At 61.5% G+C, this 57,072-nt stretch carries 51 protein-coding genes (2 of these 51 only partly in view); 21 read left to right on the top strand and 30 right to left on the bottom strand.

The genetic code is table 11. The features are described from left to right. The 3 genes in view from AB4Z25_RS27500 to AB4Z25_RS27510 are tightly spaced (at most 5 nt apart) and all read right to left on the bottom strand, a layout consistent with a single transcriptional unit that may run on beyond the window. Positions 1-534, bottom strand: partial view of an ABC transporter ATP-binding protein gene (locus AB4Z25_RS27500; protein ID WP_112390412.1) — the 5' portion only. Its footprint begins 330 nt before the window's first position; 534 of the gene's 864 nt are visible here — the first part of the coding sequence; its start codon is at positions 532-534; the stop codon falls past the left edge of the window. Beyond that, positions 534-1,925, bottom strand: coding sequence for a high-affinity branched-chain amino acid ABC transporter permease LivM (livM, locus tag AB4Z25_RS27505; protein WP_112516336.1), 1,392 nt, complete (start codon positions 1,923-1,925; stop codon positions 534-536). Before livM ends, AB4Z25_RS27500 begins: the two co-directional genes overlap by 1 nt. Before the next feature lie 5 nt (positions 1,926-1,930). Beyond that, the gene (locus AB4Z25_RS27510) at positions 1,931-2,833 is read right to left on the bottom strand and encodes a branched-chain amino acid ABC transporter permease (protein ID WP_112390410.1); all 903 of its coding nucleotides are present in this window, start codon (positions 2,831-2,833) and stop codon (positions 1,931-1,933) included. A gap of 477 nt (positions 2,834-3,310) precedes the next feature. On the opposite strand from AB4Z25_RS27510, the gene cysQ reads away from it, so the two are divergent. Both cysQ and AB4Z25_RS27520 read left to right on the top strand, forming a co-directional pair. After that, complete coding sequence (gene cysQ / locus AB4Z25_RS27515; RefSeq protein ID WP_112538914.1) at positions 3,311-4,108, top strand: 3'(2'),5'-bisphosphate nucleotidase CysQ; 798 nt, start codon at positions 3,311-3,313, stop codon at positions 4,106-4,108. A 113-nt stretch (positions 4,109-4,221) separates the two neighbouring features. Next, complete coding sequence (locus tag AB4Z25_RS27520; RefSeq protein WP_442210249.1) at positions 4,222-5,256, top strand: DUF2793 domain-containing protein; 1,035 nt, start codon at positions 4,222-4,224, stop codon at positions 5,254-5,256. A 3-nt stretch (positions 5,257-5,259) separates the two neighbouring features. On the opposite strand, the gene AB4Z25_RS27525 is transcribed toward AB4Z25_RS27520, so the two are convergent. Continuing rightward, positions 5,260-6,006 (bottom strand): helix-turn-helix transcriptional regulator, encoded by a 747-nt coding sequence (locus AB4Z25_RS27525; protein ID WP_112538912.1) that lies wholly within the window; start codon positions 6,004-6,006, stop codon positions 5,260-5,262. Positions 6,007-6,402: 396 nt separating this feature from the next. Here AB4Z25_RS27525 and sciP point away from each other — a divergent pair, with 396 nt between their 5' ends. Continuing rightward, on the top strand, positions 6,403-6,678 hold the full coding sequence (gene sciP / locus AB4Z25_RS27530; RefSeq protein WP_034476390.1) for a CtrA inhibitor SciP: 276 nt from the start codon (positions 6,403-6,405) through the stop codon (positions 6,676-6,678). Between the two features lie 19 nt (positions 6,679-6,697). Here sciP and AB4Z25_RS27535 read toward each other — a convergent pair whose 3' ends face one another. Further along, positions 6,698-7,165, bottom strand: coding sequence for a paraquat-inducible protein A (locus AB4Z25_RS27535; RefSeq protein ID WP_112538911.1), 468 nt, complete (start codon positions 7,163-7,165; stop codon positions 6,698-6,700). A gap of 102 nt (positions 7,166-7,267) precedes the next feature. On the opposite strand from AB4Z25_RS27535, the gene AB4Z25_RS27540 reads away from it, so the two are divergent. Next, positions 7,268-7,546 (top strand): GNAT family N-acetyltransferase, encoded by a 279-nt coding sequence (locus AB4Z25_RS27540; protein ID WP_112538910.1) that lies wholly within the window; start codon positions 7,268-7,270, stop codon positions 7,544-7,546. A gap of 105 nt (positions 7,547-7,651) precedes the next feature. Here the strand turns inward: AB4Z25_RS27540 and AB4Z25_RS27545 are convergent, their stop codons facing one another. Then, positions 7,652-8,002, bottom strand: coding sequence for a flagellar export protein FliJ (locus AB4Z25_RS27545; RefSeq protein ID WP_112390402.1), 351 nt, complete (start codon positions 8,000-8,002; stop codon positions 7,652-7,654). 442 nt (positions 8,003-8,444) lie between these two features. On the opposite strand from AB4Z25_RS27545, the gene ctrA reads away from it, so the two are divergent. Beyond that, positions 8,445-9,146: a response regulator transcription factor CtrA gene (ctrA, locus tag AB4Z25_RS27550; protein ID WP_112390401.1), complete on the top strand. Its 702-nt coding sequence runs from the start codon at positions 8,445-8,447 to the stop codon at positions 9,144-9,146. Between the two features lie 200 nt (positions 9,147-9,346). On the opposite strand, the gene AB4Z25_RS27555 is transcribed toward ctrA, so the two are convergent. Both AB4Z25_RS27555 and chpT read right to left on the bottom strand, forming a co-directional pair. Continuing rightward, the gene (locus AB4Z25_RS27555) at positions 9,347-9,709 is read right to left on the bottom strand and encodes a response regulator (RefSeq protein ID WP_112538909.1); all 363 of its coding nucleotides are present in this window, start codon (positions 9,707-9,709) and stop codon (positions 9,347-9,349) included. A 119-nt stretch (positions 9,710-9,828) separates the two neighbouring features. Beyond that, entirely contained in the window at positions 9,829-10,476 is a 648-nt protein-coding gene (gene chpT, locus AB4Z25_RS27560) for a histidine phosphotransferase ChpT (RefSeq protein ID WP_112445871.1), read from the bottom strand. A 189-nt stretch (positions 10,477-10,665) separates the two neighbouring features. Between chpT and AB4Z25_RS27565 the strand changes: the two genes are divergently transcribed. Beyond that, positions 10,666-11,262 carry a DUF1134 domain-containing protein gene (locus AB4Z25_RS27565; protein ID WP_112516328.1) on the top strand — a complete coding sequence of 199 codons (597 nt, stop codon included), beginning with the start codon at positions 10,666-10,668 and terminating at the stop codon, positions 11,260-11,262. A gap of 118 nt (positions 11,263-11,380) precedes the next feature. After that, positions 11,381-12,538: a hypothetical protein gene (locus tag AB4Z25_RS27570; RefSeq protein WP_162698757.1), complete on the top strand. Its 1,158-nt coding sequence runs from the start codon at positions 11,381-11,383 to the stop codon at positions 12,536-12,538. Positions 12,539-12,540: 2 nt separating this feature from the next. On the opposite strand, the gene AB4Z25_RS27575 is transcribed toward AB4Z25_RS27570, so the two are convergent. Then, positions 12,541-13,359 (bottom strand): TrmH family RNA methyltransferase, encoded by an 819-nt coding sequence (locus AB4Z25_RS27575; protein ID WP_112538906.1) that lies wholly within the window; start codon positions 13,357-13,359, stop codon positions 12,541-12,543. 3 nt (positions 13,360-13,362) lie between these two features. Then, complete coding sequence (locus tag AB4Z25_RS27580; protein ID WP_112538905.1) at positions 13,363-13,746, bottom strand: hypothetical protein; 384 nt, start codon at positions 13,744-13,746, stop codon at positions 13,363-13,365. Positions 13,747-13,782: 36 nt separating this feature from the next. Here AB4Z25_RS27580 and AB4Z25_RS27585 point away from each other — a divergent pair, with 36 nt between their 5' ends. Then, a complete protein-coding gene (locus AB4Z25_RS27585; RefSeq protein WP_112538904.1) occupies positions 13,783-14,817 on the top strand; it encodes an RluA family pseudouridine synthase in 1,035 nt (344 codons plus the stop codon). Between the two features lie 163 nt (positions 14,818-14,980). Continuing rightward, entirely contained in the window at positions 14,981-15,889 is a 909-nt protein-coding gene (rpoH, locus tag AB4Z25_RS27590) for an RNA polymerase sigma factor RpoH (RefSeq protein WP_112390391.1), read from the top strand. A 90-nt stretch (positions 15,890-15,979) separates the two neighbouring features. Here the strand turns inward: rpoH and AB4Z25_RS27595 are convergent, their stop codons facing one another. The 4 genes from AB4Z25_RS27595 to AB4Z25_RS27610 form a co-directional block, all read right to left on the bottom strand. Beyond that, a complete protein-coding gene (locus AB4Z25_RS27595) occupies positions 15,980-16,489 on the bottom strand; it encodes an SRPBCC family protein (protein WP_442210258.1) in 510 nt (169 codons plus the stop codon). After that, the gene (locus AB4Z25_RS27600) at positions 16,473-16,829 is read right to left on the bottom strand and encodes an ArsR/SmtB family transcription factor (RefSeq protein ID WP_442210331.1); all 357 of its coding nucleotides are present in this window, start codon (positions 16,827-16,829) and stop codon (positions 16,473-16,475) included. The genes AB4Z25_RS27595 and AB4Z25_RS27600 overlap by 17 nt, the downstream gene beginning before the upstream one ends. Positions 16,830-17,057: 228 nt before the next feature. Beyond that, positions 17,058-19,430, bottom strand: coding sequence for a hypothetical protein (locus tag AB4Z25_RS27605; RefSeq protein ID WP_112538902.1), 2,373 nt, complete (start codon positions 19,428-19,430; stop codon positions 17,058-17,060). Between the two features lie 59 nt (positions 19,431-19,489). Beyond that, positions 19,490-20,785, bottom strand: coding sequence for an adenylosuccinate synthase (locus AB4Z25_RS27610; protein ID WP_112390388.1), 1,296 nt, complete (start codon positions 20,783-20,785; stop codon positions 19,490-19,492). A 196-nt stretch (positions 20,786-20,981) separates the two neighbouring features. Here AB4Z25_RS27610 and AB4Z25_RS27615 point away from each other — a divergent pair, with 196 nt between their 5' ends. Then, positions 20,982-21,899 carry a DMT family transporter gene (locus tag AB4Z25_RS27615; protein WP_112538901.1) on the top strand — a complete coding sequence of 306 codons (918 nt, stop codon included), beginning with the start codon at positions 20,982-20,984 and terminating at the stop codon, positions 21,897-21,899. Here the strand turns inward: AB4Z25_RS27615 and AB4Z25_RS27620 are convergent. After that, complete coding sequence (locus AB4Z25_RS27620) at positions 21,896-22,741, bottom strand: GNAT family N-acetyltransferase (protein WP_112538900.1); 846 nt, start codon at positions 22,739-22,741, stop codon at positions 21,896-21,898. The two genes, AB4Z25_RS27615 and AB4Z25_RS27620, sit on opposite strands and share 4 nt — an antisense overlap. 321 nt (positions 22,742-23,062) lie before the next feature. Continuing rightward, positions 23,063-25,102 (bottom strand): response regulator, encoded by a 2,040-nt coding sequence (locus tag AB4Z25_RS27625; protein WP_112538987.1) that lies wholly within the window; start codon positions 25,100-25,102, stop codon positions 23,063-23,065. A gap of 351 nt (positions 25,103-25,453) precedes the next feature. Between AB4Z25_RS27625 and AB4Z25_RS27630 the strand changes: the two genes are divergently transcribed. After that, complete coding sequence (locus AB4Z25_RS27630) at positions 25,454-26,323, top strand: DUF6030 family protein (RefSeq protein WP_112538899.1); 870 nt, start codon at positions 25,454-25,456, stop codon at positions 26,321-26,323. A gap of 4 nt (positions 26,324-26,327) precedes the next feature. Here the strand turns inward: AB4Z25_RS27630 and AB4Z25_RS27635 are convergent, their stop codons facing one another. From AB4Z25_RS27635 to ung, 3 genes are all read right to left on the bottom strand, one after another. After that, complete coding sequence (locus AB4Z25_RS27635; protein ID WP_112538898.1) at positions 26,328-26,936, bottom strand: alpha/beta hydrolase; 609 nt, start codon at positions 26,934-26,936, stop codon at positions 26,328-26,330. 11 nt (positions 26,937-26,947) lie between these two features. Continuing rightward, positions 26,948-27,880 carry a VOC family protein gene (locus AB4Z25_RS27640; RefSeq protein ID WP_112538897.1) on the bottom strand — a complete coding sequence of 311 codons (933 nt, stop codon included), beginning with the start codon at positions 27,878-27,880 and terminating at the stop codon, positions 26,948-26,950. Between the two features lie 139 nt (positions 27,881-28,019). Then, on the bottom strand, positions 28,020-28,721 hold the full coding sequence (ung, locus tag AB4Z25_RS27645; RefSeq protein WP_112538896.1) for a uracil-DNA glycosylase: 702 nt from the start codon (positions 28,719-28,721) through the stop codon (positions 28,020-28,022). A gap of 153 nt (positions 28,722-28,874) precedes the next feature. On the opposite strand from ung, the gene AB4Z25_RS27650 reads away from it, so the two are divergent. From AB4Z25_RS27650 to AB4Z25_RS27665, 4 genes are all read left to right on the top strand, one after another. Continuing rightward, positions 28,875-30,296, top strand: coding sequence for a phosphomannomutase (locus tag AB4Z25_RS27650; protein WP_112538986.1), 1,422 nt, complete (start codon positions 28,875-28,877; stop codon positions 30,294-30,296). Between the two features lie 32 nt (positions 30,297-30,328). After that, a complete protein-coding gene (locus AB4Z25_RS27655; RefSeq protein ID WP_112538895.1) occupies positions 30,329-31,756 on the top strand; it encodes a mannose-1-phosphate guanylyltransferase/mannose-6-phosphate isomerase in 1,428 nt (475 codons plus the stop codon). Positions 31,757-31,853: 97 nt separating this feature from the next. Next, entirely contained in the window at positions 31,854-33,170 is a 1,317-nt protein-coding gene (locus AB4Z25_RS27660) for a UDP-glucose dehydrogenase family protein (RefSeq protein WP_112538894.1), read from the top strand. 4 nt (positions 33,171-33,174) lie between these two features. Beyond that, the gene (locus AB4Z25_RS27665) at positions 33,175-34,197 is read left to right on the top strand and encodes an NAD-dependent epimerase (RefSeq protein WP_112538893.1); all 1,023 of its coding nucleotides are present in this window, start codon (positions 33,175-33,177) and stop codon (positions 34,195-34,197) included. On the opposite strand, the gene AB4Z25_RS27670 is transcribed toward AB4Z25_RS27665, so the two are convergent. From AB4Z25_RS27670 to AB4Z25_RS27695, 6 genes are all read right to left on the bottom strand, one after another. Next, the gene (locus tag AB4Z25_RS27670) at positions 34,198-35,985 is read right to left on the bottom strand and encodes a GGDEF domain-containing phosphodiesterase (RefSeq protein ID WP_112538892.1); all 1,788 of its coding nucleotides are present in this window, start codon (positions 35,983-35,985) and stop codon (positions 34,198-34,200) included. 180 nt (positions 35,986-36,165) lie between these two features. After that, entirely contained in the window at positions 36,166-37,053 is an 888-nt protein-coding gene (locus AB4Z25_RS27675; RefSeq protein ID WP_112538891.1) for an NAD(P)-dependent oxidoreductase, read from the bottom strand. Beyond that, entirely contained in the window at positions 37,050-38,036 is a 987-nt protein-coding gene (gene denD, locus AB4Z25_RS27680; RefSeq protein ID WP_112538890.1) for a D-erythronate dehydrogenase, read from the bottom strand. Before denD ends, AB4Z25_RS27675 begins: the two co-directional genes overlap by 4 nt. 143 nt (positions 38,037-38,179) lie before the next feature. After that, positions 38,180-41,377, bottom strand: a complete 3,198-nt coding sequence (locus AB4Z25_RS27685; RefSeq protein WP_112390374.1) for a multidrug efflux RND transporter permease subunit — start codon at positions 41,375-41,377, stop codon at positions 38,180-38,182. Positions 41,378-41,610: 233 nt separating this feature from the next. Continuing rightward, complete coding sequence (locus AB4Z25_RS27690) at positions 41,611-42,798, bottom strand: efflux RND transporter periplasmic adaptor subunit (RefSeq protein WP_112518335.1); 1,188 nt, start codon at positions 42,796-42,798, stop codon at positions 41,611-41,613. Between the two features lie 48 nt (positions 42,799-42,846). Next, on the bottom strand, positions 42,847-43,659 hold the full coding sequence (locus AB4Z25_RS27695) for an alpha/beta hydrolase fold domain-containing protein (RefSeq protein ID WP_112390372.1): 813 nt from the start codon (positions 43,657-43,659) through the stop codon (positions 42,847-42,849). A gap of 165 nt (positions 43,660-43,824) precedes the next feature. On the opposite strand from AB4Z25_RS27695, the gene AB4Z25_RS27700 reads away from it, so the two are divergent. Beyond that, on the top strand, positions 43,825-44,736 hold the full coding sequence (locus AB4Z25_RS27700; RefSeq protein ID WP_112390371.1) for a LysR family transcriptional regulator: 912 nt from the start codon (positions 43,825-43,827) through the stop codon (positions 44,734-44,736). Between the two features lie 234 nt (positions 44,737-44,970). Here AB4Z25_RS27700 and AB4Z25_RS27705 read toward each other — a convergent pair whose 3' ends face one another. Both AB4Z25_RS27705 and AB4Z25_RS27710 read right to left on the bottom strand, forming a co-directional pair. Beyond that, the gene (locus tag AB4Z25_RS27705; protein ID WP_112538889.1) at positions 44,971-45,873 is read right to left on the bottom strand and encodes an SDR family oxidoreductase; all 903 of its coding nucleotides are present in this window, start codon (positions 45,871-45,873) and stop codon (positions 44,971-44,973) included. A 60-nt stretch (positions 45,874-45,933) separates the two neighbouring features. Continuing rightward, complete coding sequence (locus tag AB4Z25_RS27710) at positions 45,934-46,674, bottom strand: SDR family oxidoreductase (RefSeq protein WP_112538888.1); 741 nt, start codon at positions 46,672-46,674, stop codon at positions 45,934-45,936. 119 nt (positions 46,675-46,793) lie between these two features. Between AB4Z25_RS27710 and AB4Z25_RS27715 the strand changes: the two genes are divergently transcribed. Both AB4Z25_RS27715 and AB4Z25_RS27720 read left to right on the top strand, forming a co-directional pair. Beyond that, entirely contained in the window at positions 46,794-47,711 is a 918-nt protein-coding gene (locus tag AB4Z25_RS27715; RefSeq protein WP_112538887.1) for a LysR family transcriptional regulator, read from the top strand. Positions 47,712-47,713: 2 nt separating this feature from the next. Further along, positions 47,714-48,295, top strand: a complete 582-nt coding sequence (locus tag AB4Z25_RS27720) for a DNA-3-methyladenine glycosylase (protein ID WP_112538886.1) — start codon at positions 47,714-47,716, stop codon at positions 48,293-48,295. 16 nt (positions 48,296-48,311) lie between these two features. Here the strand turns inward: AB4Z25_RS27720 and AB4Z25_RS27725 are convergent, their stop codons facing one another. Genes AB4Z25_RS27725 through AB4Z25_RS27735 form a run of 3 tightly spaced genes read right to left on the bottom strand, consistent with a single transcriptional unit; the run spans position 48,312 to position 51,543 of the window. Then, a complete protein-coding gene (locus AB4Z25_RS27725; protein ID WP_112390366.1) occupies positions 48,312-49,856 on the bottom strand; it encodes a DHA2 family efflux MFS transporter permease subunit in 1,545 nt (514 codons plus the stop codon). A 12-nt stretch (positions 49,857-49,868) separates the two neighbouring features. Further along, a complete protein-coding gene (locus AB4Z25_RS27730) occupies positions 49,869-51,086 on the bottom strand; it encodes an HlyD family secretion protein (protein WP_112538885.1) in 1,218 nt (405 codons plus the stop codon). Then, positions 51,079-51,543, bottom strand: coding sequence for a MarR family transcriptional regulator (locus tag AB4Z25_RS27735; protein ID WP_112538884.1), 465 nt, complete (start codon positions 51,541-51,543; stop codon positions 51,079-51,081). The genes AB4Z25_RS27730 and AB4Z25_RS27735 overlap by 8 nt, the downstream gene beginning before the upstream one ends. A 226-nt stretch (positions 51,544-51,769) precedes the next feature. Here AB4Z25_RS27735 and AB4Z25_RS27740 point away from each other — a divergent pair, with 226 nt between their 5' ends. The 3 genes from AB4Z25_RS27740 to AB4Z25_RS27750 all read left to right on the top strand — a co-directional run. Continuing rightward, complete coding sequence (locus AB4Z25_RS27740; protein ID WP_112538883.1) at positions 51,770-53,314, top strand: cation:proton antiporter domain-containing protein; 1,545 nt, start codon at positions 51,770-51,772, stop codon at positions 53,312-53,314. A 242-nt stretch (positions 53,315-53,556) separates the two neighbouring features. After that, entirely contained in the window at positions 53,557-54,738 is a 1,182-nt protein-coding gene (locus AB4Z25_RS27745; protein ID WP_112538882.1) for an efflux RND transporter periplasmic adaptor subunit, read from the top strand. After that, positions 54,735-57,072, top strand: the 5' portion of a protein-coding gene (locus AB4Z25_RS27750; RefSeq protein WP_112538881.1) for an efflux RND transporter permease subunit. The gene runs 848 nt beyond the window's last position; the window shows 2,338 of its 3,186 coding nt (coding positions 1-2,338); the start codon lies at positions 54,735-54,737; its stop codon lies off the right edge, out of view. Before AB4Z25_RS27745 ends, AB4Z25_RS27750 begins: the two co-directional genes overlap by 4 nt.

A 57,072-nucleotide genomic window follows, 5' to 3' on the forward strand; every position in this document is an offset into this window, starting at 1 on the left:
CAGGCGGCGCTGGGCGCCGTAGGGCAGATCGCCTGCCGGGTCGTCGGCGCGATCGGTCAGATCGGCCTTGTCCAGCCAGTAGCGTGCAAGTTCGATCGAGGCGGCAGCTTCCTTCTTGTAGCTGCCGATGCCGAGCAGCCCGAGGATCGTATAGCCAGAAGCCTTCATCAGCTTGTTGTGCTGGGCGACCAGCAGGTTTTCCAGAACCGTCAGACCCGAGAACAAGCGAATGTTCTGGAAGGTACGGGCGACCTTGGCTTCCTTGGTGATGCGGAAATCCGGAAGGCGCTCGAGCAGATACTGCTTTCCGCTCTTCTGGTTCATGGTGATCATGCCCATCGTCGGCTTGTAGAAGCCGGTGATGCAGTTGAACACCGTGGTCTTGCCTGCGCCGTTCGGGCCGATCAGGGCGGTGATATCGCCGCGCTTGGCTTCGAAGGACAGATCGTTGATGGCCATCAGGCCGCCGAACTTCATCGACAGGTGCTCGACCTTGAGCAGGGTATCGTTGGACATCGTTTCTACAGGGCTCATCAGCCGTGGCCCTCCTTGGTGAAGCTTCCGGATACCGCCTTGCGCTCCTTGAGGAAGGCGGTCGGTTCACGCGAGCCGACGAAACCGCGCGGCTTGAAGAGCATGACCACGACCATGGCAAGGCCGAAGAGCAGCATGCGATAGAGTTCCGGCGTGAAATCGGGACCGAAGACGACCTTCAGGAAGTCCATTTCGCGCAGCACTTCCGTGCCGCCGACCATGACAACCGCAGCAATCGCGATACCCGTCAGCGAGCCCATGCCGCCGAGGACGACGATGGCGAGGATGACGGCCGATTCCAGGAAGACGAAGGATTCAGGCGAGACGAAGCCCTGGCGCGCTGCGAAGAACGAGCCGGCGAAGCCGCCGAACATGGCGCCCGTCGCAAAGGCGGTGAGCTTGGTCGTCACCGTGTTGATGCCGAGCGAGCGGCAGGCGATTTCGTCTTCGCGCAGAGCTTCCCAGGCGCGGCCGATCGGCATGCGGCGAAGCCGGATGGTGACGTAGGCCGTGACCAGGCAGAGCGCCAGGATCAGATAGAACAGGAAGATCTTGTAATAGGCAGACGACATCGGCAGGCCGAGCAGCTTGGCAAAGCCGCCGGCGGACGCATCGAACGGAATACCGAACAGCGTGGCCTTCGGAATGCCGGAGATGCCGAACGTTCCCTTGGTGACATCGGTCCAGTTGATCAGCACCAGACGGATGATTTCACCGAAGGCGAGCGTCACGATGGCGAGGTAGTCGCCGCGCAGACGCAGGACCGGGAAGCCGAGGATGATGCCCCAGAGCGCGGCAAAGATGCCCGACAGCGGCAGCAGGACCCAGAAGGACAGGCCGAAATAGCTGGAGAGCAGCGCGTAGGAATAGGCGCCGACCGCATAGAAGGCGACATAGCCGAGGTCGAGAAGACCGGCGAGGCCGACGACGATGTTCAGACCCCAGGCGAGCATCACGTAGATGAGGATCTGGATGCCGAAGTTGTCGACCCACTTCAGCGAGCCCTGCGCACCGACGAGCGCGTAGATCACAACAGGGTAAAGCAGCAGGGCAACCAGCGCGATCTTCAGGAAGTGCGTGTGGAAGAAGCTCTTTTCCGTCGAGATATCGAGCTCGCCCTGCTTTGCCTTGGCAAGCTTGCGGCGATTGATGTTCGGCTGGATGAAGACGACCATGACGAAGCGGCCGATGGCGGCGATTGCGACGAAGATCGCAAGCAGCCCCCAGCGCTGGACGATGATCAGTTCGTTGTTGATGTTCTGCTGCGTGCCGAGACCGACATAGAGAACGAACAGGCCGAGCGAGACGAGACCGGTGAAGAAAGCTTCACGGATACCCTTCTGGACAAGCCCGGCCTCGGGCTTGCCTGCGGAAGTTTCAATGTTTGCCATGACGATTATACCTTCTCGACTTCCGGCCGTCCGAGAATACCGGTCGGCTTGAAGATCAGGACGAAAGCCAGGATCGCGAAGGTCGCGACGTCCTTGTAGGCGATGGTGAAGTAGGCGGACCAGAGCGACTCGATGAGACCGATCAGCAGACCGCCGAACACTGCGCCCGGCAGCGAACCGATACCGCCGAGAACGGCAGCCGTGAACGCCTTGACGCCTGGGGTGAAGCCGTCGGTGAACGAGGCGACACCGTAATACATCAGGTACATCGTACCGGCGACGGCAGCGAGTGCGGCGCCCATGATGAAGGTGATGGAAATCGTCTGGTCGACATTGACGCCGAGCAGAGCGGCCATCTTGCGGTCCTGCTCAGTCGCGCGCTGGGCGCGTCCGAGCGCCGTGCGGTTGACGAGGTACCAGAAGCCCGCGAGCAGCACGACCGTGATGACGATGATGATGATCTGCTTCAGCGAAACCGAGATGCCGCCGATATCATAAACCGAAGTGACCAGCGGCGGGATCGGCTTGTTGCGCGGGCCCTGCGTCACCTGGATGAAGTTCGAAAGCGTAATCGACATGCCGATCGCGGTGATCAGCGGCGCCAGGCGGAACGAACCGCGCAGCGGACGGTATGCAACTCGCTCGATCGTCCAATTCCACAAACTCGTCATCAGCATCGCAACAACAAGCATCGCCAGCAGAAGAACTGCTACCGGAAGACCTGCGAAAATGGATGTGAGAACGAGAAAGACGATAAGAGCAGCGAAACCACCAAGCATGAAGACATCGCCATGGGCGAAATTGATCATGCCGACAATGCCGTAAACCATCGTATAGCCAATAGCGACCAGACCATAGATGGATCCAAGAGTCAGCCCATTGAAGAGCTGCTGGATAAAGTACTCCATATGTCATTTCCCCTGGATGCGAACCAACATGGCTGCATCTCTTTTTGGTTAGGGCTCCGCTTTTAAATCGAAACCTCGTAGCCGCATGCATAGCGCTTTCAGGGAAAATGTGAAGACAAAAAGGCTGCGCTGAATCAGATTCTTGCTCAAACGGAGGCAAATGGCGCGTTACGGATCAATTTCCACACTAAAAAGGCATTATATGACAAAAATTTAGCCAGAAACGGCCTGTGGATTAACCATTGCGGCGCTTTTGTGATCCGGCACCGTTCCGGCCAACGAAAGCTATTCCACAAAAATGGAATTCAAAGCAAATTCCGACCATGTGGCTGACGATTGGGTGAAAACCATTCCGCCGCCTGTCTGCTTTCATAGCGGTTTTCAGCGGCGTGCAAAAGTCTGGCCTCAATCTTATATTTAAAGTTATATTCGACGCTTCGCCGGGGGCCTTCCCGGTCCTACAGATTCTGAAACGTGATGTTGCCGACATTCGAAAATGCAGCTCTTGAAGCAGGGCGTAAGATCATCGAGATTTTCCGTGCGGGCTATCACGTCTCGACCAAGGCCGATGAGACGCCGGTAACGCTGGCCGACCACGAAGCCGAAAAGATCATTCTCGCGCATCTCAGCAGGGAATACCCTGATATCCCCGTCATTGCCGAAGAATCGGTGGCTGCAGGCCATATCCCTGATATCGGCGAGAAGCCGTTTTTCCTCGTCGATCCGCTGGATGGCACGCGTGAGTTCGTCGACAAGCGCAAGGAATTCACGGTCAACATCGCCTATATCGAGAACGGCATCCCGGTCGCGGGCATCGTCTATGCCCCGGCGCTGGGCGTCGCCTTTGCCGGCGAATCGGGCAGCGCCGAGAAACTGCATGTGGGCCAAGACTTCACGGTCGACAGGCGCGAAACCGTGACCGTCCGCGACGAGCCGGAACACCGGCTGGCGCTGGCAAGCCGGTGCCACAACAGCCCGGCGACCGACAGCTTTCTGGCCAAGCACGACATTTCAGAATGCACCAATATCGGTTCGTCGCTGAAATTCTGCCTGCTGGCCGAGGGCAAGGCAGATGTCTATCCGCGCTTCACCCGGACGATGGAATGGGACACGGCGGCAGGCGATGCCGTTTTGCGCGCCGCTGGCGGCACGACCCTGACGCTCGACGGGCTGCCGCTGACCTACGGCAAGATCGGCAGAAAGGGTGAGCCTGACTTCGTCAACCCGGATTTCATCTCCTGGGGAAGCCGGAAGCGCGCGCTTCGCCGCGCATGACACTGCAAGAATCAGCTTGAACATCAACGGCGGCAGCGGGCCTTCGTCCCCGGCCGCTAAAGCAGATCTAAGATCGGCAGCACCCGACGCCCCGGCGCAATGGAGATTGCTGCATGTCCGAGATTACCGCCAATCTTGCCCTCCCCTATATTCTGCCCTCTCAGGCACAGAAGCATGTGACGCATAACGAGGCGCTGCAGCTTATCGATGCGGTCATCCAGCTGACAATCACAAGCGAAGCCTCGACACCGCCGGAGGCGCCGGAAGAAGGCACCTGCTATCTGATCGCAGCAGGGACGGAAGGGATCTGGGCCGGGAAACAGGGACGGCTTGCTTTCCGCCAGGACGGCGCCTGGCTCTATATCGCGCCGCGCGAGGGCTGGCGGGCGTATTTTGCCGCCACCGGAAAATTCCGGATTTTGGTCGATGGCACGTGGAGCGATATTGCCCCACCGCCCTCCAGCCTGCCGCTTCTCGGATTGAACGCGACAGCCGATCTGCAAAACCGCCTCGCTATCTCCTCCCCTGCCAGCCTTTTCAATCACGAAGGCCATGGTCATCAGGTAAAGGTCAACAAGGCGTCGGCCGGCGACACCGCGTCGCTTCTCTTCCAGTCCAACTGGTCGGGTCGTGCGGAAATGGGGCTTGCCGGCAATGACGAGTTCTCGATCAAGGTGAGCGGCGATGGCGCGGCATGGGAGACGGCCCTGGCGATTGCCGCCGGCGGCATCGTCAAGACACCGGCGCGCCCGGTCGTACGCGCTTCTCTTGCGGCGGGGACCTCGGCCCCGGCCAATAACGCCCGCACCGGCTTCAATGCTATGCATGCGCAGCAGGGTGGGTTCGCCTTGGGCGCCGCGGTGCCATCCGGCACCGGCAACAGGTTGATCATCCCGGCTTCCGGTCTCTACCTGCTGATTCTTTCCGTCAGCACGCTGACTTCATCAGCCTATGGCGCACGGCTGGAAGCGAACGGCAGCACGGCACTTGCCACCATTGCCGGCGTCACCACAACCGCAGCGGCACGCCAGACGGCGTTCGGCCTCGCTCAGCTGACCGCCGGAGACTGGCTGTCGATCGTGCATACAGGAACGGCGCAATATGAATTCGGCGCCGGAAAGACGGAGATCAGCGCCATCCTGCTTTGAAGGTCAGAGCAACCGGTAACGCAGCGCCCGGGCAACGGCCTGCATGCGATTGACCGAATCGAGCTTGCGCATGGCGCTCTTCAGGTAGCCGACGACGGTATGCGAGGAGAGATCGAGAATGATGGCGATCTCGTCGCTGCTCTTGCCGGCCGCAGACCAGCGCAGACATTCGATTTCGCGCCGCGTCAGGCTTTCCGCCGGGCCTACTTCATCTCGATTGGCGCTGCTGAAACGGTCGAGCGCCTGCATCGCCGAGAAAAAAAGTGCCATCTGCTCTTCCTGCCGCAGCGCGGGTCGCGAACCGGAAAATGCAAAAATGTACTGTTTTAGATCAGCGTCATGTAGCGAAAAGCCGAAAGTTGCCTGCAATCCATGCATCTGGAAGGCTGCGTTCAACCGGCGGTTTTCTAGATTGGCAGCAGCCCCGCCAAAGGTTCCCGCATTGCAATATACTGGCACGATCGTCTGCTTCAGAGCATTGACGAGTTCGCTGCAGTAAAACATGTCCGCGCCCTCGTATAGATTGACGAGGGTCTGCGGCCAGTTGCTTGCGACCCGGTTTTCAACGAAGCCCGTCGCATCTCCGCGCGGAAACGAGGCAAGCAGGAAAAAATCGAAGCCCGCTTCCTTGGTCATGCGCTCAAGGCTGCGCTTGAACTCGATCTTGAGATCGCCCTGGCGCGTGGTGGTGGAAAGCGAAAAAGCGTTATCGTCTACGCAGTTACGCACTGCGCGCTCACGTCTCGTCATCGATTTTTTCCTCAATCGCGACCTGCGGTCCGTTCCCGCTCCAGCAGGCCGTTGAAGGCGCCGGACAACAGCAAGAGCACAGCGAGGCTCCGCGTCGCAGTGGACGGAAGCTTTCGGCGTGATTCTATGACTGAATGCTGCGAGAAGAACGGAGACGAGGTCTAGCGCTCATTCGTAATGTTGCAGCGCTTATAAATCTTCCCGCGAAATATAGATATTATTTATTACGCATGGGAGCCATGCACCGGGCTCAAATTTACGTAAGGGAAGTTCGGCCGGAGGTGGGTAGCTCCGGCACTTAAAGTTGTTATCAAATTCTTACGACCAGTTTAGGCAATTTTTAAATGTGACGGGCTAGAGTGACGTTTGTGGTCTTGAGTTGTGTAGAGAGTCCCAATGACCGAAATGATACGACCCCGAGTAAAATATGTCATCGGCCCCGATGGCAGCCCGCTTACGATTGCGGATCTACCGCCGCCGAATACAAGGCGCTGGGTTATCCGCCGCAAGGCTGAGGTTGTCGCGGCTGTGCGCGGTGGCCTGTTGAGCTTGGAAGAAGCGTGTGAGCGTTACACGCTTACCGTAGAAGAGTTCCTGTCCTGGCAGTCGTCGATCAGCAGTCACGGCCTGGCCGGCCTGCGTACGACGCGTATCCAGCAGTACCGTCACTAATCGCCTTTTGGCACCAAGTTCATTTCGGGCCGGACGCATTCCCCTTCAAGGAATGCAGAAGGCCCGAAATTATTGTTGAGGCCGCATAACACCATAGGCCCGGCTGCGTAAAAGCATCCGCCAGTCCTGTTGTCTTCGCCGCAGCAATGACGATCGCCACCAGAAGCACGTCCATCATTGACCACTTGGACAGGTAAGGCACGGCGTGACGATAAAACCAGCTGCCGGTTCCGCCACCGGCCGCTGCCGCCTCCACCGCCAAGCCGATCATCTTGCAAACCGGCAGAACGATCGAGACCAGGGCCACGATCGCCGCAAGCAGCATGTCGCCGCCGCTCCAGAGCGATGCAACGATTCCGATCAGCGACGGCGTCTCATCGAAGAAATAGAGTTTTTCGAAGCGGATCAGCGGCAGGACCAGCCCGAGCGCCAGAAAGAACGGCGCCGCGACCAGCAGCACGGGCTTCAGCAGCGCCAATTTCACCATCAAGCCTTCTCCGTTGAACACTGCGTCGCCCCCACTCCGGCTTGTGGGCCCCTGCCCGCCATGCCACGTTCGGGCAACGCATCTCTTTCGGAGGACAATAGAATGGATATCCGCAACGAAGAAAATGCCTCGGGCGGCCGTTATGTCGTTGATGTCGAGGGGCATGAGGCCGAGATGACCTATTCCCGCACCTCGCCGAAGCTCATCATCATCGATCACACCGGCGTCCCCGACGCATTACGCGGCAAAGGCGTCGGTCAAGCGCTAGCGCTGCACGCCGTCGAGGAAGCCCGCAAGGGCGGCTGGAAAATCTTTGCGCTTTGCCCGTTCTTCAAGGCACAGTCACAGCGCCATGAAGAGTGGCGCGATGTGGTGAACTGAGAAACAAAAAACACGAAAAGCCACGTATGACGGACCTTGCCCGTCATACGTGGCTTTTTCTTCGGCGATTCCCCAGGACGCCAGGCGGCGTCCATCGCCAGACCGTTACGCCCGGGCGCGAATCGCGCCGTCGCGCTCCTCGAGGGCGGCTGCACGGGCATATTCTGCCTGCATCTCCTCAAGCGCCTGTTCCAGAGCCTCTTCCTGCATCTTCAACTCCTTGATGGAGACCTGAAGATTGTCGGCGCGCTGACGTGCGGCCTTGGCGAAGGTCGGGTAGGCGAAATGATTCGGGTCGGAAATGCCGGACTTCTTCTCTTCGACGACGATCTGGCTCTCCAGATCCTTCGTCATCCGTTCGAATTCAGACATCATCATCTGCAATTGCTGCAGCTGACGTCGTTTTTCGTTCACCTGAAATTCCTTCAGGCGAACTAGGCTCTCACGCGACTTCATACGCATTACTCCAGTGATGCGAGATCCCGGCTTTACTAAAACTGCCCTTGCGCACCGCTTTGAGACGGTCTGCCCAAAAAATTTCCGTCGGTATTAACAAAAACCTACCGCTGGTAACCTTTCGTTTACGGGCATCGTTAATGATAGGTCCGATGATTTAAGGCTCGGTAAACATCACTACGCGATTTCCGAAACCTTTTCATTGCTGAGTCGAATGAATCGCTTAGCGGCCGTTCTTAATGTAAAAGTTAAGGAATCGGTCTTGCGAATTCTCGTTGGAAAACAGCGGAATGGACAAAATATTTAATAAATTCGTTACCTCTTGCCAGAGTGGAATAGAATTTGTTAACCATTTCGTGGCAGCTTCCAAATCACGCAGTGACATATTTCGGTATCGCGTAGGGGGCCAGACCACCTTTCGGCGGCGGTAAAGGGGATAATAATGCGGGTACTACTGATTGAAGACGACAGCGCGACCGCGCAGAGCATCGAACTGATGCTCAAGTCCGAAAGTTTTAACGTCTACACCACCGATCTCGGTGAAGAAGGCGTCGACCTCGGCAAACTGTATGATTACGACATCATCCTTCTCGATTTGAACCTTCCCGACATGTCCGGATATGAAGTGCTGCGCACTCTCCGCCTGTCCAAGGTCAAGACACCGATCCTCATCCTCTCGGGTATGGCGGGCATCGAAGACAAGGTCCGCGGTCTCGGCTTCGGCGCCGACGACTACATGACCAAGCCGTTCCACAAGGACGAGCTCGTCGCCCGCATCCACGCCATCGTCCGCCGTTCGAAGGGCCATGCCCAGTCGGTCATCATGACGGGCGAACTGATCGTCAACCTCGACGCAAAGACCGTCGAAGTCGGTGGCCAGCGCGTTCACCTGACGGGCAAGGAATACCAGATGCTGGAGCTGCTTTCGCTCCGCAAGGGCACGACCCTCACCAAGGAAATGTTCCTGAACCACCTTTATGGCGGCATGGACGAACCGGAACTGAAGATCATCGACGTCTTCATCTGCAAGCTGCGCAAGAAGCTCGCCAATGCTGCCGGCGGCGCCAACTACATCGAAACCGTCTGGGGCCGTGGCTACGTGCTGCGCGAGCCGGATGGTGCCGAATACGCCGAAAGCGCCTGATACAGCATTTCCCCTTTTGCCAAATTCAAAATCCCGCCTTCAAGGCGGGATTTTTTCGTTTGCGGCCTGCTGTTCTCCCGATCGCCAGTCGCCCTGCATCGTTCCGGCCAAGTGCTGGAGAGTGGTAGCTTATTAGACGCGCGAAAATGCCCGGGACGGGCCCCGGGCATTGCATCTGGAACTTCAAATGGATGGGATCTTTACGCGGCGATCGCGCGGTTGCCGAAAACGGCGGTCAGGATCTTGCGGTCGAACGGCTTCAGCAGGAAGTCGGTCGCCCCTGCCCGCTTGCCGGCCATCAGCTTCTTCAGGTCGGCTTCGATGACGCAGTAATAGATCTTGACCTCTTTGCCACCATCCATGGCGCGGATGGTGGTGATCAGCTCAAGCGCACCTTCCATGCCGGAATCGACGATCAGGTAGTCGGGAAGTTCGGTCTGGCAGGCAGACAGGGCTTCGGCGGCATTTGCCGCCTCGCCCACCAGGAAATCGAGCTCGGAAAGGATACGCTTGCCGACCTTGCGAACGACGTCCGAACTGTCGGTGATCATGAAACGCTGCATCACTGCTCCTTCGCCCCACTTCTGTCCCGGTGGCGCTTCCTCAGCCCGAAAGGATAGGTCGATTAGGCTAAGGAAGTGTTACCCGGAAAGAGACAATGCGCAGTCATGCAACCATAAGCTTAGGCCGCAACGGTTTCGGCTGTAAAAATAATCTCTTCGCCGGTTGCGCTGTGGCCGAGTTCCATGCCGCATTCGTCGGCCAGCAGAACGGTGTAATAGGGCTGGATCGAATGGGCATCGACCGCTTCTTCGATGTTGCCCGAGGCAATCTCGACGAATTTCGGCGGCAGGCGCATCAGCTTGCCCTTGGCGACGATCTTGAATTTCGCGTCGAATTCCGGATTTTCGAGCGTCACTTCCAGCGAGCCACCGCGCGGGATCGAGGAATAGGCGACCAAAAGCAGATTGAGCAGCAGCTTGACGCGATTCTTGGCGACGATGGCGCGCGGACCGATCCAGGTGATCTCGGTCTTCTTTTCAGCCGCCGCGAAATCCTTGGCGGCGCGTTCTGCCTCACCGGTGTCGATCGAGGCGCCGACAGAGCCTGAAGCCCCAAAGGCAAGACGAGCGAACTTGAGACGCACAGAGGCATTCAGCGCACTGGTGCGGATCAGATCCATGGCGTCGGCATCGGCACCGCCCTCGTCGAGCAGCTCCAGACCGTTATTGATTGCGCCGACAGGCGAGATGACGTCATGGCAGACGCGGCTGCAGAGCAGCGCGGCAAGATCCGGGCCGGTCAAAGTCAGATTGGGGTTCTTGGACATCATCGTCTCCTAATGGCGGTCAATTCATTCCGCCATATCTTGCCTGATCAAAATTGCACGAAGTTTGCGCCCGTACTCGGCGCCATAATGACACCATATTTGGTAAACCGATTGTTAAGGCGATCGGAGCAAAATGTATCAATTGCCGGAAACGGCTCATTGAACCGACCATGATGAACGGATGACACCATGCACCTTCAATCCCCAGGAAGATTTATGGGCTTCTGCCGGCTGCTTGTCGCGTTGACCATCTCTGCATTTATGCTCTCTTCGCAACAGGCTGCGGCCCAGCAGGCCAATAGCAGCCAGTACACGGTCCAGGAAATCGTCGACGCCGGACACTCCTTCTTCGGCTCCACCAGCGGCGGCCTTGCCAAGGTGATCGAAGCGGCCTTCCAGAAATACGGCCTGCCGAACGGCTACATTCTCGGACAGGAAGGCTCCGGCGCCTTCATCGCCGGCCTCACCTATGGCGAAGGACAGCTGAACACCAAGAACGCAGGCGAGCATCCGCTCTACTGGCAGGGTCCGTCGCTCGGCATCGACTACGGCGGCCAGGGCTCGCGCGTCATGATGCTGGTGTACGACCTGCCGTCTATCGACAGCATCTATGCCCGCTTCGGCGGCGTCAGCGGCCAGGCCTACGTCATCGCCGGGTTCGGCATGACGCTTCTGAAGAACAACAACGTTCTCGTCGTGCCGATCCGCACCGGCGTCGGCGCCCGTCTCGGCGTCAATGTCGGCTACCTCAAGATTACCCCCGGCCCGACTTGGAACCCCTTCTGATATGGAATGGACGGCGGGATTCTTCCCCGCCGTCACCCATCCGCCACTTGCCCCGCGCGCATTGCGTGCGTAATCATTGCTGCGACGCAAATCACTTTCTGGAAGCATTGACAGCGCCGTGATCGAATATGCTCTTCTGTTCGGGCTGGGTTTCCTGACTGCGGCCTTCCTGGTTTTCCTGGTGTCCCCTGCCATCCACCGGCGCGTCGTCTGGTACACGGAAAACCGGATGCGGGCGACGATGCCGCTCAGCCCCCAGGAAGTGCGGGCGCAGAAGGATATGGTCCGCGCCCTCTACGCTGCCGATAATGCGCGCACGACGCAGGATCTTACCCGCGAGCGTGAAAAATCCCTCTCCCTGCAATTGCGGCATGACTCTTTGGCGCTCGACGGCGGCCGGTTGGCCGCCGAGATCAGCACCCTCCAGGGCCAGATCAGCGATCTCAACGTCGAAGCCGCCGAGCTGCGCTCGCATCTGCGCAAGGACGAGAACTATATCAGCCAGCTGAAGACCAGCCTGCATATCGCCGAGCAATCGAGCGCCCAGAAGGAAGGCGAGCTGGATGCGCTGCGCATCCGGCTGAACAAGCTTGCTGAACAGACAGACAATTTGAAGATCGACATGGCGGCACGCGAAACCGAGATCGAAAGCGTCAAATTCCGCGCCAATGCACTGCGCGACGAGCGCGACACGCTGCGCCAGGACGTTAATCTCCTGCAGAAGCGCGCCAAGGATGCCGAGCAGAAGCTGACCCAGCAGGAACACATGGTGATCCGCCTGGAAGACAAGGTGGCGCGCGAAACTGCTGCTGCGGCCGACAAGGACACGCTGCTTACCCGCCGCCAGCAGGAGCTCGCCAAGCTCAAGGAGCAGCTGAAAGGCACCAATTCCGAGCTGCGCAAGGCAGGCCGCGTCATCCGCGAGGCCGGCATATCGGGTTCGCTGCTGAACGCGCTTCCCGATGCGGCACCAGCAACAGAGGAAGACGAAGGCGTGGACCCGGCAGCCGCCGCAGCGCAGCTCGCCGAAGATGCGCGCGCCCGCAGCACCGACCTCTCTGATCGCATCCTGAAAGCGAGAACCGCCACTGGCAAGGACAGTGCGCTGCGTGAGGAAATCGCCTCGATCGCTGCCAAGGTCGTGGCGCTGACCGCGCTCAACGAGGGCGAGACATCGCCGGTTCGCAAGCTCCTGCCCGAAAATACCGGCAGCCTACAGGCCGAGCGGTTGAACCTCGCGGCCCGCACGGCCACCATTCTATCCGAACAGAAATAGGCTCAGAGCCTGCGGGCGGCCGACGCCATGGAAAACAGGGCGATGCCCGTTGCCGTCGCGACGTTCAGGCTATCCAGCCCTTCGGATTGCGGGATCCGGGCGCTGCGGAAGCGCGAGAGGATTGCCGCCGGCAACCCCTCCCCCTCGGTTCCCGCCACCAGCGCCATGCGCGGCGAAGCCGGGATATCGCGAATATCGACCTCGCCACGCGGCGACAGCGTCCAGATATCGAAGCCGCGCCCGGCAAGCCCGCCAAGCAGATCGAGCGCCGTTCCTTGGCGCTCGTAGGGCACGCTGAGCACAGAGCCGACCGAGACGCGCAACGCCTTGCGATAGAGCGGATCGCAAGAGGTGTCGTCGAGGAAGATCGCGTCCGCCTTGAACGCTGCCGCATTGCGGAACATCGAGCCGGCATTGTCGTGATTGGAGATGCCGCATCCGGCAATGACCAGCGCCTGTTCCGGCAGCCGGTCGATCAGGCTTGTCTCCGGCGCGAGCTTCCTGCCGAGCGCCAGCACGCCGCGATGCAGATGGAAGCCGACGATGCCGTCAAGCGTGGCGGCATCGGCGATGTAGACAGGCACGTCGCCGGGAAACTCGGCCAGGATATCGTCCACGCCCGCCGCCCGGTTTGCGAGCAGCAGGACCTTCTCGGCCGCAAACGTGCAGCGCCGGTGCGCCTGCGCCAGCATGCGCAGCACCACCGTTCCCTCGGCGATGAAACGGCCCTGGCGCCCCGTCAGGTCACGCTCGCGGATCTCGCGAAACTCCGCGATCCTCGGATCGGCGGGATCGGTGATCGTGACCGGAGCAGCCGCCATGGCTCAATTGCCGGCGATGGCGATATCGGCGACGGTATGGCCCGTCCTGGTATCGACGACGATCGCGCGGTGCTTGCCATCGCTACCCTGACCGTAGAACAGGATCTGGCTGCCCGAAAGCGAGGTCGACTGAACCGCAAAGCCAGCCGGCAGCGAAACCGTGCCGCTGACAGGCGAATCCGTCGGAACGCCGTTCGACGTAACAGCAGGCGCGCCTGCCGGTGCAGGCCGCGTCACCTTGTAGACAACCGCGCCGAAGACCGCCATAAGGCTCACGAACATGATGGCGCCGGAAACGATCTGCAGGCGAACCATCTTGCGCCGGACGCTTTCCATTGCCGGGTCAAGGGGCTTGTCTTCCTGATCGTCTGGTTCGATTTGCGTCATTACGGTGTCCTATGAAAACTTCGGAGAAGAAGCGACTTGAGCGACCCCTTTAAACAAGCATCCGGCATTAGGAAAGTCCTGACGGCAGATGAGAGCGCAACGGGCCGCCTCGACGCATGGCTGACGGCCCAGCTTGGGCCTGAGTTTTCGCGCAGCCGGGTGAAGGTGCTGATCAAGGAAGGCCAGCTTCTGGTCAACGGCGCGCTGGCGACCGATCCACAGAAGAAGGTCCGCCCCGGCGATACCTACGAGATACTGCTGCCCGAGCCGGAAGATCCGGAACCCAAGGGCGAGAACATCCCGCTCGACATCCTCTACGAGGACGACGACGTCATCGTCATCTCCAAGCCATCGGGTCTCGTCGTCCATCCGGCCGCCGGCAACTGGACCGGCACGCTGGTCAACGCGCTGATCTATCACTGCGGCGACAGCCTTTCCGGCATTGGCGGCGTCAAGCGCCCCGGCATCGTCCACCGCCTCGACAAGGATACGACCGGCGTGATGATCGTTGCCAAGAACGATATCGCCCACCGCCATCTGTCGGCACAGTTTGCCGACCACGGCCGCACCATGCCGCTGGAACGCGCCTATCAGGCGATCGTCTGGGGCCGTCCGCGCTCGCTGGCAGGCACCATCGACGCGCCGCTCGGCCGTGGCACCAACGACCGCACCCGCCGCGAAGTGAAGCGCCCCGGCAATCAGGAAGCCGACGAGGCGATCACCCATTACGAAGTGCTCGAACGCTTCCAGGAGACGCCGGACGCCTTGTCGCTGGCTTCGCTGGTCGAGTGCCACCTGGAAACCGGCCGCACCCATCAGATCCGCGTTCACATGGCCCATATCGGCCATCCGCTGCTCGGCGACACGGTCTATGGCGCGGGCTTCAAGACCAAGGCAAACAATCTTCCCGATGCCGTTCGCAAGGTGGTGAACGGCTTCACGCGGCAGGCGCTTCACGCCTATATGCTGCAGTTCGAGCACCCGCGCACCGGCGAAGTCATGCGCTTCGAAGTGCCGCTGCCGGATGACATGATCGAGCTCGTCGAGGCGCTGCGGGCGGCAGCGCCATAACGCCTTCGTGAATGCCCCGGTGGCCTTGAACCCCTGTTCGGCCATACTTATCTGTATATGGACTTAGTGCGGGCTCAGCTTTGAGCCGCACGTCCCGGTTTGCCTTTAACGACGCGGGGACGCGTTCCATCGGGAACCGGAATCTATATAGGAGGGTGCAATCATGGCCCGTAATAACCTGCCATCCATTACGGCCGGCGAAGCCGGTCTTAACCGTTACCTCGACGAAATCCGCAAGTTCCCGATGCTGGAGCCCCAGCAGGAATACATGCTCGCCAAGCGCTATGCCGAACATGGCGACCGCGACGCTGCGCACAAGCTCGTCACCAGCCACCTGCGTCTCGTCGCCAAGATCGCGATGGGCTACCGTGGCTATGGCCTGCCGATCGGCGAAGTCGTCTCCGAAGGTAATGTCGGCCTGATGCAGGCCGTGAAGAAGTTCGACCCGGAACGCGGCTTCCGCCTGGCAACCTATGCCATGTGGTGGATCAAGGCCTCGATCCAGGAATATATCCTGCGTTCGTGGTCGCTCGTGAAAATGGGCACGACCGCCAATCAGAAGCGCCTGTTCTTCAACCTGCGCCGCCTCAAGGGCCGCCTGCAGGCGATCGACGAAGGTGATCTGAAGCCGGAACACGTCTCCGAAATCGCCACTAAGCTGAAGGTGTCGGAAGAGGAAGTCGTCTCCATGAACCGCCGCCTGTCCGGCGACGCATCGCTGAACGCCTCGATCAAGGCGTCCGAAGGCGATAGCGGCCAGTGGCAGGACTGGCTGGTCGATGATCACGACAGCCAGGAAGAAGTGCTGATCGAGCAGGACGAGCTCGACACCCGCCGCCGGATGCTCTCCAAGGCGATGTCGGTACTCAACGAACGCGAACGCCGCATCTTCGAAGCACGCCGCCTCGCCGAGGATCCGGTGACGCTGGAAGACCTGTCGTCAGAATTCGACATCAGCCGCGAACGCGTCCGCCAGATCGAGGTCCGCGCCTTCGAAAAGGTCCAGGACGCCGTCCGCAAGGAAGCGCTCGACATGGCCAAGGCCGTGCGCGTGGTGGAAGCCAGCGCGTAAGCGCCTGCGGTAGAACAACAATTGAAAAAGGCGGGCCAATGGCCCGCCTTTTTTTTGCAATGTGGAAGCGCTGGGCTTCACGATACCATATCAGCAATGATCGCCGATGCTGGAAAGAAATTCGCGGAGTTGTTCCAGTTGTTCCGGCAATGCGGCCGCGCCTTCCTGCAGTGCTTGTTCAAGCGCCTCCCTGGACGGATAGACGTCGTGGAAAGTCAACAGGGTTTTCCCGCCCTGATCCTCGAAGGTCACGGTCGTGATCGCGCCCTCTTCGCCCTCGTCATTGGTCCAGACGATACGCTCGTTGGGCACGACCTCGAGATACTTACCGTAGAAGGCCATGGTATCCGAACCGCCGGTGCCGAATTCAAGCCGATATTTGCCGCCGGTGCGGACGTCCATGTCGCACGATACCAGCGAAACGCCGCCCGGCGCCGATTCCGGCACCCACCAGCGCTGAAACAGCTCCGGCTGGCTCCACGCCCTGTAGACCGTGCTCGGCGGCGCATTGAATGTTCGCGTAATGACGAGCTCGCGATCCCCCTTGCGCTGGACTGACGTGGGGTTCTGCGCGCCTGTACTCTCAAACTGCTCCTTCATCGCTTCCTCCCTGTTGTATTTCGTTGATGATTTCATCCAACGCGTCGAAACGGGCTTCGAAGAGCTTGCGGTGCGCCTCTATCCACTCCGCCTCCGCCTTGAGGCCGCGTTTTCCAAGCCTGCAGGTTCTCACCCGTCCAACCTTCTGCGTGACGACAAGCCCGGCCCTCTCAAGAACCTGAACATGCTTCTTCATGCCGGTCAGCGTCATCTGAAAGGCATCAGCGAGACTGGTAATAGATGCGTCGCCATGGCCGAGCAGATCGATGATCCCACGGCGTGTCGCATCCGAAAGCGCCGCGAACGAGAGATCAAGAGGAGTAGCTATATACTGAACCATATAGTTCAGTGTTGTAATCTGCTTAGACGAGAAGCGCAAGCGTTCCCTGCCATTCCGACTATTTGCTATGTCCCTTTCCAGCGCGCGGATTCGATCGAGTTCGAAAATTCGACACTCGTAATCGTCCCGCCAACCGCGGTTCGTGGATAGAACTGGAGATGTTTCCGGCGCGTGAAGGGCAGGCGGTCCCCGCAGGAACCGCTTCGTTTTGTGGCTACCAGCCAGATTTTACTGGCTGGTGCTGACGTCGCCGAGGGCAGTCCAGCTGCTGATCGCGGTGTTGAACGCGGCGCCGCCGGTCGAACCCTTCTGCATGGTGATCAGAGCACGGCGGCCGTTGCGGTAGGTGATCGGGATGTCGATCCAGTCGCGGGTGGCGAGCAGGTCGAGGTTCGACTTGCGGGCGTCCGGATAGTCGTTCAGGGCGATCATGTGGAAATCGTCCGTGATCTTGGCCGGAACGGCGATCAGCGCGTCGCCGCGGTCCTGCTCGGTCCGCTTCATCGAGATGCGCTGAACGCTGTCGATCTTACCACCTTCAAAATTCGGCGGTACCGAGAAGACGATTTCGACCAGATGGCTGGCGGGCAGCGACGGGTCGGAATTGCGCTTGAAGGTCACGAGAGCCGAGAGATTGCGCTCGGGAACGGTGACGTTGCCCTGCACCGTCGCCTCATCCTTGCCGTTGGCGCCCTTCTCGTGCTGGACGCTCCAGACGACCGAACCCTGGATCGCCGTCGGCGAGCTCTGGCCAATACGCTCCTCATAGAGGAACATCTTTTCCGACGCGCCAACCGGTGTCTGCGTCTGCGCGGCAGCCGGCGCCGGCGCATCCGTTGCAGGTGGCTGCTGGGCATTGGCAGCGCCCGGCTGCGCCGCAGGCGTGGCTTGTGCCTGTACGGCCGGGGCGGCAGAAGCGACGCTCTGCTGCGCGACCGACTTGCCTTCGGCTGTCGGTGTTGTGGCGACCGTGGCGGGACCCGGATCCGTCTCGCTGCCGTCGGCCATCAGGCGCTGGTTGAACTTGTTGCTGACCGACGCGCCGTCATCCACGGCGGCAACCTGCTTGTTGCTTTCAGCCGGGGCTGCGGAGCTGTCGTTTGCCGCCGGAGCGGTGCCCGATGCCGGAGTGGTGGCGGGCGGTGGCGTGGTCGCTGCGGGCTTCGTCGTTTCGGCGGTCTTCGGCGCCGAGCTGATCAGGCCATTGACCATGGCGTTCAGCTCGTCGCGCTTCATCCACGCCGCGTAGCCGCCACCGCCAAGCACGGCGAGAGCAACGAGCGTACCGATGATCCTGCCAAGACCGAAGCGGCGGCGCTTCGGCTCCATGCGGAAATTCTTGTTCTGGAGCTTGGCAGCGACGATCTGGTCGATATCGGCGACCGGTGCCGTATCGTCGTCGTCATTGGCAACGCTGCCGCGGCGGCCGTAGCCGCGAAGCGATTCGGCTTCCTTCCACTCGCTGCCTGGCACATCGGGTGTCGGCTGCGCGGGCGCCGCCTTGTTGCCATGCACTTCGGAAAACAGATCGGAATCGTCGCCATGCGGTGCCGCTGCGGCCTTCTTGGGCGCATCGATCGGCGGCAGGTCGTCGAAGGCTGCCGCTTCCCATGAGAAGCCTTCGTGCGCCGGAGGCATCTTGGCGGGCTCCGGCACAGAGCTCAGACCCGACAGCGCCTCTTCGAAGGCGCGGGCGCCGGAATCGGCGTTAGCGGCAGGCGCAAGGGCGGAGAAGTTGTGCAGTTCCTGATCGGCCCAGACCGTTTCGGCATCCTTCGGCGGCTCAGCGGGCGCCTCGGCAACGGGCTCGCTCCACACAGGCTCGAAACGCCCGGCGGCATCGCTCTGCAGCGGCTCTTCCTGCGTCTGCTCGACAAATTCTTGTGGCTTCTCGAACGAGGCGAAAGGCTCGACCAGGCGGTTGGCCGGATTATATTCGCTGGCGCGAAGCGGCTCGACGGCTTCCACCGGTTCCGGATCGGCATAATGTTCTTCGAAGACTGCGGTTTCGGCGGCAACGTGCTGTTCCGGCCCGACCGGCTCTTCGTGCTGCGGGGCGTGCCAGGTTTCAGCAGGCGCGTCCTCGGCAGGCTGCTGCCACGGCGCCGGCTCTTCTGCGTGCACTTCGGGTTCGGCGGCGGGTGCCGCTTCTTCGTGATAGACGGGCTGCGGCTCTTCGTAGGCAGGCTCGGCGGCGGCAGGCTCTTGGTCGGCGACAGGCTCCTCGTAGGCGGGATGCTCTTCCGGAGCGGCGTCTTCAACCGGCTCGGCCGCAGCGTGCACTGGCTCTTCGACCGGCGCTTCTGCTGCCGGTTCTTCAGAGACGGGCTCGGGTATGGCCTCGGCAGCGGCTACAGGCTCAAGCGCTACGGCGTTGTCGTCCGGCAGCGCCTCGGCATGCTCGGCCTCGACTTCACGAATGGCGGCATCCAGCTTTTCAAGCTGCCGTTGCAACATCGCTTCCGGCGGACGCGGCTTCATGTTTTCGAGCTGCCGCTGCACTGCGCCGCGGGCCCGCTCGTAAACCTTCACCCGCATCTCGGGCGTATTTTCGGTCAGACCGTCAACGGCCCGCCGGATGACTGCAATAAAATCCGCCATTCGTACTTTCTCAAAAGGCCCGGCTTAACGCACGGGCCAAATCGCAATGACCCGCGACATTAATCCTCAAAGGGATCGGTCACAAGTATGGTGTCATCTCGCTCAGGGCTTGTGGACAACAAGGCGACCGGCGCGCCGATCAGCTCCTCGACCTGGCGTACATACTTGATCGCCTGCGCCGGAAGATCGGCCCAGCTGCGGGCGCCGACGGTCGATTCCTTCCATCCCTCGAGCGTGATGTAGACGGGCTCGACACGGGCCTGCGCGGCCTGGCTTGCCGGCAGATAGTCGATCTCCTTACCGTCGAGCTTGTAGGCAACGCAGATCTTCAGTTCGTCGAGACCATCGAGGACGTCGAGCTTGGTCAGCGCGATGCCGGTGATGCCTGAGGTCTTCACCGTCTGGCGGACCAGAACCGAATCGAACCAGCCGCAGCGGCGCGGACGGCCGGTGTTGACGCCGACTTCGCGGCCGACGGTCGACAGGTGCTTGCCGATCTCATCGTTCAGCTCGCACGGGAACGGACCTTCGCCGACGCGGGTCGTGTAGGCCTTGGTGATGCCGAGGACATAGCCGATCGCCGTCGGACCGAGGCCGGAGCCTGCAGCCGCCTGACCGGCAACGGTGTTCGACGAGGTCACGAACGGATAGGTGCCGTGGTCGTTGTCGAGCAGCGCACCCTGGGCGCCTTCGAACAGGATGCGGGCGCCAGCCTTGCGCTGGTCGTCGAGGATGCGCCAGACCTGATCGACATAGGGCAGAACCTGAGCGGCAACGTCGTTCAGTTCCTTCTCCAGCGATTCGACCGAAATTTCCGGCAGGCCGAGGCCACGGCGCAGGGCGTTGTGATGGGTCAGCAGGCGGTCGATCTTGGCCGGCAGCGTTTCCGGATCGGCAAGATCGATGGCGCGGATGGCGCGGCGGCCGACTTTGTCTTCATAGGCCGGGCCGATGCCGCGGCGGGTGGTGCCGATCTTCGTGCCGCTGTTGGAAGCAGCATCTTCACGGAAACCGTCGAGGTCGCGGTGCAGCGACAGGATCAGCGGCGCGTTGTCGGCGATGCGCAGCACTTCAGGGGTGACATTGACGCCCTGGGCGCGCAGCTTCTCGACTTCGGCAACGAAGTGATGCGGATCGACGACGACACCGTTGCCGATGACGCTGAGCTTTCCGCGAACGAGGCCGGACGGCAGCAGCGCCAGCTTGTAGCTGACGCCGTCGATGACCAGCGTATGACCTGCATTATGGCCGCCCTGATAGCGAACGATGACGTCCGCACGTTCCGAAAGCCAATCGACAATCTTGCCCTTGCCTTCGTCACCCCATTGGGAACCGACCACGACTACGTTCGTCATCCAACTCTTCCTGTTACCGGCGGATTATCCGCGCCCTGCTCAAACCCGCGCATCTATAAAGGTTTGTTTTTTGGAAAGCGACCCTGTTATCGCGGTGAAATGGGCTTTTTGCGTGACAAAACAGCCCGCCGCGGGCTATTGCCGGAACCACGCCCCGCCTCCTGTCCGGCCAATCACCGATACGGAAAGAATCATCGTGCAGATCACGGCCTATATTTGCCTCGTCATCGCAACGCTGTGCTGGGGCGGCAATGCGGTGGCCGGCAAGCTGGCGCTCGGCCATATCAGCCCGATGATGCTGACCTTACTGCGCTGGACGCTGGCGACGGCATTGATCGCCGCCATCTCCCTGCCCTACCTCAAGCGCGACTGGCCGCTGGTGCGCAAGAACCTGCCGCTGCTCTTCTTCTACGGCATCATCGGCTACACGACCTTCAACGCCATGCTGTATTCCGCCGTCCAGTATACGACGGCGATCAACGTGGCGATCGAGCAGGCCGGCATCCCGATGCTGATCTTCCTGCTGAATTTTGTCTTCTTCCGCACCAGCGTCTCGCTGGCGCAATTCGCCGGCTTCGGCATGACGCTGGTCGGCGTGGCCCTGACGGCGGCCCACGGCGATTTCGCCACGCTGCTGCATCTCAGCCTCAACCGCGGCGATGCGCTGATGCTGATCGCCGTCGTCGCCTATTCGGTCTACACGATCTTCCTGCGCTGGAAGCCGCCGATCGACTGGCGCACGCTGATGGCAATCCCGGCACTTGCTGCCGCACTGAGCTCGATACCGTTGCTGATCTGGGAAGGCTCGAAAGGCAACATCCAAGTTCCCGATGCCAGCGGCTGGGTGATCGCCTTCTACACGGCGATCTTCGCCTCGCTGCTGGCGCAGATCCTCTACATCAAGGGTGTCGAGACAATCGGCGCCAATCGCGCCGGGTTGTTCATCAACCTCGTACCGGTCTTCGGCACGCTGCTGTCAGTTCTGCTTCTCGGAGAAGAGCTGCAGGTCTTCCACATGATCGCACTGGCGCTGACGCTCGGCGGGATCGCCATCGCCGAGAAGGGACGCCCAAAGGCATCCGCTCCCACGACGCCAGCCTCGCCGGTCGATTAACCGAGCTCGAGCGTCGTCACGCCGTAAACGTTCTTCAGCGGAATCACCGGCGCCTGGCCGCGATACATGCGCATCGTCTCCAAGACCGGCTCAAGCCCGATCGCCTCGGCGAGCGCGATAGCTTCCGCGTTATCGGCCGGCACGTCGATGAAGATCCGGGCGCCGTTCGCCTCGGTGACGAGCTGCGCAACGAGCGCCGCCGCCGTATCGGCATCGGCGGCAAATAGCGGGCCGATCTTGTAGCCTTCGTAGCAGCGGCGGATCGTGCCATAGCCGCGGATCTTGCCGCTTTTGCGCACGACGGCACTCTTGCGGCCCTTGCGGCTGGTGCACCAGGCGCTGATGAACTCGGGACGCGATGCGGGGAAGATCGAGGAGTCGTAGCGGGCGATGCCATCTGTCTTGTCGGAAACCGCTTGTGCGAGCTGCGGCGATTGCGGTGCAGGCTTGGCTATGCCGCCGAAGCGGATCGTCTTGTAGGCAGGCTCGAAACCCGCCTTGCGGTAGCTCGGCTGCTGCGCCTCGACGCCATCGAGGCCGATGGTACGGCCTTCGGCCGACGCCATGCCGGCATTCCAGATCGCCTTGCCATAGCCTTTGCCACGGAAATCGGGGTGAACGATATAGAGGCCGAGAAAGGCGAAACTGTCGCCATATTTGACCACCGAGATTGAACCGACAGGCACTTCGCCTATGGCGCCGACAAAGAAGCCGGACGGATCGGCGTCATGAAATGCAAGGGAATCGTCGAGGCCGGGATTCCAGCCTTCCTGCCGGGCCCACTCGAGTACAAGCTCCAACTCGCCCGGCCGCATGGGACGAACCGTAAACTCCGAATTCATGCAACTTCCCTAACCAACTCTGCCGCAAGCCCGCAAAGCGCATATGAAGAAAAGCTAAAGAATAGCTTTCCAAGCATCCCCGCCCATACGAAGAAACATGTTCATGACTGAAACGATCAAACATCGATCGCCGTAAGGCCCGGCGCGAGAAACTTCGTGCCGCAATGATCATGAAACAACAAAGCTACAATCTCAAGAAAATTACTTAACAAATCGCCAGCATCGCGAAGCCGTGAAAGAAGATTCCGGCGGCTCCACGCGTGCTATTCTCGCTGTTCCGGCAGTGCTGGAAGAATGCGGGCGGCAGTCTTCGGCGATCCGTTACTTGATCAGCAAATCTTTCACCCGGCGGGCGAAAGCATCGCCGAGAAACGGCTTGGTCATCACATGCATGCCGTGATCGAGATGGCCGTGGTTCAGAACCGCATTCTCGGCATAGCCGGTAACGAACAGGACACGGAGATCGGGCCGTGTTGCCCTGATCGCATCGGCCAGCTGCCGCCCGTTCATCCCGCCGGGCAGTCCGACATCGGTCACCAGGAGATCGATCGGCTGGCCGGAATTCATGATCCGCATCGCGCTCATGCCGTCATCGGCCTCCAGCACGTGATAACCGAGCTCCTCCAGGATCTCGACCGCCACCATGCGCACCAGCGGCTCGTCATCGACGACGAGGATCGTCTCATGGCCCGAAGCGCGCGGCGTCACCGTCGGGCTCGACATGTCGTCAGCCGTTTCCGCATCGCCGAGATGGCGCGGCAGATAGATGCAGATCATCGTGCCCTTGCCGAGCTCCGAATAGATGCGCGCCGTCCCGCCGGACTGACCGGCAAAGCCATGCACCATCGACAGGCCGAGACCGGTGCCCTGCCCTGTGGGCTTGGTGGTGAAGAACGGATCGAACGCCCGCTCCACGACATCCGGCGTCATCCCTGTGCCGGTATCGCTGACGCAGAGCGACACATACTGCCCGGACGACAGCCCTCGCTGCCGCGAAGCCCGCTCGTCGAACCATCGATTGCCGGTCTCGATCGTCAGCTTTCCGCCATCGGGCATCGCATCCCTGGCGTTGAGGCAGAGGTTCAGCAGGGCGTTTTCGAGCTGTCCGATATCGACGAAGGTGGTCCACAGACCACCTGCCAGCGCCGTCTCGACCTCAATGGTCGGCCCGACGCTGCGGGTCACCAGGTCCTGCATGCCCGACACCAGGCGATTGAGCGTTGCCGGTTTCGGATCGAGCGTCTGTCGCCGCGAAAACGCCAGCAGACGCTGCGTCAGGCCCGCCGCGCGTTTGACCGCGCCCTGTGCGCCGGTGACGTAGCGGTCGAGTTCGCTGATGCGGCCCTGCGCCAGGCGCGTCTGCATCAGCTCCATGGAACCCGAGATACCGGCCAGCAGGTTATTGAAATCATGCGCCAAACCGCCAGTCAGCTGACCGACCGCTTCCATCTTCTGCGAATGGCGCAGCTGCTCCTCGGCATGCATCAGTTCCGCCGTCCGCTCGGCGACACGCTGTTCCAGCGTATCGTTGAGCGAGCGCAGCGCCGAGGTCGCGCGGTCGCGCTCAGCCTCGACGGCACGGCGCGTTTCGATGTCGAGAAGCACGCCCGGAAAACTGAGCGGCGTGCCATCGGCAGCAAGCTCGACCCGTCCGTTGGCTTCCAGCCAGTAATATTGCCCGTCGGCGCGGCGCGTCCGGTATTGATGCGCGTAGGGACCGCCGCGTCTCAGGGCTTCGCCCATGGCCTGCGAAAGCGAGGCCTTGTCGTCGGGATGAACGGTTTCGATCACCTGATCGAGGCTGAGTCCGATCCGGCCGAGCGCCGGATCGAGACCGAATGCCCGCGCAAAGGCCTCATCCACCGTGAACCGGTTTGACGGCACGTCCCAGAACCACGTGCCGATGATGGCGCCGGCCGCCAGCGCCAGCTGAACGCGCTGCACATTCTCACGCGCGGTCGCCTCGCTGTCACGCAATGCATTTTCCGCCTGCCTGCGCGCGGTGATATCGCGAAACAGCACCGAGACCTGCCGCAGGCTTGCCGGCTCGACTCGCGAGGCCGAGACTTCGATATAGCGGTCGACGGCAACGAAATGCTGTTCGAAGCGGATCGCCCGGCCACTTTCCAGCACGCCGCCATAGAGCGTCAGCCACTGGTCCGGCGCATTCGGTTCGATCTCGCGCAGCCTCTTGCCGATGATGTCGGAGATCCCGGTATGCCGCCCATAGCCGGAATTGGCCTCGATATGCACATAGTCGCTCAAGGGGCCATGCGGACCGTCGATGAATTCGATGATGCAGAAACCGTCGTCGATCGCCTCGAACAGTGCGCGATAGCGCGCCTCGCTGCGCATCTGCATCTCGTCGGCCGATTGCGGCACGTCACCGCGTCCCCGCTCGACGCCGCTGTGATTGCCTGCTCCGAGGGGTCTGTCTGGCTGCTGCGATCTCAGACGTCGTACTTCTTCTTCGAGCTGCTCCCGGGAGAGCGATGTTACGTCTGAACTCAAGGCAGCAACCTTTTCTGGATGATATCCGCTTGTACGGAGAGGTACAAATCTAGATCACCATCGGCCAACCGCAATGGTCCGAATGCCGTGCTGCGGGCATTTACTGCACATCGGCAGAATTTGCGGTATTTTATTGAGTATTCCGCTTTATCTTTACTGAGACGTGGCGGGCGGGAAGCGCTGGGGAAACGCCACACCAGAGTGATCGATTTGGCAACCGAGACCTCAAATCAGGACATGAAGAGCCCGCCGCTGCGCCGGGGGCGCGGCCTGGTGCTGTGGTCTATGCTTGCCGTCTCGCTCTCGCTGATCGGCGGCACCGTTCTGCTGTCGAACGACATGCGGCATCTGCGCGATCTTGCCGGGCGGCTGGGCTACCCGCTCACGCCACAAAAGACCGTGGCAGTCCTCCCGAAAAGCTCGCCTCCGCCACCCAGGCCAAGGCCGGCACCCAATCCTGTCCTCGTCAGCATCGAGCGTGATCCGCGGTTGATGGATCCACCGCTTGCCGAACTCGCGGCCGCCTTCTTCAGGACATGGTGGACGACGGGCCCGGCGATCTGCGACGCCCTGCGGAAGGCCGGCATCGGCACGACGCCGTGGCGAGCTGCGGGCATGAGCAGCACCACATTCGAATGCACCTTCCAGCAGGTCTACAAGCAGGATGCCGAACGCCCGCTGAGCTCTGTCTTCGTGATCATACGCGGCGACCGCGACGGAGCGATCTTCAACATGCGCGCCAAGCTCGTCGGTCCGGAAACCGACAGCGCCGGAAAGCTCGATCCGGCGGCGATGCGAATTTTCGAGACCATGCTCGCCCAGCCGCACTGGCAGGACTTCTCCGCCACGCTGGCAGCGATCCGCGAATTGAAGGATGTTAAGGAAGAAAGTTTCGGAACCAGCGTCAGCTTCACCCGCGAAACCGCCAGCGACAACAGCTTCAATTTCATCATCGCCATGAAGGCGACGCCCGGACCGCAGATCCGCACCAGAGCCTATTTCTCCGGCGAACGCTGGCTTGAGTTGCCTGAGCAGCCGCCTTCGGAAAAGCGGCCGCCCTATTTTCGCTAGAGCCTTAGAGGTAAGGCTCGAAGAACGTCCTGATGGCGTCGATCTCGTTCGGACGGATGTCATGCCCGCCCGTGTGCCACTCCGTCGTGACCTTTGCCTTTTCCTGTTCGAAATAGGCGGCAAGCGCCTCGGTCCGTGGCACCGGGCAGATCGGATCGCGCTGGCCCGCGGTGATCAGCACGCGCCGTCCGGCAAGTTCCGCATTGGACTGCGGCTGAAACGGGATCAGCGGATGCAGCAGTGCGCTAGCATCGAAGATGCCTTTCTCGATCAGCACATTGGCGAGAATGTTCGCACCATTTGAAAAGCCCAGTCCGAGAATGTGTGACGCGCCGTGATCGGCCGCGAGATCCCTGACATAGGCGGCCATCTTTTCGGTCGCCCGGGCGAGGTCGTCCATATCGTAGACGCCCTCGCCGGTGCGCTTGAAGAAACGCGCCGCACCGTGTTCGGAAACATCGCCCCGCGGCGAAACGATCGTCGCTTCCGGCAGCAGGCGGCGGCCGAACTCGAAGAACTGCGTCTCGTCGCCCCCCGTGCCGTGCAGAACGAAGAAAATAGGCTTGCCGGGTGCACCGGCATGCAGCCGGTGCACATATGAATTATCAGCCATGGCTGTTCTCCTTAGGCTTCGAGCGGCGGCAGATGCTGCTCGATCAACTGGCGCATATGCGCATGCTGCTGCGGCAGCTTCAGCGCCTCGCCGAGATGAGCCGTATCTTCGTCACGGTCGAAGCCCGGTTCGTTGGTGGCGATCTCGAACAGCACGCCACCCGGCGTGCGGAAATAGATTGCCCAGAAGTAATCTCGGTCGATGACCGGCGTCACCTGGTAACCGGTATCCATCAGCGCCTTGCGCACCTCGAGCTGCTTCTCGCGGTTTTCGACGGCGAAGGCGACGTGGTGGACGGAACCGGCACCCGGCAGAGCCCGGTTGATGCTCGGCATCGTTTCGAGATCGATCAGATGCGCACCATTGCCGCCGGGCAGGATCAGACGCTTGACGCCGTCCTTCTCGTCCTGGACCTGATAGCCCATGAACCTCAGAAGTTCGGACGTCGCGCCGTCATCGCGCAGCCGCATGGCAACCGAGTGGAAACCGCGGATCGCATGATCCTCGGAGATACCGCCGTTCGTCCACGGCTTGCGCGCATCGTCCTTGACCTCGACGAGCGCGAAGCCGTCACCGTCGGGACCGGCAAAGTTCAGACGCTTCTCGCCGAAGCTTTCCTCGGTCTTCAGGCCGCCGGCGTCGAGCTTCGACAGCCTGTCGCTCCAGAAGCCGATCGAGCCTTCGGGAACCGAGTAGACGGTGGTGCCGACTTCGCCGGTACCCGGACGGCCCTGCGCCATCTTCGGGAACGGGAAGTAGGTCATGATCGTGCCCGGCGCACCGGTCTCGTCACCATAATAGAGGTGATAGACGTCGGGAGCGTCGAAGTTCACGGTCTTCTTGACCCGGCGCAGGCCGAGCGCGTGGGTGAAGAACTGATTGTTGGTCCGGGCATCCTCAGCCATCGACGTGACGTGGTGCAGCCCCTTGATCTGGTTCAACATGGAAAACCCCTTTCTTGCCCGCATCGGCGAGCTTTCGATGGGTGATAGATGATCCCTCTGCGGCTTTTGGAATAGCCCCGCAAGCTGACACGCATTGTCTATTTTTATTGAACGATGAAAGAATATCGTTCAGAAAGCGCTAGTTAACCTGTGGGTTCGCAGGCAGCTGCCAATCGATCGCCGCACGGCCATGAGACTGCAGATAGTCATTCGCCTTGGAAAATGGCTTGCTGCCGAAAAAGCCATTATGCGCCGAGAGCGGCGAAGGATGCGGCGCCTTCAGCACCAGATGGCGCGCGCTATCGACGAAGGCCGCCTTGCGCTGCGCATAGGATCCCCAGAGGATGAAGACCACATGCTCGCATTCCTCGTTGACCTTGCGGATCACGGCATCGGTGAATTTCTCCCAGCCCTGTCCCTGATGCGAGGCAGCCTGCGCCTCCTCGACGGTCAGGACACTGTTTAGGAGCAGCACGCCCTGCTTCGCCCAATGCTCCAGGAAGCCATGCCGGGCGCGCTCGATACCGAGATCGGTCTCCATCTCCTTGTAGATATTGACCAGCGACGGCGGGATACGCACGCCGGGACGCACGCTGAAGCACAGCCCGTGCGCCTGTCCGAGGCCGTGATACGGATCCTGGCCGAGGATGACGACCTTCACATCGGATAGCGGCGTCAGATCGAGGGCGCGAAAATACTCCGACCCTTTTGGAAAGATATGCTTTCCCGCCTGCTTCTGCGCCTGCAGAAACGCCTTCAGCTGCTGCATGTACGGGCTTGAAAACTCCGGAGCCAGCGCGGCCTTCCAGCTGTCTTCCAATGCGATTGTCTGTTCGGTCATTTGCGCTCCCGTTCGCTGAGAACGAGCACCTGATGTGGCTCGAAAAGGGAATTGCGAAGTAATTTAGTGATCGCTGCGGATCAAAATTTACGAAGTGACAGTAGTGTGTTGATAATGGCCGACGGATTCAAGCGCTGGCAGGGCTTATTCAGAATGAAATTTGGGACTAGTGGACTGCGCGGGCTCTCCGCCGATCTGAAAGGCAGGGCTTCCGCGCTCTATGCGGCCGCCTTCGGCCAGTATCTCCTGGAAAGCGGACAGGCAAAGCGGGGTGACCTCATTCTGCTCGGCCGCGACTTTCGCGATTCCAGCCCGGAAATTGCTGATAACTGCACCGCGGCGCTGGCTTCGCTCGGATTCGCGGTCGCCGATTGCGGCACCGTGCCCACCCCGGCGCTGGCGCTCTACGGCCTCAAGCTCGGCGCCGCCAGCCTGATGATCACAGGCTCGCATATCCCCGCCGATCGCAACGGCATCAAGTTCTACAGGCCAGATGGCGAAATCGATAAGGCCGACGAGACGGCGATCTCCGCTGCCGCAGCCAAGCTCGACGCCACGTTTGTGATGCCCGCGAAAACAGGCACGGCATCGGATCATGCCGCCGTCTGCGCCGAAGGCTTCTTCAAGCGCAACGCCGCAATCCTTCCGGCAAAGGCGCTTTCCGGCCTTCGCATCGGCGTCTACCAGCACAGCACCGTCGCGCGCGACATGCTGGTCGATCTGCTGGCGCTCTATGGCGCCGAGACGTTAGCGCTCGGCCGTTCGCAAACTTTCATTCCCGTCGATACCGAAGCCGTCTCGCCTGAAACGATCGAGCTGTTGAAGGGCTGGGCTGCCGAGCACCGGCTGGACGCAATCGTCTCCGCCGACGGCGATGGCGACCGGCCGCTGGTGACCGACGAAACCGGGACGCCGCTGCGCGGTGATCTCCTCGGCCTCATCGCCGCCAAGATCCTGAAAGCCGCCGTCGTCGTCACCCCGGTGACCTCGAATTCCGGCATCGAGACGGCAGGCGATTTTGCCGTCACCCGTACCAAGGTTGGCTCGCCCTTCGTCATCTCTGGCATGCAGGAGGCGGTTTCGGCGGGCAAGGCGCGCGTCATCGGCTTCGAAGCCAATGGCGGCACGCTGACGGCGTCGGAATTTGTGATCAACGGGACGGTGCTGGCGCCGCTGCCCACACGCGATTGCTTCCTGCCGATGCTGGCAGTGCTTTCGCTTTCGGCGACGGAAGGCAAGCCGCTCTCCGCGATCGCCTCGTCCTTTGCCCTCCCCGTCGCTGCTGCCGACAGGCTGGAGAATTTTCCGGTCGAGACCAGCACCAGGCTGATGGCCTATCTTCGCCAATCGCCTGACAGCCTCACCGAATTCCTGACGCCGATCGGCAAACCGGCGACGGTGAGCGATATCGATGGCCTGCGGGTAACGCTTAAGGATGAAGCCGTCATCCACTTTCGGCCTTCCGGTAACGCACCGGAAATGCGCTGTTATGTAGAAGCGAAAGATGAAGCTGCGGCAGCTGCGCTGCTGGATGCCGGCCTGAATCGGATCCGGCAATGGGCGAACACCAACTGAACCAAGACTTACGACCGCGAGGAAACATAGAAATGACGCAGAAGATCGTTCCCGTGATCATGGCCGGCGGCAAGGGCACGCGCCTCTGGCCGCTGTCGCGCGCATCGGCGCCAAAGCAGTTCATCCAGTTCATCGGCGACCGGACGCTGTTTCAGGAAACGCTCGCCCGCGTCTCCGATCCCGCCCTCTATGAGGCTCCTGTTGTCCTCACCAACGAGGAGTTCCGCTTCCTCGTTGCCGAGCAGGCCCGCGAACTCGGCCACGAACTGAAGGCGATCCTGCTTGAGCCGTCGGCCCGCAATACCGCACCCGCCGTTGCCGCCGCCGCCGTGCTGATCGCCGATCTCTTCGGCAAGGACACTCTGATGCATGTCCTCGGCTCCGACTACGAGATCGTCGCCGACCAGAGCTATTTCGATAGCGTGCGCGCCGCTGAAGCGACCGCCGCCAAGGGCAAGCTCGTCACCTTCGGCATCGAGCCATCGGAGGCCGCAACCGGCTACGGCTACATCGAAGGCGGCGAGACGCTTCCGACCGGCGCATTGACCGTCAAGCGCTTCATTGAAAAGCCGCCGCTGGCCAAGGCCGAGGAAATGCTGGCTGCGGGCGGCTTCTACTGGAACTCCGGCATGTTCATGTTCCAGGTGTCCGCGCTTCTGGCAGAAATGCGGGAACACGCGCCGGAGGCATCGCAGGCTGCCGAAGAAGCGGTTTCCAAATCCGTCCGCGACCTCGACTTCATTCGTCTGGATGCCAAGTCCTTCGCCAAGGCGCCGAATATCTCCATTGACTACGCGATCATGGAAAAAACGGCCAATGCCGCCGTCGTCCCCTCGCCTTTCAAGTGGTCGGATCTCGGCAGCTGGGACAGCGTGTGGAAGTCAGGCAATCGCGACGAGCATGGCAATGTCGCCACCGCCAACACGACACTGCTGAACAGCCGGAACTCACTGGTCATGAGTCACGGCGTCCACCTCGCCGTCCAGGGCATGGACGACATCGCTGTCATCGCCAGCGAAGACGCCGTCTATGTCGGCCGCCTGCAAGACAGCCAGAGCGTCGGCGATATCGTCAAGACGCTGGCCGCACGGCCGAAGACGGTGAAGCTTACCGAGACGCACCCGACCTCCTACCGTCCGTGGGGTGGTTACACCTCGATCTTCAATGGCGACCGCTTCCAAGTGAAGCGCATCTTCGTCACGCCGGGCAAAAAACTCTCGCTGCAGAAGCACCATCACCGCTCAGAGCACTGGATCGTCGTCAAGGGCACTGCCGAAGTGACGATCGGCGAGAATGTGCAGATGCTGCGTGAAAACGAGTCGGTCTATATCCCGCTCGGCGAAGTCCACCGCCTTGCCAATCCCGGCAAGATCATGCTGGAGCTCATCGAGGTGCAGACCGGTTCCTATCTCGGCGAAGACGACATCATTCGCCTCGTCGACGAGTTCGGCCGCAACTGACCACAGCACTTGTCTTGAACTTATGACTTTCGCTCTGTAACACGGTCGCGTTCTGCCAATGGCGGACGCGATCGTTTTTCATGATGGAAGTCATCCCATGCGTATTGTTATGATCGGTTCTGGTTATGTGGGCCTGGTGTCCGGCGCCTGCCTTGCGGATTTCGGCCACCACATCACCTGCGTGGACAAGTCCGAAGCCAAGATCGATGCCCTGGAGCGCGGCGAAGTGCCGATCTTCGAGCCAGGCCTCGACGCGATCATCGAGCATAACCGAACGGCCGGCCGCCTCGACTTCTCCAAAGATCTGGCGGCGCCCGTCGCTGCTGCCGACGTCGTCTTCATCGCTGTCGGCACCCCATCGCGCCGTGGCGACGGTCATGCCGACCTGAGCTACGTCTATGCCGCAGCCCGTGAGATCGCCGCTGCCGTCACTGGCTTCACCGTCATCGTCACCAAGTCCACCGTGCCGGTCGGCACCGGCGACGAGATCGAGCGCATCTTCCGCGAAGAATTCCCCGGCAAGGACATCGAGGTCGTCTCCAATCCGGAATTCCTGCGCGAGGGTGCCGCCATCACCGACTTCAAGCGCCCCGACCGCATCGTGCTGGGCACCGAGGAGCCGCGCGCCATCGAGGTCATGCGCGAGGTCTACCGCCCGCTCTATCTCAACGAAGCCCCGCTCTATTTCTGCGAACGCCGCACCTCCGAGCTGATCAAATACGCTGCCAACGCGTTCCTCGCCATGAAGATCACCTTCATCAACGAGATCGCCGATCTCTGCGAGCAGATCGGCGCCGACGTGCAGAAGGTCGCCAAGGGCATCGGCATGGACAAGCGCATCGGCGACAAGTTCCTGCATGCAGGCCCCGGCTATGGCGGCTCCTGCTTTCCGAAGGATACGCTGGCTCTCGTCAAGACCGCCCAGGATTACGACAGCCCGATGCGGCTGATCGAGACGACGGTCGCCATCAACGACAACCGCAAGCGCGCCATGGGCCGCAAGGTCATCGCCGCCTGCGACGGCAGCGTGCGCGGCAAGAAGATCGCCGTCCTAGGCCTGACCTTCAAGCCGAACACCGACGACATGCGCGACGCCCCGTCGATCACCATCATCCAGGCGCTGCTCGATGGCGGCGCCGAAGTCCATGCCTATGACCCGGAAGGTATGGAAGACGCCAAGGGCATGCTCGGACCTGTCACCTACGGCAAGGATCCCTACGAGATCGCCGAGGGTGCCGACGCGATCGTCATCGTCACCGAATGGGATGAGTTCCGCGCCCTCGATTTCAAGCGCCTGAAGACCACGGTCAAGACGCCGACGATCGTCGACCTGCGCAACATCTATCCCGCCGCCGAAGTCAGTAGACATGGTTTCAGCTACTTCGCCGTCGGCAAGAAAAGCGAGAAGCAGTAAGAGGATGCATTATTTCATCACCGGAACGGCCGGCTTCATCGGATTCCACCTGGCGCGGCGCCTGTTGCAGGATGGTCACCGGGTGACCGGCTTTGACGGCCTGACGCCCTATTACAACGTCAAGCTTAAGCATATGCGCCACGCGGCGCTGGCACAGTTTCCGTCCTTCACGCCTGCTATCGCCATGCTCGAAGACCGCGAGAAGCTGGAGGCGGTGATCGCTGAGGCACAGCCTGACGTACTGATCCATCTCGCCGCGCAGGCGGGAGTTCGCTACAGCATCGAGAACCCGCGTTCCTACATCAGTTCGAACGTCGATGGCTCCTGGAACATTCTGGAATTTGCCGAACGGTATAAGGTGAAGCACCTGATGCTCGCCTCGACCTCGTCGATCTACGGCTCCAACCCGGACGTCCCCTTCCGCGAGACCGATCGCGCCGACGAGCCACTGACCATCTATGCCGCGACCAAGAAGTCGATGGAGCTGATGGCGCACAGCTATTCGCATCTCTACAAGCTGCCCATCACCGCCTTCCGCTTCTTCACCGTCTACGGCCCCTGGGGCCGGCCGGATATGGCGCTCTTCAAATTCGTCAAGAACATGCTTGAAGACCAGCCAATCGAGATCTACGGCGAAGGCAAGATGAGCCGCGATTTCACCTATATCGACGATCTGGTGGAATCGATCGTCCGCCTTTCGGCCGTCATTCCCTCCGAGGAAAATCGTGTCGCCGGTGACAAGGTCGAGACGCTCTCGCACCAGGCGCCGTTCCGCGTCGTCAACATCGGCGGCGGCCAGCCCGTCAGCCTGATGGATTTTGTCGAGACCGTCGAACATGCACTCGGCCAGTCCGCAAAGCGCACGATGCTGCCGATGCAGAAGGGTGATGTGCCCCGCACCTATGCCAGCCCCGACCTGCTTCTGGCGCTGACCGGCTACAAGCCGGAAACGACGCTGGATCAGGGCGTGAAGGCATTCATCGAGTGGTATCTTGAAGCGCGCTCCGACATGGAAATCCCGGCCTAGCTATCGTCCGCCGACGCCTGGCGTCGCGTGGTTCAGGGCACGCGGCGCGATCAGTCTGGCGATATCGGCCGCGGGCGCCGGATAGCCGAGCGCATAGCCCTGCAGCGTGTCGCAGCCGATCGCCGTCAGCACCTCGGCATGGCCCTCAGTCTCGACGCCCTCGGCAATCACTTCGACATTCAATGCCTTGGCGATCTCGACGATCGAGCCGACAACGCGGTGTTGTTCTTTCGAGCCGACGATATCGGTCACCAGCTGCCGGTCGATCTTCAGCCGCTTCGGTCGCAGGCGGGCAAGCCCGATCAGCGAGGCATGGCCGGAGCCGAAATCGTCGATCTCGATATCGATGCCCATCTGCTTGATGCGCTCGATGCTGGCGACCAGACGGTCGTCGGAATCGTCGAGGAAGATGGTTTCGACCAATTCGAAGGACAAGGCGCCTGACGGGATCTTCAGGGCTTCCAGATTTGCAAGCAGCCCAGGATCGAAGAGCCGCGGGCCCGAAATATTGACGGCGACACGGGGGACTACAGCACCTTGCGCCTGCCAGTCGAGCCGGTCTTCCAGAACCCTGCTGAGAATGGCCGCGTCGATCTCTGCGGCAAGGCCGTTCTCGTCAGCCACCTTGAGGAAAACAGCTGGAGACAACGCGCCTTTTTCAGGATGGATCCAGCGGGCCAGCGCCTCCAGGCCGGCAATTTCCCGGGTCTTCGCGTCAAGCTGGATCTGGTAATAGGGAACGATCTCACGGCGCTGCAACCCGAGCCTCAGTTCCTCGGCCAACCGTCGCTTGCTCTGAATGTCGTCCTGCAGCTGCCGGGTGAAGAATTCGGTACGGTTACGGCCGAGCTTCTTGGCCTGGAACAGCGCCAGATCGGACTCGGTCAAGAGATTGCGCGCGTTGCGCCCGTTGTTCCAGGCAACGCCAATCGACGTTCCTGATTGCAGGAGTTCCTGTCCGAACCGGATCTTCTTGCCGAGCCGGCGCTGCAGGTCGCCGGCAATGCGATCCAGTTCCTCGCGGCCTGCGAAATTCCATAGAATGATGACGAACTCATCGCCGCCGACACGGGCCACCATGCCGTCAGCGGGAATGCCTGCGGTGATCCGTAGGGCAGCAGCACGCAGAACGGTATCGCCGGCCGAATGGCCATGGCTGTCGTTGATCTGCTTGAACTGGTCGAGATCGAGATGCAGAACCGCGAGCGACGATACCGACTTATTGCCATGCAGCTCGGCAAGCCGCTTGTCGAGAAGCCGCCGGTTCGGCAGACCCGTCAGATAATCGTGCTCGGCGGCATGCTCGATCCGCGCATTGCTTTCCTCCAGCGCTCTCGCCCGCGCTTCCGCAACGAGGCGCTGGCGCTGCAGCTCGGCAGCAAGCTCGACATCGGCGGTCACATCCCATTCGGCGCCGATGAACGACGGCGCGCCATCCTCGCTGACGAAAAAATGCGCCCGCGAGCGCATATGACGAATCTCGCCGTTCGGCCAGATGATACGAAATTCGGAATTGTAGGCGCCGCGCCGCGCGATCGCATCGTCGAACTCTGCGAAGGCACGGTCCCGGTCATCAGGGTGGATGGCGTTTTCCCAGATCGCTGTCGGCACCAGCCGGCTGGTCTCGCCTGTCTGGTATAGACGGTGCATCTGCGCATCCCAGACGATCCCGCTCTTGCGGACATCATGTTCCCACACACCGATCTGCGACGCATCAAGGGCAAGCTCGAGGCGTCTCAGCAAATCCTGGAATTCACGTTCTGACCGGGTCGGTTTGTTATGGGGCAATGCAAGTCTCAACCTAGCAGCGGCCTTTGCCGATATTACCACCTTCTCAAAGCCGGATTAACGAAGGCTTCTCCGTATTATCGAACTAGTTACTAGGTGAACTGTTCCTTACAACAGTCACAAAAACGCTCATGGGTTGTGCCGGGATCGTATTTTCACTTGAGAATCAAGCACCCTGTATCACCGCTTGGCGCGCGAATGCTTGTCCTCGAAATGCTGGAGAATGCCGCTGTGGTCGACGTCGCCGCCGCCGCCCGCGACGAATTCGGCGAATTCGGCGCGCACGGTTTCTGTCAGCGGCAATGCCAGCGACAGGCTCTCTGCCACAGCCAGGATATTGTTCAGATCCTTGAGCTGCAGCTTCGAAGGGCCGCCGGTGCCGAAATTATGATCGACCATGCGCTGGCCATGCAGATCGAGGATACGGCTCTCGGCGAAACCGCCGCGGATCGCATTGCGAAACGCCTCGCGTGAACCGCCACCGGCTTCCACCAGCATCATCGCTTCGGCAACGGCACCGATGGTCACCGCAACGATCTGCTGGTTTCCGAGCTTGGCAAGCTGTCCGGTTCCGGTAGGCCCAACATGGGTGACGCGGCCGAGAGGCGAAAAGACCTCCGCCAGTTCGGCGATAACAGCCCCCTCCCCGCCCGCCATGATCGCCAGCGTCCCAGCCGCCGCACCGACGACACCGCCGGAGACAGGCGCGTCGATATGCAGGATGCCGCGTTCGGCAAGGCGCTGCGCATGATCCCGCGCCGCCTTGGGCGCGATCGAGCTGCAGTCGATAACAACCGCACCTGCGGCAAGCGCTGCTGCAACACCCTGGTTGAAGAGGACGTCCTCAACGGCATTGCCATCCGACAGCATGGTGAAGACGATATTCGCGCCCTTTGCCGCTTCACTTGCATTACCTGCAATCCGCGCGCCGTCAGCCGAAAGTGGCGCAGCCTTGCTGGCACCCCGGTTCCAGACCGTGAGCGCAAAGCCCGCGCCCAGCAACCGGCGCGCCATCGGCCCGCCCATCAGGCCAGTGCCGAGGAAGGCGATATTCCGTGTGCTGCTCATCCGATCTTGCCTCCAAGCTCGTCGTCTATGTGAATGCGGATGATCTCGTCAAAAGACGAGTCGGCAACGAAGCCGAGGGCGCCCGCGCGCTTCGCCTCGAAAGCCTCCGGCCAGCCGGAAACGATGCGCATGATCAGTTCGTCGGGCTGGCGGCGGATGAGCTTCACGGCGCTCTCACCGGCAACACGCCTGAGAGCCTCGATCTGCTCGCCGACCGTGGCGCTGACGCCGGGCATCGTGAGGCTACGCTGTGCGCCAAGCGGCGCAAGGTCGATGCGCGACGCCTGCAGCAGAAAGCCGACGGCCGAGCGTGGCGATGCATGCCAGTGACGCACGGTATCCGGCACCGGCAGGATGGCTTCATGCCCGGCAAGCGGCTCGCGCAGGATACCGGAGAAGAAGCCCGAAGCTGCCTTGTTGGGCTTGCCCGGACGGATGCAGATGGTCGGCAGGCGAATACCGATGCCATCGAGGAAACCGCGGCGGCTGTAATCAGACAGCAGCAGCTCGCTCATCGCCTTCTGCGCGCCGTAGCTGGTCAGCGGCGTTTGGTGGAAATCATCGGGAATGACCTTCGGGAAGGGTGAACCGAAGACTGCCAGCGACGAGGTGAAGACCACGCGCGGCTTGTAGCCATCCTCGGCATTCGCGAGCCGGATCGCTTCGAGGAGTTCGCGCGTACCGTCGAGATTGATCCGGTAGCCCTTCTCGAAATCGAGCTCCGCTTCGCCCGAAACGATCGCCGCCAGATGGAAGATCAGATCGGGCCGGCCGGCAGCGATCTTCGCTGCCTCACCGTGCGCCGAAATGTCGGATGCCCAAGCATTCACCGTGCCGGCAAACCCCGCCGGCTTTTCAGGTTCGATGACATCGATCAATGAAAGGGCCGAGATTTCCGCGCTGCCGAGAACCTTGTCCTTGACGAGACGCGCCGTCAGCTTCCGGCCGACCATGCCGGCCGCACCGATAATCGCGATATGCATGCATTCCTCCGCTATGCGCTTCATCGGCCTAACTCCACCCGGCCGATGTACGTTCATCAAAGACTAACCGGCTGACCGGGCGATGCAAATGAAAAAGGCGGGACTAAATGTCCCGCCTTCCTGTTTCACTTTGGGGTTGCCGCTTACTCGGCTGCGACCTTCATATGGTCTTCTTCATCCACCGGATGGTTGTCGTTGTGCTGGATCAGCGGGCGATTGCCAGCCAGCTTGCGCAGCAGCACGTAGAACACTGGCGTCATGAAGATGCCGAAGAAGGTCACGCCGATCATGCCGGAGAACACCGCGATACCCATGGCGGCGCGCATTTCGGCACCCGCACCCGTCGAGGTGACGAGCGGCACGACGCCCATGATGAAGGCCATGGAGGTCATCAGGATCGGGCGAAGACGCATGCGGCTCGCTTCGACGGCCGCCTGCACCGGCGTGCGTCCTTCGAACTCCAGTTCGCGGGCGAATTCCACGATCAGGATCGCGTTTTTCGCCGAGAGACCCACAAGGACCACGAGGCCGATCTGCGTGAAGATGTTGTTGTCTCCACCGGTGAGCCAGACACCCGTCAAGGCGGCAAGCACACCCATCGGCACGATCATGATGATCGCCAGCGGCAGCGTCAGGCTTTCATACTGGGCTGCCAGCACGAGGAAGACCAGCAGCAGGGCCAGCGGGAACACGACGACGCTCGAGTTGCCGGCAAGGATCTGCTGATAGGTCAGATCCGTCCATTCGAAGTCGATGCCTGATGGCAGCGTCTCCTTCAGGATCTTCTCGATCGCAGCCTGCGCCTGTCCGGACGAGAAGCCCGGTGCCGGACCGCCATTGATGTCGGCAGCGAGGAAGCCGTTATAGCGGTTCGTGCGCTCCGGACCGGTCGTGGCATCGACCTTCAGCAGGGCCGAAAGCGGGATCATCTGACCGGATGCCGACCGAACCTTCAACTGACCGATATCTTCCGGCTGGGCACGGAATTTGGCATCGGCTTGCACGCGGACGCTGTAGGTGCGGCCGAAGGCGTTGAAGTCGTTGACGTAGAGCGAGCCGAGATAGATCTGCAGCGTCTGGAAGACGTCGGTGACGGAAACCCCGAGCTGCTCGGCCTTGGCACGGTCGAGATCGGCATAGAGCTGCGGCACGTTGATCTGGAAGCTCGAGAAGATGCCTGCGAGTTCCGGCGTCTGGTAGGCCTTGGCGAGCACGGCCTTGGTCGCCTCGTCGAGAGCCTGGTTGCCGAGACCGGCACGGTCCTCGATCTGCAGCTTGAAGCCACCCGTGGTGCCGAGACCGTTGACCGGCGGCGGCGGGAACATGGCGATGAAGGCGTCCTGGATGACACCGAACTTCTGGTTCAGCGCCATGGCGATTGCCCCGCCCGAAAGATCAGGCGTCTTGCGCTCGTCGAAATCCTTCAGCGTCACGAAGACGATGCCGGCGTTGGAGGAGTTGGTGAAGCCGTTGATCGACAGGCCCGGGAAGGCGATCGCATTGGCGACACCCGGCTGCTTCAGCGCGATATCGGTCATCCGCTTGATGACGTCTTCGGTGCGGTCGAGGCTGGCGGCATCCGGCAGCTGGGCAAAGCCGATCAGATACTGCTTGTCCTGCGACGGCACGAAGCCGCCAGGCACCGCGGTGAACAGGCTATAGGTTGCCCCCACCAGCGCCAGGTAGATGACCATGACGATGCTCTTGCGCGACAGAAGACCGCCGACGCCCTTGCCATAGGCATTCGAGCCCGAGCCGAAGGCACGGTTGAAGCCGCGGAAGAACCAGCCGAAGATCGCATCCATGAACCGCGTCAGCCAGTCCTTCTTCGCACCATGCCCCTTAAGGAGCAGAGCGGCGAGTGCCGGAGACAGCGTCAGCGAGTTGAAGGCGGAGATGACGGTCGAGATGGCGATCGTCAGCGCGAACTGGCGGTAGAACTGACCGGACAGACCGGAGATGAAGGCGAGCGGCACGAACACCGCGACGAGCACCAGCGCGATCGCAATGATCGGACCGGACACTTCCTTCATCGCCTTGTAGGTGGCGGCGCGCGGGCTTAGACCCGCCTCGATGTTTCGTTCGACGTTTTCGACGACGACGATCGCGTCGTCGACGACGATACCGATCGCCAGCACCAGCCCGAACAGACTGAGCGCGTTGATCGAGAAGCCGAAGGCATACATGACGGCGAACGTACCGATGATCGACACGGGGACCGCGATCAGCGGAATGATCGATGCACGCCACGTCTGCAGGAAGATGATGACGACGAGCACGACGAGCGCGATGGCTTCGAGCAGCGTGTCGATGACCTTCTCGATCGAGGCGCGAACGAACTTCGTCGTGTCATAGACGATCTCGTATTTGACGCCTGTCGGCATCGCCTTCTGCAGTTCCTGCATCGTCGCATTGACGTTATCGGCGATCTGGATGGCGTTCGAGCCAGGGGCCTGAAGCACCGCGACGGCAACGGCAGGCTCGCCGTCGAGCAGCGAACGCAGCGTATAGTCGGCCGCACCGAGCTCGATGCGGGCAACGTCGCGAAGGCGGGTGATCTGGCCGTTGGCCCCCGTCTTGACGATGATGTTGCCGAATTCCTCAGGCGTGCGCAGACGGCCCTGGGCATTGACGTTCAGCTGAAGATCGACGCCCTGCGGGCTCGGCGAGGCACCGATGATACCGGCAGCGGCCTGAACGTTCTGCGAGCTGATCGCATTGCTGATGTCGCTGGCTGCGAGATTATGCTCGGCAGCTTTCTGCGGATCGATCCAGACGCGCATCGAATAGTCGCCGGCGCCGAACACCTGCACCTGGCCGACACCCTCGATACGGGCAAGGCGGTCCTTGATGTTCAGGGTCGCGTAGTTGCGCAGATAGGTGATGTCGTGATCACCGCCGGTCGAGACGATATTGACGACCATGATGAAGTTTGGCGAGCTCTTGACGGTCGTCAGACCAAGCGCGCGAACTTCGGCCGGTAGACGCGGCTCGGCCTGCGACACGCGGTTCTGAACCAGCTGCTGGGCCTTGTCAGGATCGGTGCCGAGCTTGAAGGTGACGGTGACGTTGAGAACGCCGTCCGACGTCGCCTGGCTTGCCATGTAAAGCATGCCTTCGACGCCGTTGATCTGCTCTTCGAGCGGTGTTGCCACCGTCTCGGCGATGACCGAGGGGTTGGCGCCGGGATAGGTGGCGCGCACGACGATCGACGGCGGCACAACCTCGGGATATTCCGAGATCGGCAGCGAGCGCAGGCCGATCAAACCTGCGACGACGATCAGAACCGACAGCACGCCGGCAAAGACCGGCCTGTCGATAAAGAATCTGGAGATGTTCATATCAAAGCCCTCTCCGGGATGAACGTGGAATGCAACGTCCCATTCCGGCGGCTTGGGAGGCCGCCGGCGGGTGGTATGAATGTGTAGAAAGACCCCTTCTGGCCTGCCGGCCATCTCCCCCACAAGGGGGGAGAAGACCTGTTGCACCGTCTTGCGCAATGGCGGTTCGGCGGTTCTGCTGGCTAGCCCCTCCCCCTTGTGGGGAGGGGTTGGGGAGGGGTCTCAAACCGCGATCAGTTGGTCGCGACCTTCTCTTCCATCTGCGGCGCGACGACGGCGCCCGGACGGATGCGCTGCAGGCCGTTGACGACGATCTTTTCGCCGGCCTTCAGGCCGTCTTCGACGACGCGCTGGCCGTCATAGATGGCGCCGAGTTTGACCTGGCGATAGCCGACCTTGTTGTCGCCATCGACGACGAAGACGAACTTCTTGTCCTGGTCGGTGCCGACGGCGCGGTCACTGATGACGATCTTGTTCTCGGCCTTCGGCTGGCCCATGCGGACCCGCACGAACTGGCCGGGGATCAGCTTGCCGCCCGGATTGTCGAAGACGGCGCGAACAGCGATCGTGCCGCTTGCGGCATCGACGACGTTGTCAACGAGCTGCAGCTTGCCCTTGATCGGCGTGCCATCATCGGCAAGCGTGCCGACTTCGACCGGGATCTGCTCGACGGCAGGCAAAGCGCCATCCGTTGCCGGAAGCTCGGAGAGGGCCTTGGTGACCATCTCTTCGCTGGCATTGAAGCTTGCATAGATCGGATCGACGGAAACCAGCGTCGTTAGCTCGGGAGATGCCGAACCGGCGGCGACGAGGTTGCCAACAGTGACTTCGAACTTGCCGATACGGCCGGAAACCGGAGCCCGCACCTGCGTATAGTCGAGGTCGAGCTGGGCCGACTGCAGGGCTGCCTGAGCCGACCGGAGACCCGCCTGCGCTTCGGCCAGCGTGCTCTGACGCTGATCGAGATCGCTCTGCGAGATCGTGCGATTGTCGGAAAGCCGATGGCCGCGATCGAGCTCGGTCTGCGCCAGGCTGACCTTGGCATCGGCCGAAGCCACCTGGCCCTGCGCCTGCGCCACGGCTGCCTGGTAAGGTGCCGGATCGATGGTGAAGAGCAGATCGCCGGTCTTCACCAACGCGCCTTCACGGAAATGCACGGACTGGATGGCACCCGCAACGCGGGGACGGACCTGAACGCGATCGACCGCTTCGAGACGGCCCGAGAAATTTTCCCAGGCAGTGACATCACGGTTCTGGACCAGGGCGACGGTAACCGGCACAGCGGGAGCCTGTGCGGGTTCCGAAGCGGCGGTCGCGACCGTGCTCATCGGCAGTTCGAAAAAGATGGCAGCGGCTGAAACAGACGCAGCAAGGCCCAAGCCGGCGCCCACGAGGGCCCAGCGCTTCTTTCTGGACGTCATCGGTATCTCTCCTTGCGGCCTCAACGGCCGCTCATTCACAACAAGACTTCAATGCAATTGGGGTTGGACGCTTAACTCGCGGATGAAACTTCCGAACTCACGGCTGATAGTCGCCTGCCAGTCGGACACTCCTTCCGTTTTCCCACCGTAGATTGACGGCCAGCCCTTCCCGGCGGGGAGAACGTGCTGGCGAACCGAAACTTCCGCCTTCTTGAGACGCGCGGCATAGCCAAGCGTCTCGTCGCGAAGGGGATCGTCTTCTGCTGTCATGACCAGTGCCGGCGCGACACCCGAAATTCGCGAGCAGAGGCTTGGTGCCGCATAAGGGTGGCAGCCGCCGCCGCTGAGATAATGGCTCCAGCCTTCGGTCCAGCGCTGCCGCATGCCTGCGACATCGGCCTTTCGGATCGACGACGTTCCCATGAAAGGATCGAGCAGCGGCGAAATCAGGATCTGGCCATTCAGCGCATTGGCGTAATGGTCACGGGCCTTCAGCGCAACGCCGGCAGCGATGTTGCCGCCCGCCTCTTCACCGGCCACCAAGAGCAGCGAGTTGCGGTCGCCAAGACCGGACGCCCGCTTGTTGGCCATGTAGGAGAAGAGTGAATAGCCAACTTCGAGCGGCTTCGGAAAGACACCGCCGAGCGGCGCGTTGTAATCGGCAACGACGACGATGGCACCGGCGCTGGCAATGCTTTCGGCCACGGCACTGTCCTGAAGACCGGAGCCCTGAAAAGCGCCACCGTGAAAGAACAATACGATCGGCGAACCCTTGCCGTATTCGGCGCCCTGATAGACGCGCGTAGAGACGGGGCCGATGGCCACCTTCTCGAACACCATGTCTTTCACCTGCACCGTCATCGGCCTTGTAATCCTGTTAGCCGCATAACACATGACGAAACGCCACGGCTTGCCAAACTTGTAAAAAACATATTGTTATTCAGGCCACGGAATAAGAACCGCCATTCTGATTACACTGTTCCGTATTTCGAATAATATCGCAGTGCAAACTGTGGAGATCCCATCATGGACCAGCTCTCGGCAATGCGCGCCTTCATCCGCGTAGTGGAGACGGGTAACTTTACACGGGCCGCCGACACTCTGTCGATGCCAAAGGCCACCGTGACCAATTTGATCCAGGGCCTCGAGGCCCACCTGCGCACCAAGCTTCTCAACCGTACGACGAGACGCGTCATGGTTACGACCGATGGCGCGCTCTACTACGAACGCGCCTCGCAGATCGTCTCGGAACTAGAAGAACTGGATGGCAGCCTTTCCAATTCCCAGAGCCTGCCGACCGGCCGCTTGCGCGTTGAAATGGCAGGCGCTTTCGCCGATTCCATTGTGGTCCCGGCACTCTGCGATTTCTATCAGAAATACCCCGATATCCGCATCGATCTGGGTGTCGGCGACCGCACTGTCGATTACCTTGCAGAGAATGTCGATTGCGCGCTGCGCGCCGGCACCCCTGCTGATCAGTCATTGATCGCCAGGCGTGTATCCGAGCTCGAAATCGTCACCTGCGCCGCCCCGCTCTACATCCAGAAATTCGGCGAGCCGGAACGGCCGCAGGACCTCGAAAACGACCACTATACGATCAACTATTTTCGCGCCCAGACGGGCCGCGCCCTGCCCTTCGAATTTGACCGCGACGACGAACATCTAGAGATCACGCCACGCTATATGCTGGCCGTCAACGACGGCAGAACCTTCATAAGCGCGCTGACGACGGGATTGGGAATCGGGCAGACGCTGCGTTTCATGGCCCGCGACGCGATCAAGAAGGGTGAGCTGATTGAGGTTTTGCCGCAATGGTCGCGCGAGCCGATCCCGCTTTACATCGTCTATCCGCCGAACCGTCACCTCAGCAACAAGGTGCGCGTCTTCGTCGACTGGATGGTGAAGCTGCTGGCCGATGCCAAGCTGAACGACCCCTGAAAATGAAAACGGCCCGGAAGGGAGGGATACCTTCGACGGGCCGTCAATCATCGACTTTGAATTTGGTGGTCCACCGCGTCACCAGGGGAAATGGCTCGGCGGACCCATGAGGCGGGCTTCGGAACGGAGACTTTCCGTCGCCCCTTACCCAATAGATATATGCCCTATTGCGGAGTTTGTAAGGCGTTTGATTCGCATAGCAGTGTTCGCAAAATTGCAACAATCAAGCGCCGATCAGCCGATCACCGAAGGCTTCAGCAGGTCTTCAAGACCGACGCGATAGAAGAGTTCGGCCCTGACCCGATCGGCAACACCGTTGACGATCTCCGCCCCATCCTGCGACGGATCGATATGGACGCGGAATGGGCGCTTGCCGAACGGCTTGCCGACGACATCAACGATCGCACGGGCAACCTTTTCCGGATCGGCATCGGCGGGTTCCAGCGATGCCAGCCCCTGCAGCGCCTTGTCCGAAACGCCCTTGTATGGACCGTCGAGATATTCTGCTGCCCGCGCCGTATCCGCCGGCGAGCCGGAATGGGCGAAGTGGTTCGTGCCCTTGGTAAAGGCGCCGGGCACGATGATCGATGTCTCGATGCCCCAGCGGGTGAGCTCGCTGGCATAGGAAACCGCCAGTGAGTCCATCGCGGCCTTGGCGGCGAAATAAGGCGCCAAAAACGGCGGGGTGCCGCCGCGGGTGCTCGACGAGGACACCCAGACGATCAAGCCCCTGCCCTGCTTGCGAAGCTGCGGCAGCGCCGCGCGGTTCAGCCGCTGCGTCGAGAGAACGTTGATGTCGAACAGCTCGGCATATTGCTCCGGCGTGAAGGCTTCGGCCGGACCGAAGGACATGTGGCCGGCATTATGGACGATAACATCAAGCTTTCCGTTTTCGGCAACGATCTTTGCGACCGCCTGCTCGATCGAGGCGTCGTCGGTGACGTCAAGCTCGATGCTACGCAGGTCCGCACCACTGTCCCTGGCGAAATCCGCCGCATCGGCAACCGCCTTGGCATTGCGGGTGGTGGTGGCGCGGATACCGGCATAGACGGTGTGTCCGGCCTTGGCGAGCGCCCTGGCGCTCATGGCGCCGAAGCCGCTCGATGCACCGGTGACGACGATAACTTGCTTGCTCATTGTCCTGCTCCTTGTGCTCTTGGGATGGAAGGGAGGCGGCGATGCCGCCCCCGGGATCGATCAGATCAGGCCGCCATTGGCGCGCAGCACCTGACCGTTGATCCAGGCGCCATCGGAACCGGCGAGGAACGACACGGCAGCGGCGATATCCTCCGGCGTACCGAGCCGTTCCAGCGGGTTCATCTTCGCCATGCGGGCGACGAGCTCGTCCGACTTGCCGTTGAGGAAGAGGTCGGTGGCGGTCGGTCCCGGCGCGACGGCGTTGACGGTGATGCTGCGGCCGCGCATTTCCTTGGCCATGATGCCGGTCATCGTTTCGACGGCAGCCTTGGTACCGGCATAGACGGCGTAGCTCTCGAGCTTCAGGCCGACGACGCTGGTCGAGAAATTAACGATCCGGCCGCCGTTGCGCAGGCGCTTTGCGGCTTCGCGCAGCGTGTTGAACGTGCCCTTCAGGTTGACGGCGATCTGCCTGTCGAAGTTCTCGTCATCGGCATCAGCCAGCGTCGAGAGCATCATGATGCCGGCATTGTTGACGAGGACATCGACGCCGCCGAAGGCAGCTTCCGCTGCATCGAACATCCGGCGCACCGCCCCTGCATCGCTGACATCGGCCTTCGCCGTCAGCGCCTTGCCGCCGTTCTTCTCGATCTTGGCGGCAAGCTCCTCGGCGAGCGCCGCATTGCCCGAATAGTTGATGACGACGGTGAAGCCGTCCTTGGCGAGGCGTTCGGCGATTGCCGCGCCGATGCCGCGCGAGGCGCCGGTAACGAGAGCGACCTTGTTGTCCTGAGTAGCCATCTTCTTTCTCCTTCAGTGATCTGCGCTTCAGCGCGTTTCGATGAGAAGAAGATGGTCCTTTCCCTCTTTCGGATAATCAGGCATTCTTCGGCATCACTATCCGGATAATTCGAACAAAAATGGACAGATTCGATGCCATGCGGGTCTATTCCCGCGTCGTGGAACGCCGCAGCTTCACCGCTGCCGCCGAGGATACCGGCCTGCCACGCTCGACGGTGACAGATGCGGTCAAGCAGCTGGAAGCGAGGCTTGGCGTCCAGCTGCTTCAGCGCACCACCCGGCATGTCAGCCCGACGCTCGATGGCGAGGCCTATTACCAGCGCTGTCTGTCGATCCTTGCCGATATCGAGGATGCCGAAGGCGCCTTTGCCGGGGCCAAGCCGAAGGGCATGCTGCGCGTCGATGTGCACGGCACGCTCGCCCGGCATTTCGTGCTGCCGAGCCTGCCTTCGTTTCTCGAGACCTATCCCGATATCGAATTCTACATGAGCGAGGGCGACCGGCTGGTGGATCTGGTGCGCGAAGGCATCGATTGCGTGCTGCGCGTCGGCATCCCCCAGGACAGTGACATGATCGCCCGCCGCGTCGCCATGCTGGAGGAGATGACGCTCGCCTCCCCTGAATACATCGCCCGCCACAGCATGCCCGAACATCCCGACCGGCTGGATGGCCACCGCATGGTCGGCTTCCGCTCTTCGGCGACAGGCACGCTGATGCCGCTGGAATTCATCGTCGACGGCAAGGTCCGCGAGATCACCATACCCGCGACGATCTCGGTCAATGCCGCCGAGAGCCTGCATGCCGCCGCCCGCTGTGGCCTCGGCATCATCCAGGTGCCGCGCTATCACGCCGAGCGCTACCTTGCCTCAGGTGAACTGGTGCAGATCCTGAAGGACTATCCCTTGACGGACACGCCGGTCTCGCTTCTCTATCCGCGCAACCGCCAGCTTTCGCCGCGCGTGCGCGTCTTCATCGACTGGCTGGTGAAGATCTTTGCAGAGCACCGGCGGACGACCGATAGCGAGGGCATCAGTTGAATATGCAGGGACCGATCGGCGCAGCACCTCTGGAAGGCGGGACGCTTCGCGATTTCTTCGAGCGCGATGCGATCGCAGTGGCCCGGGATCTTCTCGGCTGTCACCTTCTGGTCAACGGCATGGGCGGGCGGATCACCGAAACAGAAGCCTATTTCCCCGATGACGAGGCTTCGCATAGTTTTCGCGGCCCGACCAAGCGGAACGGCGCGATGTATGGCCCGCCGGGCAATGTCTATATCTACCGCATCTACGGCATGTACTGGTGCCTGAACTTCGTCTGCACCCCGGGCTCGGCCGTTCTCATCCGTGCCATCGAGCCGGAAAGCGGCATCGCCGAGATGGCCGAACGCCGCGGCACGGATCAGCTGACCAGTCTCTGCAGCGGCCCGGGCAAGCTCTGTCAGGCCATGGACATCGGCATCGCCATCAACGACCGGCTGCTCGACCGGGAGCCCTATGCGATCTTCCCTTCCGCCCCGGTTCCGATCGTTTCGGGCAAGCGGATCGGCATCACGAAAAATGCCGAAGCACCATGGCGCTTCGGCATTCAGGGATCGCGTTATCTCAGCAAGCCGTTCCGGTAATTGCGGCGCGCAGGACCTATTCCATCACCGCTGCATGATCCATCGGCGGCGCGGCCGCCTTCGGCTTGCGCAGCAGGAAGACCAGCGGCATGACGGCGAGCGACATCAGCATCAGCAGCTTGAAATCGTCCATATAGGCGATGATCGTCGATTGCAGCGTGATGACCTCGTTCAGCGACGCCCGTCCGGCGGCCGTCAGCGGGCTCAGGCCCTGAGCCGCCGCCGCGTTGAAGGCATGGTTGAACGGCGTCACATAGGCGGCGATCGATTCATGGTTGCTCTGCGTATTCTCGACGATCAGCGCCGACACGATCGAGATACCGACCGACGATCCGATATTGCGCGAGAGATTGTAGAGGCCCGTACCATCGCCGCGCATCTGCGCCGGCAAGGTCGAAAACGCCATCGTCGTCAGCGGCACGAACAGGAAGCCGAGGCCGGCACCCTGGATGAAGCCGGTGGAGACGATCGTCCATTGCGAGACATCAGGCGTCCAGCCGGTCATGTCGTACATCGCCCAGGCGGTCAGCGCGAGGCCGAGCGCCAGCAGCCAGCGGGAATCCACCTTGCCGATCAGTCGCCCGACGATGAACATGCAGAGCATGGTTCCAAGACCGCGCGGCCCCATGACGATCCCTGCGGTGATGACGGGATAGCCCATCAGCGTCTGCAGATAGGGCGTCATCAGCGCCAGAGAGGCCAGATAGGTGATCCCGACCACGAAGATGAAGATCATGCTGACGGAGAAGTTCTGATCGAGGAACAGCCGCGGATTGACGAAGGATTTCTCCGCCGTCAGCGTGTGTACGACGAGCAGATAGAAGGCTGCGGCACAGACGATCGCCTCGATCATGATCTCGCCCGACGAGAACCAGTCGAGCTGCTCGCCGCGGTCGAGGAAGAGCTGCAGGGCAGCGATGAACAGGCTCATCATCCCGAAGCCGAACCAGTCGAGCTTCGCCAGCGCATCCCTCTTGGTTTCCGTCACGAAGATGACGATGCCGGCAAAGGCCAGCGCGCCGATCGGCACGTTGATATAGAACACCCAGCGCCAGCTGATATTGTCGGTCAGCCAGCCGCCGATGACAGGCCCGAGAACCGGGCCGACCATGACCGAGACGCCGAACAGCGCCATGGCCGAACCGCGTTCCTCAGCCGTGTAGATATCGAGCAGGATACCCTGCGACAGCGGCACCAGCGAAGCGCCGAACAGGCCCTGCAGCAGACGGAAGGCGACGATCTGGTTCAGCGACTGGGCCAGACCGCACAAGACCGAGGCGACGACGAAGCCGACGATCGCCGTCAGGAGAACGTTCTTGCGTCCGAACTTGGCGGCAAGAAAGCCCGACGGCGGCGTCATGATCGCGGCGGCGACGATATAGGAGGTCAGAACCCAGTTGATCTGGTCGGCGGAGGCCGAGACGCTGCCCTGGATATAGGGCAGCGCGACGTTAGCGATCGTCGTATCCAGCGCCTGCATGATGACGGCCAGGATGACGCAGGCCGTGATCGCGCCGCGATTGGCAACCGGGGTTGCCGGGGATGCGGGAGCGTTGCTCATGGCAGTGACTCTTTACTGGTGGCTCACAGGCCGCCCAAGAAGCTTGTTGACGAAATCAGGCAGGCCGCGGGCATGGCCGGTTTCGACATCGACGACCGTGCTCATACCGACGCGGAGCGGCGGCTTGCCTGCAGCATCCTCGATGCTGACGCGCATCGGAATACGCTGCACAACCTTCACCCAGTTGCCCGTGGTGTTCTGCGCGGGAAGCAGCGAGAAGCTGGAACCAGAAGCCGGGCTGATGCTCTCGACCTTGCCCTTCCAGGACACGCCCGGATAGGTGTCGACATAGACGGTCGCTTCCTGACCCGGCTTCACATAGGTCAGCTCGGTTTCCTTCGGGCTGGCGGCGATCCAGAGATTGTTGGTCGAGACCAGCGAGAATGCCTGCGCGGAGGCCTGCAGATAGGAGCCGACCTGCAGCGCGTTCACATTGGTGACGACACCATCGAACGGCGCCTTGACAGTGCTGTGGTCGAGCTCGCGCTGGGCATTGTCGACATTCGACTTGGCCTGCAGGAAGAGCGGGTTCTGCTCCACCGGCTGATCGGCATTGCCGCCGAGCTGGGCGAGCGTCGTCGCGGCTTCCGCCTTGGCGACCGAGACCTTCTGCTGGGCGACCTCGAGATTGTGCTTGGCTTCGTCATAGGCCGACTGCGTGGCGCTACCGTTGTTGACGAGGTTCTGCTGGCGGTCGAACTGATCCTGGTAATAGGGCAAATCGGCTTCGGCCTGGGTGATCTCGGCCTGCGACTGCTGATAGCTGGCCTTCAGGTTGGCGATCTGGTTGCGCTGCACGCCGAGCTGCGCCTTGGCGCCGTCGAGCGCGATCTTGAAGGCGTCGGACTGCAGGCTGAAGAGCACCTGCCCGGCTTTCACCGTTTCGTTCTCATGCACGTTGATCTTGTCGACGATACCAGAGACGTCGGTGGTGATGCCCACCATGTCGGCCTGGATATAGGCGTTGTCGGTCGACATCACCTGGCCGCCGTTCACATAATAATAGCCACCGACGATGAGGGCCAGGGGCAGCAATGCAAACAGGATCGGGCGCGTGAGGCTGCGCCGGCGGCGGACCGTGGTGCCGCCAGGCGCAGCGACAGCAGTAGCGGGCGCTGAATTGGATGAAGGCGCTTCCGCTACCGTTTCTTGCGTCTTGGGAGCTTCGATTTCTTCGGCAGTCTTTGCGTTGGCATCGGACACAACGCGGAGGGGGATTTTCTTAACCATGGTTCTGCTCTTTTTCAGCGACCGGTGTCCGGCACGCCACTACAAGGTTCGTCTTCATTTCGGATAGGATTGCAAACAGCGCTTCACGCTGCTCCGCTGTGACGCCGGCAAGCGCTTCGGCCCGCGTCACATCGCCGAGCTCGCGCATTTCCGCGAGGATCGGATGCGCGGCTTCGCGCATGTAGAGAAGCCAGATACGCCGGTCGGTCGGGTGCTGGCGCCGCTCGATCAGCCCGCGTTCGGCGAGTTTGTCGAGAATGCGCACCAGCGTGATCGGCTCGATTTCAAGAATTTCGGCCAGCCCGCCCTGATGAATGCCTTCGTTGTTCGACAGATAGGCAAGCGTCTGCCACTGCGAACGCGTCAGGCCAAGGCACTTCGCGCGCTGCTCGAACCGCTTGCGCAGCATCCGGGCGACGTCGTGGAGAAGGAAGCCGAGGGTCGGGTTGGAGTTCATGAAATCTGTGCCAGCTATTAATAAGTGTGCTTATAATGTTGGTAGATATATTGAGCATGGCTGACGCACAAGATCAGCCGTCTCAGATTCAGCAGCTGCGGCTAAAATGCCGCAGTGCACCGTCAAGCGAAGATTGATGCCGCGGCCTCTCCCGCGCTCCCGTCACAGGCATGGCCAAGCGCCGGGAACGCGCTAGATCATTCCCTGCAGGCGGATAGGGGGACCCATGGCATTTTTCGAAAGCATGCTGACGCTGCTGCTCGTTGCCATCGTCTTTCTCCAGGTGTCGCGGAAATTCCTGATCCCCTACCCGACGATGCTGGCGATCGCCGGTCTCGCCGTCGCGTCCGTCCCATGGGCGCCGGAGATCGGCATCGATCCGCAGCTGGCGCTGGCACTGTTCATCGCGCCCGCCCTCTTCGACGCCGCATACGACTTGCCGCCGCGGACGCTGCGTCAGAACTGGCTGCCGCTGATCTCGCTCGCGGCCATCGCCGTCATCCTGACGACCGCGGCCGTCGCCACCGTCGGCATCTGGATGGCAGGGCTGCCGATCGCGGCGGCGATCGCGCTCGGTGCCATCGTCGCGCCACCCGATGCGGTTGCGGCAACCGCCATGCTCGACCGCTTCGATCTCCCCCGTCAGACCTATGTGGTGCTGAAAGGCGAAAGCCTGCTCAACGACGCCGTCTCGCTGCTGATCTTCACCGCCGCGGTCGCCGCCGCCACCAGCCCGGCCTTCTTCGCCAGAACGCTGCCCGAACTGGCCCTGGCGATACCGGGTGGCATGATCGTCGGCTATGCCGCCGGGCGGCTCTACATGATCATCGGCACCAGACTGGCAGGAACGCTCGGCGGCACGCTGCTGGAATTCGTCGCCACCTTCGGCACCTGGATCATCGCCGAGCGCTTGCATCTCTCAGCCATCCTGGCGATCGTCGTCTATGCCATGGTGATCGCCCGTTACATGCCCGAGCGGCAAAGCGCCCGTCATCGCATCCATTCCTATTCCGTATGGGAAGCGGCAGTCTTCCTGCTCAATGTCGTCGCCTTCCTGCTGATGGGACTGCAGGCGCGGCAGATCTTCCTCGACATGGAGCCGGGCCGGCGCACCTACGCCCTGACGGTCGCTCTCGCCGTCTTCATCACCGTCGTCTGCGTCCGCATGCTCTGGGTGCTCGGCTACAATGTGGTGATGACGCGTCGGCGGATGAGGCGGACGACAAAGCAGGAGCCGCCGACGCTGGCGATGAGCATCGTTGCCGGCTGGTGCGGCATGCGCGGCCTCGTAACGCTCGCCGCAGCACTTGCGCTGCCCTTCGACTTTCCGGAGCGCGACGTGATCCTGCTGAGCGCCCTCGGCGTCGTCCTCGGCACCCTGATCATCCAGGGATTAACGCTCGGTCCACTGATCCGTTTCCTGCGCTTCGCGCCTGACACCTCATGGGAGAAGGGATTGTCGGATGCCCGTGCCGATCTGCTGGAATCCGCTCTCGCGGAGCTAGAGGGCGAGGAAAGCAAGGCGGCAGCGATCCTGCGGCATGTCTATACCTCCGAACGCGAAATCGTCCGCAAGGGTGAACATCCGCGCGAAGTCAGCGAAATGGATGAACTGCGCCGCAGCATCATCACCGCGAAACGCCAGAAGCTCGCGGAGATGCGGCGAACCGACGAGATCGATGACGACATCTTCCATATTCTCGAGCAGGAGCTCGACTGGGCCGAGCTTGCGGCATCATCTCCCGGGCAGGAACAGATCGTCGAAGGGTAGTGACCACATGACTGAGCACTGCAACCTATTGTCGTTTGCTATTTCCGCGAAGTGACGCTTATAGTGCCGTTTCATACGGTTAGCGCGGCAAAACCACGCAGCCCGGACGATTGGCAATGCGCCCTCGGGCGCTCGAATTGGAAGTAGCAGACGCGGCACCCGCGTTTGAAGCAGTGGATATGATACGCATCATTTCAGCATGAGATTGGCGGCATAACGGCCGCCCAAAATGGGGGATCGCTATGCCTTACTCTCTTCGTGCCGCTATTGCATTCGGCTTTGTCTCGGCTCTTCTGCCGCTCGCCGCTGAGGCCCAACAGGCCGCCGCACCGCCTCCCCCGCCCGTCACCGTCGCCAAGCCCGTCGTCCGCGAGGTCGTCGACAACGACGAATTCATCGGCCGCTTCGAAGCCGTCGACCAGGTTTCGATCCGCGCCCGCGTCGGCGGATATCTACAGGAAGTGCATTTCACCGACGGCGCGCTCGTCAAGAAGGGCGACCTGCTCTTCGTCATCGACCAGCGCCCCTTCATCACCGCCGTCAACGAGGCGAACGCCGCGCTCGAAGTCGCCAAGTCGACGCAGGAATATGCAGAGACGCAGTTCAAGCGAGCGGAATCGCTCGCCAATAGCGGCAGCCAGTCGGTCTCGACACTCGACGACCGCCGCCGCGACTGGGTCTCCGCCCAGGCCAATGTCCGCGGCGCCCAGGCCACCGCCGACCGCGCCGCACTCGATCTCGAATACACCAAGATCACCGCGCCGATCAGCGGCCGTATCGACCGCCGCCTGATCTCCGCCGGCAACCTCGTGCAAGCCGACCAGTCGGTGCTGACGACCATCGTCTCGCTCGATCCGATCGACTTCTATTTCGACGTCGACGAGCGCCGCCTGCTGAACTTCGCCGATACCGCCCGCACCCGCGGCAGCGATCTGCAGCAGGGCGGTGGTGGCGTGCCGGTCCAGGTGCGGATCTCCGATTCCACCCAGAAACCGTTCAGCGGCAAGCTGGATTTCGCCGAAAACCGGGTGGACAACGAGTCCGGCACTATGCGCATCCGCGCCCGCTTCGACAATCCCAATCTCGTGCTCCAGCCCGGGCTCTTCGGCCGTGTGCAGGTGGAAGCCTCGAACACCTACAAGGCGATCCTGGTTCCCGACGAAGCCGTCGGCTCCGACCAGAACCAGCGCGTCGTCTATGTCGTCGCCGCTGATGGCACCGTTTCGACCAAGCCGGTCCGGCCGGGACCGCGGCTCTATGGCTACAGGGCCATCCGGGAAGGCATGGACGGCACCGAAACCATCGTCGTCAACGGCCTGATGCGCGCCCGCCCCGGCTCGAAGATCACGCCGCAGTTGATCGAACTGCCGCAAAGCCGTGATGACATCCCGCCGGAAGCTGCAGGCATGGAGCTCGCCCAATGAGGTTCGCTCATTTCTTTGTCGACCGGCCGATCTTCGCGTCGGTGCTCTCAATCGTTCTGCTGATCGTCGGCGGGCTCGCCTATTTCCAGCTGCCGGTGGCGCAGTATCCGGAAATCGCCCCGCCGACCATCGTCGTGCGCACCGCCTATCCGGGCGCCGACGCCGAAACCATCGCCAATACGGTGGCGACGCCGATCGAGCAGGAAATCAACGGCGTCGAGGACATGCTCTATATGTCCTCCTATTCGACAGCCGACGGCTCGATGGCGCTGACCATCACCTTCAAGCTCGGCACCGATCTCGACAAGGCGCAGGTCCTCGTCCAGAACCGCGTCGGCATCGCCGAGCCGCGGCTTCCCGAAGAGGTCCGCCGCATTGGCATCACCACCGCCAAGAGCTCGCCCGACCTGATGATGGTCGTGCATCTCTTGTCGCCGAACTCGCGCTATGACCAGCTTTACGTATCCAACTATGCGCGCAGCCGCATCCGCGACACGCTCGTCCGTCTCGATGGCGTCGGCGACGTCATTATCTTCGGCGAACGCGAATATTCGCTGCGCATCTGGCTCGATCCGGAAAAGCTCTCGGCCTACGGGATGACATCGAGCGACGTCGTGCAATCGCTGCGCGATCAGAACGTTCAGGTCTCAGGCGGCTCGATCGGCGGTCCGCCCACCTCAGGCACCAATGCGTTCCAATATACGGTGACGACGGAAGGCCGTTTCTCGGATGCCCGCCAGTTCCGCTATGTCATCGTCAAGGCGACCGCGAGCGGCCGTCTGGTGCAGCTGCAGGACATCGCCCGCATCGAACTCGGCGCCAAGGACTATGTCACCAACAGCTATCTGAACGGCAAGCCGGCAGTCGCGCTCGGCATCTTCTCCCGCCCCGGCACCAACGCGCTGGCCGCCGCCGCCTCGATCAAGCAGGCGATGCAGACCGCGCAGCAGGATTTCCCCGACGGCCTTTCCTACGACATCGTCTACAACCCGACCGAGTTCATCTCGGAATCGATCGACGAGGTCTACAAGACCATCGCCGAAGCGGCGATCCTCGTGGCGCTCGTCGTCCTCGTCTTCCTGCAATCCTGGCGAACGGCGATCATCCCGATCGTCGCCATTCCGGTGTCGCTGATCGGTACCTTCGCCTTCCTGCTCGCCTTCGGCTTCTCGCTGAACATGCTGACGCTGTTCGGTCTGGTGCTGGCGATCGGCATCGTTGTCGACGACGCGATCGTCGTCGTCGAGAATGTCGAACGAAATCTCGCGAAAGGCATGACGCCGCGCGAGGCGGCGCATGTGACGATGAACGAGGTCGGCACCGCCGTTCTCGCCATCTCGCTGGTGCTGATCGCAGTCTTCGTGCCGACTGCTTTCATCCCCGGCATTTCAGGCCAGTTTTACCGGCAGTTCGCGGTGACCATCTCGGTCGCCACGGCGATCTCGGCGCTGAATTCGCTGACGCTGTCACCGGCGCTCGCTGCGATCGTTCTGAAACCGCATGATGCGCATCAAAAGCCGAAAAACCCGATCTCGCGTTTCGGCAATGCCCTGGCAAACGGCTTCAATAACGGCTTCGACCGGCTGAGTTCGGGCTACTCTTGGATCGTGCGCCATGCGGTGCAGACCTGGGCAGCGCTCGGGGTAGCACTGCTGGTCTTCGTGGGCCTGCTCGGCCTTACTTATTATATGACCAGCATCGTGCCGCGCGGCTTCGTGCCTGTCATGGACCAGGGCTATGCGATCGTCGTCGTGCAATTGCCGGATGGCGCCTCACTGGCGCGAACCGATGCCGTCGTCCAGCGCGCCTCTGAGATCATCCGCAACACGCCGGGCGTCAAGAACGCAGTTGCCTTCTCCGGCTTCAGCGGCGCAACCTTCACCAATGCCTCCAATGCCGGCGTTGTCTTCGCTGCCTTCGATACGTTCGAAAACCGGCTGGAGCACCACCAGAACGCCGGGCAGATCATCGGTCAGCTCTACGGCAGCCTGCAGAGTATCCAGGAAGCCTTCATCATCGCCATCCCGCCGCCGCCGATCTCCGGCATCGGCAATGCCGGCGGCTTCAAGATGCAGGTGATGGACCGCGAAAGCTCCGACATGCGCCGCGTGCTGGGGGCCGCCTATCAGATCATGGGCAAGGCCAACCAGACGCCCGGCCTCACTGGCGTCTTCACCACCTTCTCGGCTTCCAGCCCGCAATTTTTCCTGGAGATCGACCGCGACAAGGCGCGTGCGCTGAACGTGCCGATCCCCAATATCTTCGATATGCTGTCGATCAATCTCGGCACGTCCTATGTCAATGATTTCAACGCCTTCGGCCGCGTCTACCAGG

It is taken from the genome of Rhizobium sp. RAF36, assembly GCF_052114105.1.
Classification (GTDB): Bacteria; Pseudomonadota; Alphaproteobacteria; order Rhizobiales; family Rhizobiaceae; genus Rhizobium.

Excerpts from the sequence above, each read along its gene's own strand:
- livM (WP_112516336.1), bottom strand. The coding sequence starts at position 1,925 with ATGGCAAACATTGAAACTTCCGCAGGCAAGCCCGAGGCCGGGCTTGTC.
- AB4Z25_RS27510 (WP_112390410.1), bottom strand. The coding sequence starts at position 2,833 with ATGGAGTACTTTATCCAGCAGCTCTTCAATGGGCTGACTCTTGGATCC.
- cysQ (WP_112538914.1), top strand. The coding sequence starts at position 3,311 with ATGTTGCCGACATTCGAAAATGCAGCTCTTGAAGCAGGGCGTAAGATC.
- AB4Z25_RS27520 (WP_442210249.1), top strand. The coding sequence starts at position 4,222 with ATGTCCGAGATTACCGCCAATCTTGCCCTCCCCTATATTCTGCCCTCT.
- AB4Z25_RS27525 (WP_112538912.1), bottom strand. The coding sequence starts at position 6,006 with ATGACGAGACGTGAGCGCGCAGTGCGTAACTGCGTAGACGATAACGCT.
- sciP (WP_034476390.1), top strand. The coding sequence starts at position 6,403 with ATGACCGAAATGATACGACCCCGAGTAAAATATGTCATCGGCCCCGAT.
- AB4Z25_RS27535 (WP_112538911.1), bottom strand. The coding sequence starts at position 7,165 with ATGGTGAAATTGGCGCTGCTGAAGCCCGTGCTGCTGGTCGCGGCGCCG.
- AB4Z25_RS27540 (WP_112538910.1), top strand. The coding sequence starts at position 7,268 with ATGGATATCCGCAACGAAGAAAATGCCTCGGGCGGCCGTTATGTCGTT.
- AB4Z25_RS27545 (WP_112390402.1), bottom strand. The coding sequence starts at position 8,002 with ATGAAGTCGCGTGAGAGCCTAGTTCGCCTGAAGGAATTTCAGGTGAAC.
- ctrA (WP_112390401.1), top strand. The coding sequence starts at position 8,445 with ATGCGGGTACTACTGATTGAAGACGACAGCGCGACCGCGCAGAGCATC.
- AB4Z25_RS27555 (WP_112538909.1), bottom strand. The coding sequence starts at position 9,709 with ATGCAGCGTTTCATGATCACCGACAGTTCGGACGTCGTTCGCAAGGTC.
- chpT (WP_112445871.1), bottom strand. The coding sequence starts at position 10,476 with ATGTCCAAGAACCCCAATCTGACTTTGACCGGCCCGGATCTTGCCGCG.
- AB4Z25_RS27565 (WP_112516328.1), top strand. The coding sequence starts at position 10,666 with ATGCACCTTCAATCCCCAGGAAGATTTATGGGCTTCTGCCGGCTGCTT.
- AB4Z25_RS27575 (WP_112538906.1), bottom strand. The coding sequence starts at position 13,359 with ATGGCGGCTGCTCCGGTCACGATCACCGATCCCGCCGATCCGAGGATC.
- AB4Z25_RS27580 (WP_112538905.1), bottom strand. The coding sequence starts at position 13,746 with ATGACGCAAATCGAACCAGACGATCAGGAAGACAAGCCCCTTGACCCG.
- rpoH (WP_112390391.1), top strand. The coding sequence starts at position 14,981 with ATGGCCCGTAATAACCTGCCATCCATTACGGCCGGCGAAGCCGGTCTT.
- AB4Z25_RS27595 (WP_442210258.1), bottom strand. The coding sequence starts at position 16,489 with ATGAAGGAGCAGTTTGAGAGTACAGGCGCGCAGAACCCCACGTCAGTC.
- AB4Z25_RS27600 (WP_442210331.1), bottom strand. The coding sequence starts at position 16,829 with ATGGTTCAGTATATAGCTACTCCTCTTGATCTCTCGTTCGCGGCGCTT.
- AB4Z25_RS27605 (WP_112538902.1), bottom strand. The coding sequence starts at position 19,430 with ATGGCGGATTTTATTGCAGTCATCCGGCGGGCCGTTGACGGTCTGACC.
- AB4Z25_RS27610 (WP_112390388.1), bottom strand. The coding sequence starts at position 20,785 with ATGACGAACGTAGTCGTGGTCGGTTCCCAATGGGGTGACGAAGGCAAG.
- AB4Z25_RS27620 (WP_112538900.1), bottom strand. The coding sequence starts at position 22,741 with ATGAATTCGGAGTTTACGGTTCGTCCCATGCGGCCGGGCGAGTTGGAG.
- AB4Z25_RS27625 (WP_112538987.1), bottom strand. The coding sequence starts at position 25,102 with ATGCAGATGCGCAGCGAGGCGCGCTATCGCGCACTGTTCGAGGCGATC.
- AB4Z25_RS27635 (WP_112538898.1), bottom strand. The coding sequence starts at position 26,936 with ATGGCTGATAATTCATATGTGCACCGGCTGCATGCCGGTGCACCCGGC.
- AB4Z25_RS27640 (WP_112538897.1), bottom strand. The coding sequence starts at position 27,880 with ATGTTGAACCAGATCAAGGGGCTGCACCACGTCACGTCGATGGCTGAG.
- ung (WP_112538896.1), bottom strand. The coding sequence starts at position 28,721 with ATGACCGAACAGACAATCGCATTGGAAGACAGCTGGAAGGCCGCGCTG.
- AB4Z25_RS27650 (WP_112538986.1), top strand. The coding sequence starts at position 28,875 with ATGAAATTTGGGACTAGTGGACTGCGCGGGCTCTCCGCCGATCTGAAA.
- AB4Z25_RS27655 (WP_112538895.1), top strand. The coding sequence starts at position 30,329 with ATGACGCAGAAGATCGTTCCCGTGATCATGGCCGGCGGCAAGGGCACG.
- AB4Z25_RS27660 (WP_112538894.1), top strand. The coding sequence starts at position 31,854 with ATGCGTATTGTTATGATCGGTTCTGGTTATGTGGGCCTGGTGTCCGGC.
- AB4Z25_RS27665 (WP_112538893.1), top strand. The coding sequence starts at position 33,175 with ATGCATTATTTCATCACCGGAACGGCCGGCTTCATCGGATTCCACCTG.
- AB4Z25_RS27675 (WP_112538891.1), bottom strand. The coding sequence starts at position 37,053 with ATGAGCAGCACACGGAATATCGCCTTCCTCGGCACTGGCCTGATGGGC.
- denD (WP_112538890.1), bottom strand. The coding sequence starts at position 38,036 with ATGCATATCGCGATTATCGGTGCGGCCGGCATGGTCGGCCGGAAGCTG.
- AB4Z25_RS27685 (WP_112390374.1), bottom strand. The coding sequence starts at position 41,377 with ATGAACATCTCCAGATTCTTTATCGACAGGCCGGTCTTTGCCGGCGTG.
- AB4Z25_RS27690 (WP_112518335.1), bottom strand. The coding sequence starts at position 42,798 with ATGACGTCCAGAAAGAAGCGCTGGGCCCTCGTGGGCGCCGGCTTGGGC.
- AB4Z25_RS27695 (WP_112390372.1), bottom strand. The coding sequence starts at position 43,659 with ATGACGGTGCAGGTGAAAGACATGGTGTTCGAGAAGGTGGCCATCGGC.
- AB4Z25_RS27700 (WP_112390371.1), top strand. The coding sequence starts at position 43,825 with ATGGACCAGCTCTCGGCAATGCGCGCCTTCATCCGCGTAGTGGAGACG.
- AB4Z25_RS27705 (WP_112538889.1), bottom strand. The coding sequence starts at position 45,873 with ATGAGCAAGCAAGTTATCGTCGTCACCGGTGCATCGAGCGGCTTCGGC.
- AB4Z25_RS27710 (WP_112538888.1), bottom strand. The coding sequence starts at position 46,674 with ATGGCTACTCAGGACAACAAGGTCGCTCTCGTTACCGGCGCCTCGCGC.
- AB4Z25_RS27715 (WP_112538887.1), top strand. The coding sequence starts at position 46,794 with ATGGACAGATTCGATGCCATGCGGGTCTATTCCCGCGTCGTGGAACGC.
- AB4Z25_RS27720 (WP_112538886.1), top strand. The coding sequence starts at position 47,714 with ATGCAGGGACCGATCGGCGCAGCACCTCTGGAAGGCGGGACGCTTCGC.
- AB4Z25_RS27725 (WP_112390366.1), bottom strand. The coding sequence starts at position 49,856 with ATGAGCAACGCTCCCGCATCCCCGGCAACCCCGGTTGCCAATCGCGGC.
- AB4Z25_RS27730 (WP_112538885.1), bottom strand. The coding sequence starts at position 51,086 with ATGGTTAAGAAAATCCCCCTCCGCGTTGTGTCCGATGCCAACGCAAAG.
- AB4Z25_RS27735 (WP_112538884.1), bottom strand. The coding sequence starts at position 51,543 with ATGAACTCCAACCCGACCCTCGGCTTCCTTCTCCACGACGTCGCCCGG.
- AB4Z25_RS27740 (WP_112538883.1), top strand. The coding sequence starts at position 51,770 with ATGGCATTTTTCGAAAGCATGCTGACGCTGCTGCTCGTTGCCATCGTC.
- AB4Z25_RS27745 (WP_112538882.1), top strand. The coding sequence starts at position 53,557 with ATGCCTTACTCTCTTCGTGCCGCTATTGCATTCGGCTTTGTCTCGGCT.